The organism is Kutzneria buriramensis, from assembly GCF_003387475.1.
Taxonomy (GTDB): Bacteria; Actinomycetota; Actinomycetes; order Mycobacteriales; family Pseudonocardiaceae; genus Kutzneria; species Kutzneria buriramensis.
On the sequence record NZ_QUNO01000026.1, the window covers coordinates 56,255 to 113,739 of the forward strand.

Annotated in this window: 52 protein-coding genes and 4 pseudogenes (2 of these 56 running past the window's edge); 34 read left to right on the forward strand and 22 right to left on the reverse strand. The window is 68.0% G+C overall.

Annotation, left to right across the window (positions count from 1 at the left end):
* Together BCF44_RS48660 and BCF44_RS48665 are read left to right on the forward strand one after the other, a co-directional pair.
* A protein-coding gene (locus BCF44_RS48660) for a type I polyketide synthase (RefSeq protein ID WP_147328967.1) crosses the window boundary here: on the forward strand, positions 1-2,794 show its final stretch. The gene continues 3,401 nt to the left of window position 1, outside the view; only the last 2,794 of its 6,195 coding nucleotides appear in the window; the start codon falls outside the window, past its left edge; it ends in the stop codon at positions 2,792-2,794.
* Positions 2,795-3,207: 413 nt separating this feature from the next.
* The gene (locus BCF44_RS48665; protein ID WP_116181399.1) at positions 3,208-3,468 is read left to right on the forward strand and encodes a hypothetical protein; all 261 of its coding nucleotides are present in this window, start codon (positions 3,208-3,210) and stop codon (positions 3,466-3,468) included.
* Between the two features lie 522 nt (positions 3,469-3,990).
* On the opposite strand, the gene BCF44_RS48670 is transcribed toward BCF44_RS48665, so the two are convergent.
* The 4 genes and pseudogenes from BCF44_RS48670 to BCF44_RS59385 form a co-directional block, all read right to left on the reverse strand.
* Positions 3,991-4,356 carry a hypothetical protein gene (locus BCF44_RS48670; RefSeq protein WP_147328968.1) on the reverse strand — a complete coding sequence of 122 codons (366 nt, stop codon included), beginning with the start codon at positions 4,354-4,356 and terminating at the stop codon, positions 3,991-3,993.
* A gap of 77 nt (positions 4,357-4,433) precedes the next feature.
* Positions 4,434-5,072, reverse strand: a complete 639-nt coding sequence (locus BCF44_RS48675) for a hypothetical protein (protein WP_147328969.1) — start codon at positions 5,070-5,072, stop codon at positions 4,434-4,436.
* Positions 5,073-5,453: 381 nt separating this feature from the next.
* A pseudogene (locus BCF44_RS48680) lies at positions 5,454-5,863 on the reverse strand (transposase family protein); the annotation flags it as partial.
* 16 nt (positions 5,864-5,879) lie between these two features.
* Positions 5,880-6,335 carry a hypothetical protein gene (locus tag BCF44_RS59385; RefSeq protein ID WP_211353586.1) on the reverse strand — a complete coding sequence of 152 codons (456 nt, stop codon included), beginning with the start codon at positions 6,333-6,335 and terminating at the stop codon, positions 5,880-5,882.
* 136 nt (positions 6,336-6,471) lie between these two features.
* On the opposite strand from BCF44_RS59385, the gene BCF44_RS48690 reads away from it, so the two are divergent.
* Together BCF44_RS48690 and BCF44_RS48695 are read left to right on the forward strand one after the other, a co-directional pair.
* Positions 6,472-7,620, forward strand: coding sequence for a substrate-binding domain-containing protein (locus BCF44_RS48690; RefSeq protein WP_170218164.1), 1,149 nt, complete (start codon positions 6,472-6,474; stop codon positions 7,618-7,620).
* 35 nt (positions 7,621-7,655) lie between these two features.
* Positions 7,656-7,835, forward strand: coding sequence for an NAD(P)-dependent oxidoreductase (locus BCF44_RS48695; protein ID WP_116181403.1), 180 nt, complete (start codon positions 7,656-7,658; stop codon positions 7,833-7,835).
* Between the two features lie 17 nt (positions 7,836-7,852).
* Here the strand turns inward: BCF44_RS48695 and BCF44_RS58855 are convergent, their stop codons facing one another.
* From BCF44_RS58855 to BCF44_RS57090, 3 genes and pseudogenes are all read right to left on the reverse strand, one after another.
* A complete protein-coding gene (locus BCF44_RS58855) occupies positions 7,853-7,981 on the reverse strand; it encodes a hypothetical protein (protein ID WP_281283251.1) in 129 nt (42 codons plus the stop codon).
* A gap of 294 nt (positions 7,982-8,275) precedes the next feature.
* Positions 8,276-8,587: pseudogene (locus tag BCF44_RS57085) on the reverse strand (transposase); the annotation flags it as partial.
* Between the two features lie 152 nt (positions 8,588-8,739).
* On the reverse strand, positions 8,740-11,304 hold the full coding sequence (locus BCF44_RS57090; protein ID WP_211353587.1) for a transposase: 2,565 nt from the start codon (positions 11,302-11,304) through the stop codon (positions 8,740-8,742).
* A gap of 339 nt (positions 11,305-11,643) precedes the next feature.
* Here BCF44_RS57090 and BCF44_RS59390 point away from each other — a divergent pair.
* The 5 genes and pseudogenes from BCF44_RS59390 to BCF44_RS48730 all read left to right on the forward strand — a co-directional run.
* Positions 11,644-11,958, forward strand: a pseudogene (locus tag BCF44_RS59390) (transposase domain-containing protein); the annotation flags it as partial.
* Between the two features lie 214 nt (positions 11,959-12,172).
* Positions 12,173-13,142, forward strand: a pseudogene (locus tag BCF44_RS48715) (cytochrome P450); the annotation flags it as partial.
* 4 nt (positions 13,143-13,146) lie between these two features.
* Positions 13,147-13,806 (forward strand): TetR/AcrR family transcriptional regulator, encoded by a 660-nt coding sequence (locus BCF44_RS48720; RefSeq protein WP_211353588.1) that lies wholly within the window; start codon positions 13,147-13,149, stop codon positions 13,804-13,806.
* Positions 13,807-13,833: 27 nt separating this feature from the next.
* Positions 13,834-14,016, forward strand: coding sequence for a ferredoxin (locus BCF44_RS48725; RefSeq protein WP_379799421.1), 183 nt, complete (start codon positions 13,834-13,836; stop codon positions 14,014-14,016).
* A gap of 92 nt (positions 14,017-14,108) precedes the next feature.
* Positions 14,109-14,735: a class I SAM-dependent methyltransferase gene (locus BCF44_RS48730; protein WP_116181405.1), complete on the forward strand. Its 627-nt coding sequence runs from the start codon at positions 14,109-14,111 to the stop codon at positions 14,733-14,735.
* Positions 14,736-14,901: 166 nt separating this feature from the next.
* Here BCF44_RS48730 and BCF44_RS48735 read toward each other — a convergent pair whose 3' ends face one another.
* From BCF44_RS48735 to BCF44_RS48750, 4 genes are all read right to left on the reverse strand, one after another.
* Positions 14,902-15,954 (reverse strand): hypothetical protein, encoded by a 1,053-nt coding sequence (locus tag BCF44_RS48735; protein ID WP_147328970.1) that lies wholly within the window; start codon positions 15,952-15,954, stop codon positions 14,902-14,904.
* Between the two features lie 203 nt (positions 15,955-16,157).
* Positions 16,158-17,228 (reverse strand): hypothetical protein, encoded by a 1,071-nt coding sequence (locus BCF44_RS48740; RefSeq protein ID WP_116181407.1) that lies wholly within the window; start codon positions 17,226-17,228, stop codon positions 16,158-16,160.
* Positions 17,229-17,255: 27 nt separating this feature from the next.
* Positions 17,256-18,098: an SAM-dependent methyltransferase gene (locus tag BCF44_RS48745; RefSeq protein ID WP_116181408.1), complete on the reverse strand. Its 843-nt coding sequence runs from the start codon at positions 18,096-18,098 to the stop codon at positions 17,256-17,258.
* Positions 18,099-18,129: 31 nt separating this feature from the next.
* Positions 18,130-18,603 (reverse strand): hypothetical protein, encoded by a 474-nt coding sequence (locus BCF44_RS48750; RefSeq protein WP_116181409.1) that lies wholly within the window; start codon positions 18,601-18,603, stop codon positions 18,130-18,132.
* Positions 18,604-18,838: 235 nt separating this feature from the next.
* On the opposite strand from BCF44_RS48750, the gene BCF44_RS48755 reads away from it, so the two are divergent.
* Positions 18,839-20,014, forward strand: a complete 1,176-nt coding sequence (locus BCF44_RS48755) for a helix-turn-helix transcriptional regulator (protein WP_116181410.1) — start codon at positions 18,839-18,841, stop codon at positions 20,012-20,014.
* Positions 20,011-20,898: a bifunctional diaminohydroxyphosphoribosylaminopyrimidine deaminase/5-amino-6-(5-phosphoribosylamino)uracil reductase RibD gene (gene ribD, locus BCF44_RS56210; RefSeq protein WP_211353589.1), complete on the forward strand. Its 888-nt coding sequence runs from the start codon at positions 20,011-20,013 to the stop codon at positions 20,896-20,898. Before BCF44_RS48755 ends, ribD begins: the two co-directional genes overlap by 4 nt.
* 15 nt (positions 20,899-20,913) lie before the next feature.
* Here ribD and BCF44_RS48765 read toward each other — a convergent pair whose 3' ends face one another.
* Positions 20,914-21,366 (reverse strand): winged helix-turn-helix transcriptional regulator, encoded by a 453-nt coding sequence (locus BCF44_RS48765; protein WP_116181411.1) that lies wholly within the window; start codon positions 21,364-21,366, stop codon positions 20,914-20,916.
* A 279-nt stretch (positions 21,367-21,645) separates the two neighbouring features.
* Here BCF44_RS48765 and BCF44_RS48770 point away from each other — a divergent pair, with 279 nt between their 5' ends.
* The 21 genes from BCF44_RS48770 to BCF44_RS48865 all read left to right on the forward strand — a co-directional run bounded on the left by BCF44_RS48770 (position 21,646) and on the right by BCF44_RS48865 (position 42,977).
* Complete coding sequence (locus tag BCF44_RS48770; RefSeq protein WP_116181412.1) at positions 21,646-24,534, forward strand: AfsR/SARP family transcriptional regulator; 2,889 nt, start codon at positions 21,646-21,648, stop codon at positions 24,532-24,534.
* A gap of 24 nt (positions 24,535-24,558) precedes the next feature.
* Positions 24,559-25,887: an FAD-binding protein gene (locus BCF44_RS48775; RefSeq protein ID WP_116181413.1), complete on the forward strand. Its 1,329-nt coding sequence runs from the start codon at positions 24,559-24,561 to the stop codon at positions 25,885-25,887.
* Positions 25,888-26,055: 168 nt separating this feature from the next.
* Complete coding sequence (locus BCF44_RS55025; RefSeq protein WP_147328971.1) at positions 26,056-26,775, forward strand: hypothetical protein; 720 nt, start codon at positions 26,056-26,058, stop codon at positions 26,773-26,775.
* Entirely contained in the window at positions 26,769-27,626 is an 858-nt protein-coding gene (locus BCF44_RS58265; RefSeq protein WP_246016257.1) for a hypothetical protein, read from the forward strand. The genes BCF44_RS55025 and BCF44_RS58265 overlap by 7 nt, the downstream gene beginning before the upstream one ends.
* A gap of 751 nt (positions 27,627-28,377) precedes the next feature.
* The gene (locus tag BCF44_RS48785; RefSeq protein ID WP_170218166.1) at positions 28,378-28,911 is read left to right on the forward strand and encodes an SAF domain-containing protein; all 534 of its coding nucleotides are present in this window, start codon (positions 28,378-28,380) and stop codon (positions 28,909-28,911) included.
* Positions 28,912-28,917: 6 nt separating this feature from the next.
* Positions 28,918-29,712, forward strand: a complete 795-nt coding sequence (locus BCF44_RS48790) for a CpaE/TadZ family protein (protein ID WP_116181415.1) — start codon at positions 28,918-28,920, stop codon at positions 29,710-29,712.
* Positions 29,709-31,058 carry a TadA family conjugal transfer-associated ATPase gene (locus tag BCF44_RS48795; protein ID WP_116181416.1) on the forward strand — a complete coding sequence of 450 codons (1,350 nt, stop codon included), beginning with the start codon at positions 29,709-29,711 and terminating at the stop codon, positions 31,056-31,058. Before BCF44_RS48790 ends, BCF44_RS48795 begins: the two co-directional genes overlap by 4 nt.
* Before the next feature lie 59 nt (positions 31,059-31,117).
* Positions 31,118-31,888, forward strand: a complete 771-nt coding sequence (locus tag BCF44_RS48800) for a type II secretion system F family protein (RefSeq protein ID WP_147328972.1) — start codon at positions 31,118-31,120, stop codon at positions 31,886-31,888.
* On the forward strand, positions 31,885-32,763 hold the full coding sequence (locus BCF44_RS48805) for a pilus assembly protein TadB (RefSeq protein ID WP_116181418.1): 879 nt from the start codon (positions 31,885-31,887) through the stop codon (positions 32,761-32,763). The genes BCF44_RS48800 and BCF44_RS48805 overlap by 4 nt, the downstream gene beginning before the upstream one ends.
* A gap of 26 nt (positions 32,764-32,789) precedes the next feature.
* Positions 32,790-33,008: a hypothetical protein gene (locus BCF44_RS48810; RefSeq protein ID WP_116181419.1), complete on the forward strand. Its 219-nt coding sequence runs from the start codon at positions 32,790-32,792 to the stop codon at positions 33,006-33,008.
* A complete protein-coding gene (locus BCF44_RS48815) occupies positions 33,005-33,403 on the forward strand; it encodes a TadE/TadG family type IV pilus assembly protein (RefSeq protein WP_170218167.1) in 399 nt (132 codons plus the stop codon). Before BCF44_RS48810 ends, BCF44_RS48815 begins: the two co-directional genes overlap by 4 nt.
* A gap of 16 nt (positions 33,404-33,419) precedes the next feature.
* The gene (locus tag BCF44_RS48820) at positions 33,420-34,214 is read left to right on the forward strand and encodes a hypothetical protein (protein WP_116181421.1); all 795 of its coding nucleotides are present in this window, start codon (positions 33,420-33,422) and stop codon (positions 34,212-34,214) included.
* On the forward strand, positions 34,211-34,654 hold the full coding sequence (locus BCF44_RS48825; RefSeq protein ID WP_116181422.1) for a pilus assembly protein TadE: 444 nt from the start codon (positions 34,211-34,213) through the stop codon (positions 34,652-34,654). Before BCF44_RS48820 ends, BCF44_RS48825 begins: the two co-directional genes overlap by 4 nt.
* Positions 34,651-35,058: a hypothetical protein gene (locus BCF44_RS48830; RefSeq protein ID WP_147328973.1), complete on the forward strand. Its 408-nt coding sequence runs from the start codon at positions 34,651-34,653 to the stop codon at positions 35,056-35,058. The genes BCF44_RS48825 and BCF44_RS48830 overlap by 4 nt, the downstream gene beginning before the upstream one ends.
* Positions 35,051-37,714, forward strand: coding sequence for a BTAD domain-containing putative transcriptional regulator (locus BCF44_RS48835; RefSeq protein ID WP_116181424.1), 2,664 nt, complete (start codon positions 35,051-35,053; stop codon positions 37,712-37,714). Before BCF44_RS48830 ends, BCF44_RS48835 begins: the two co-directional genes overlap by 8 nt.
* Positions 37,715-38,310: 596 nt before the next feature.
* A complete protein-coding gene (locus tag BCF44_RS48840; RefSeq protein WP_116181425.1) occupies positions 38,311-38,718 on the forward strand; it encodes a hypothetical protein in 408 nt (135 codons plus the stop codon).
* Between the two features lie 34 nt (positions 38,719-38,752).
* On the forward strand, positions 38,753-39,562 hold the full coding sequence (locus tag BCF44_RS48845; RefSeq protein WP_116181426.1) for a DUF7178 family protein: 810 nt from the start codon (positions 38,753-38,755) through the stop codon (positions 39,560-39,562).
* Positions 39,563-39,587: 25 nt separating this feature from the next.
* Complete coding sequence (locus BCF44_RS48850) at positions 39,588-40,559, forward strand: DUF4192 domain-containing protein (RefSeq protein ID WP_116181427.1); 972 nt, start codon at positions 39,588-39,590, stop codon at positions 40,557-40,559.
* A 102-nt stretch (positions 40,560-40,661) separates the two neighbouring features.
* Positions 40,662-41,651 (forward strand): DUF932 domain-containing protein, encoded by a 990-nt coding sequence (locus tag BCF44_RS48855; protein WP_116181428.1) that lies wholly within the window; start codon positions 40,662-40,664, stop codon positions 41,649-41,651.
* Positions 41,652-41,730: 79 nt separating this feature from the next.
* Complete coding sequence (locus BCF44_RS48860; RefSeq protein WP_116181429.1) at positions 41,731-42,531, forward strand: hypothetical protein; 801 nt, start codon at positions 41,731-41,733, stop codon at positions 42,529-42,531.
* Complete coding sequence (locus BCF44_RS48865) at positions 42,528-42,977, forward strand: hypothetical protein (RefSeq protein WP_116181430.1); 450 nt, start codon at positions 42,528-42,530, stop codon at positions 42,975-42,977. Before BCF44_RS48860 ends, BCF44_RS48865 begins: the two co-directional genes overlap by 4 nt.
* Positions 42,978-43,665: 688 nt before the next feature.
* On the opposite strand, the gene BCF44_RS48870 is transcribed toward BCF44_RS48865, so the two are convergent.
* Genes BCF44_RS48870 through BCF44_RS48880 form a run of 3 tightly spaced genes read right to left on the reverse strand, consistent with a single transcriptional unit; the run spans position 43,666 to position 46,483 of the window.
* Positions 43,666-44,103 carry a type II CBASS E2 protein gene (locus BCF44_RS48870; RefSeq protein ID WP_116181431.1) on the reverse strand — a complete coding sequence of 146 codons (438 nt, stop codon included), beginning with the start codon at positions 44,101-44,103 and terminating at the stop codon, positions 43,666-43,668.
* Positions 44,090-45,253: a nucleotidyltransferase domain-containing protein gene (locus BCF44_RS48875; protein WP_116181432.1), complete on the reverse strand. Its 1,164-nt coding sequence runs from the start codon at positions 45,251-45,253 to the stop codon at positions 44,090-44,092. The genes BCF44_RS48870 and BCF44_RS48875 overlap by 14 nt, the downstream gene beginning before the upstream one ends.
* Before the next feature lie 12 nt (positions 45,254-45,265).
* Positions 45,266-46,483: an SAVED domain-containing protein gene (locus BCF44_RS48880; protein ID WP_147328974.1), complete on the reverse strand. Its 1,218-nt coding sequence runs from the start codon at positions 46,481-46,483 to the stop codon at positions 45,266-45,268.
* Between the two features lie 163 nt (positions 46,484-46,646).
* On the opposite strand from BCF44_RS48880, the gene BCF44_RS48885 reads away from it, so the two are divergent.
* A complete protein-coding gene (locus BCF44_RS48885; protein ID WP_116181434.1) occupies positions 46,647-47,117 on the forward strand; it encodes an XRE family transcriptional regulator in 471 nt (156 codons plus the stop codon).
* A gap of 16 nt (positions 47,118-47,133) precedes the next feature.
* Positions 47,134-47,703, forward strand: a complete 570-nt coding sequence (locus BCF44_RS48890; protein WP_116181435.1) for an ImmA/IrrE family metallo-endopeptidase — start codon at positions 47,134-47,136, stop codon at positions 47,701-47,703.
* Positions 47,704-47,907: 204 nt separating this feature from the next.
* Here the strand turns inward: BCF44_RS48890 and BCF44_RS48895 are convergent, their stop codons facing one another.
* The 7 genes in view from BCF44_RS48895 to BCF44_RS48925 are tightly spaced (at most 4 nt apart) and all read right to left on the reverse strand, a layout consistent with a single transcriptional unit that may run on beyond the window.
* A complete protein-coding gene (locus tag BCF44_RS48895; protein WP_379799403.1) occupies positions 47,908-48,879 on the reverse strand; it encodes a C40 family peptidase in 972 nt (323 codons plus the stop codon).
* 4 nt (positions 48,880-48,883) lie between these two features.
* Complete coding sequence (locus tag BCF44_RS48900) at positions 48,884-49,876, reverse strand: replication-relaxation family protein (protein WP_116181436.1); 993 nt, start codon at positions 49,874-49,876, stop codon at positions 48,884-48,886.
* Positions 49,866-52,304, reverse strand: a complete 2,439-nt coding sequence (locus tag BCF44_RS48905; protein WP_211353590.1) for a DUF8128 domain-containing protein — start codon at positions 52,302-52,304, stop codon at positions 49,866-49,868. Before BCF44_RS48905 ends, BCF44_RS48900 begins: the two co-directional genes overlap by 11 nt.
* Positions 52,301-53,029, reverse strand: coding sequence for a GP88 family protein (locus BCF44_RS48910; RefSeq protein ID WP_116181438.1), 729 nt, complete (start codon positions 53,027-53,029; stop codon positions 52,301-52,303). The genes BCF44_RS48905 and BCF44_RS48910 overlap by 4 nt, the downstream gene beginning before the upstream one ends.
* On the reverse strand, positions 53,029-54,849 hold the full coding sequence (locus BCF44_RS48915; protein ID WP_116181439.1) for a VirB4 family type IV secretion system protein: 1,821 nt from the start codon (positions 54,847-54,849) through the stop codon (positions 53,029-53,031). Before BCF44_RS48915 ends, BCF44_RS48910 begins: the two co-directional genes overlap by 1 nt.
* Complete coding sequence (locus BCF44_RS48920; RefSeq protein ID WP_116181440.1) at positions 54,846-55,868, reverse strand: PrgI family protein; 1,023 nt, start codon at positions 55,866-55,868, stop codon at positions 54,846-54,848. The genes BCF44_RS48915 and BCF44_RS48920 overlap by 4 nt, the downstream gene beginning before the upstream one ends.
* Positions 55,865-57,485, reverse strand: the 3' portion of a protein-coding gene (locus tag BCF44_RS48925) for a TrbL/VirB6 family protein (protein ID WP_116181441.1). 215 nt of this gene lie beyond the right edge of the window; only the last 1,621 of its 1,836 coding nucleotides appear in the window; its start codon lies off the right edge, out of view — the gene reads right to left on this strand; the stop codon is at positions 55,865-55,867. The genes BCF44_RS48920 and BCF44_RS48925 overlap by 4 nt, the downstream gene beginning before the upstream one ends.

Sequence of the window (57,485 nt, forward strand, 5' to 3'; positions counted from 1 at the left end):
GCCCGGTCACTATGACATCGCCATATTCGACGCGGACCGCAAACATGTCGGGCATGTCCACGGGCTCCGTCTCGCGCCACTGGCCTCGGGCGCCGAGCAACCTGAAGACGATGTCTTCTCGCTACGGCTGGAGGAAAGCCCCACGCTTCCCCAGGCGCGGGAGACGATGGCGGAGACCACGGCTGTCGTGTGCGGGCTGCGCACGACAGCCGGTCGGGTCCGCGAACTGGCATGCGCTCTCGGCACTCGCCACTCCGTGTTCGAGGACGATCAGGACGCCCTCAACCATCTCGCCGCCGTCCGTGCCGACCACGTGCTCTTCGTCGCCCCCGAAGGCGACGAAGGCACCGGCGCCGCACGGCTGGGCATCCTGTGCCTGGCCCGGGTCGTAGGTCATCTGGCCGAAGCGAACCACGAAACCCGCCTGACCGTCGTCACCGTGAACGGTCTCGCCACCGAGTCCGCCGGCCCGCCGGATGCCTGTGCGACGCAGTACCTGGGCTTGGTAGGGGTCGTGCAGACCGAGCACCCGCGCCTGCAGGCACGCCTGATCGACCTTGATCCGGAAGGCGAACCGGCTACCCCGGCGATGATTGACGGCGACGACGACATCGTCGCTTTCCGCGGGGGACGCCGCTTCGTCGGCCGGCGGCGCCGTGGCAGTCTTCCCGGGCCCCCGGTGACGTGGGCGAACCGGTCCCGGCAACCGTTCGCCCTGGTAGCGCGGACACCCGGCCGGCTCGACTCTGTGGTTGGCCGATTTTTCGCGCGCACCCGGCCGGCTGTCGGGCAGGTCGAGGTCGAGGTCGCGGCCGCGGCCCTGAACTTCCTCGATGTCGTCAAGGCGATGGGCGTCTACCCGGACCGCTCGGATGAGGGCCGTCTTGGGCTCGAATGTGTGGGCACCGTGGTCGCCGTCGGGGACGACGTGCGCGATGTCGCCCCAGGTGATCGCGTCATCGCCTGTGCTGAGCGCGCGCTCGCATCGCATGTGATCGTCGATCGGCGCCACCTGGTGCACGCCCCGGCCAGCCTCGACGACGCGGTTGCCGCGGCGCTGCCGATCGCCTACGTGACCGCCTGGTACAGCCTGGTGGACGTCGCTTCCGTGGCGGCGGGAGAGACCGTCCTGGTGCATTCCGCGGCGGGAGGCGTGGGCCAGGCCGCCATCCACGTGGCCCGATCGCGCGGGGCGCGCGTGATCGGTACCGCCGGCTCGGACACCAAGCGGGCGCTGGTCCGTTCCCTGGGCGTTGACCACGTCTTCGACTCCCGCGACGGGAACTGGCCCGACCGGGTGCGAGAGGTTGCCCCGGAGGGTGTGGACGTGGTGCTCAATTCGCTACCTGGCGAGGCGATCCAGGCAGGCTTGGCCGTTCTGGCGGCCGACGGTCGCTTTGTCGAGCTCGGCAAGCGGGACCTATACGCCAACTCCGCGGTCGAGTTGGCTCCCTTCAGAAACGCCGTGAGCATGACGGCGGTGGACGTCCTCGGGATGATGCGCCGCCGCCCGGGTCGCTTCGAACGCGTGCTGCGAACCGTCATGGCGGCCGTGGACGAGGGCGTCCTGCCACTCCTGCCGGTGACCAGCTACGCCTTCGCTGACGCCGAGCGCGCGCTGCGAGACATGGCTAGTGGCCAGACCACCGGAAAGCTCGTCCTGGAAAACCCGGCCGGCCTGCCAGCGGTACAGCCGCGCCCGCTCGCGCAAGGACGGTTCCCGTCGCCGGGCACACATCTGATCACCGGCGGTCTCGGTGCGCTGGGACTGTCGTTGGCGGAGTTTCTTGTCGCACATGGTGTCCAGGATCTGGTCCTGCTTGGCCGGACACCACCGGCCGACTCGGCCCGCCGGCGTGTCGAGGGGCTACGGGCAGCCGGATGCCGGGTGGAAACCGTGGCTGCCGACGTGGCGGACGCTGGCCAACTCGCCGAGGCCCTGGCCAATGTGCGGGCCCTCGGGATGCCCCCCATCTGCGGCGTCTTTCACCTGGCCGGAGTTCTCGCCGACGCCACTCTCACCGAGATCGACAGGGACGATCTCGATGCGGTGTTGGCTCCGAAGGTGGCGGGTGTGATCAATCTCGACCAGCTCACCATCGACGATCCGGTCGAGTGGTTCGTCTGCTTCTCGTCCGTTGCGGCCTTCGTGGGTTCGCCCGGCCAAGGCGCCTACGCCGCGGCCAACGCGTTTCTCGACGGGTTGATGACGCGGCGGCGGGCCACGGGTCGTAGTGGCCTGAGCATCCAATGGGGACCGGTTGCAGACGTCGGGCTCGCCGCTGTCGACGGCATCCGCGGCGACCGCCTGGAGAATCGCGGTCTGGCCGGGAGGACCGTGAACACGTGCTGGCCGGCGATGCTTCGCTTCCTGGAGCGCGACGACACGGTGGTCGCGTACGCGGGGCTCGACCCCCACCAGTGGTCCCAAAGCTATCCCGCGACCGCGGCGCTGACGAGTTGGCGGGCACTGCTGGATGAGGCCTCGCCGGAACCCCCCGTTTTCGGTGCTGCCACCGCGCACCCGAAAGTGTCGCGAACTCAGGTCTCCGACATCGTGCGTGCCTCGGCCGCGGACGTGCTGCGGATGCAGGACGACATCGAAGACGACGTGCCGCTGCGAACCCTCGGGCTTGACTCCTTGATGTCTCTGGAGCTCCGCAACGTGCTCGAAGCAAAGCTCGGCACAAAGCTGAGTCCGACCCTGTTGTGGAAGTTCCCGAGCATCAGAGCACTGAGCGGCGCCCTGGCCGATCTTGTCCCCGCCGATACGGAAGAGCCCGGCGATGGCTGAAAGGCTGTCCCCGAACCGTGGCTTCCGGCCCGGCGCACCAGGATCGGATCCCGGCTGGCCTGTACGTTCCGGCGGTCAGTTGGCTCGCCGCTCCCGGCGCGCCGGGAGCGGCGACGCCGATGCTCGACTACGTCGGTGAGCTGGCTACCGCATGGCGTGCCTAGAAGAATTCTCCGTACGGCTCAACGTCCTTTGGGAGCGGACATGCGCGCTGAACGGAACCGCGTCGACCTGCGGAAGTCACGTTTCCGCAGGTCGACGCACCACGTCGTCCACGGTTTACACCCAAGGGGGTCATCGACCGTCCGGGCCGGCCGGTGAGGGTCCCCGTGAGGAGCCTGCGCCAGGTGACGACGTGACCACGTGGTGGATGAGAGAGGTCGAGGCAGTCGAGGGATCCTGAGTTCCGTCAGATGATCCTGAATGCGGTCACCGTCTGTACGGAGCCGGGGGCCGGTCTGCTGAGTGCGTTGGCGCAGGAGGAAAATGACCACGCTGGCTTGTTGGCTGCTCTGTCCACTGAGGAGTTGGCGGTGGGTGTTGCGCAGGCGCTGTCGGCACTGAGCTTCGTGTCAGAGGACCTTGATCTTCCTCTGGAGTTCCTTCTCGAGGAGTGCCCGTGCACTTCTTTCGGACCCGATGCCGGTGCCTGGCCAGCAGCGTGGCTGGTGTGACGATCCGATGTACCCGCTGTTGACGCGGCAGCGTCCTGGCGAGGGTGGACAGGACCGCCCAGTCCGGCCAGTAGCACGGGACCTGTTCGCCTGGCACCGTAGAACCGCGACCTCCTGCGCAGCACCAGCACCTCGGTGATCAACGCAGTCCTACTGCCGGAGAGCAACGCCAACCATTCGAGTACCCGGACGGTGATCAAGTACAGCAGACGGAACACCACGGATGGTGATCATGCCTGGCCTCAGACGGAAACGAAACGCCAGGTCACGGCCTCGGCATCGAGTTGTGGCACAGTACATGTGGCGTTGGAGATGCCCAGTTGCTCGGCGATGCGCGCGGCTGGCAATCCGGCGTGGTCGCGGATGGTGATGAGCCGGCGTGCTTACGGGGTGGCGCGGACATTACGTTGCATGGGAGGACCTTCAGTGCGTGGTTGGGTGCGTCAGCAACACCCACCCCGCCTGAAGGTCCTACCTGTGTTCAAGCCGACACATCGTCACCAACGTCGTGGCCTCATACAACTAGACCGTGACCCAAACCGTGTAGACCGCACCGTTGAAGGAACTAGGGATCGTGAACGTGTCGGCCGTCCAGCTCGCCTCAACGGACGAAGCGCCATGCACGACCATCAGGGGCGTCCCCTTCTGCCACCACCAGTTGGCATAAGTGAAACACCCCTCGCGGGGTGGCACGGTGAACGCCCTCGACGCGACAGTGTTACCCATCTGATTCGGCCCCGACAGTTGGGCATGGATCGCCATCGGTGCGGTCGTGCAGACTTGGACCTGCGCCGACGGAATGTCGGCGTGGGCCAATCCGGGCATGATGACGCCTACACCTGCGGCAGCCGCGACGGCTGCCAACGCTTTACCCAGGGAACGCAACAACAGAGTACCATCCGTTCATAGAATATTTACCTGAACCGATCGAACGACGGAGGTCCGCGAACACGCCGAGGAACGGATCAGGACTCGCGGCCGACGAATTTGCTCGTCACGTCGATGGATACGTCATCCAGCGGCAGGGCGACCTCGAACTGCACCGGCTTGGCGACGGTGCAGTTCGAGTCGGGACCGCATTTCCTGCCGTCCTGGTACGGGGTCCGCTCCAGGCGGCTGAGCCCCAGTGCCACGTCGCGGATCATGCCGGTGCCGAGGTTGCCGGGGCAGAAGTCGACCGAGTCGAGGACTCGCAGGATCAGCCCGTGCACGGTGAGGGTGACCTTGGTGTGCCCCTGCGCTGCGGTCTTGGCCAGTGTGTACTTACCGAAGATGTCTCGACGGTCTGGGATGGTGGTGCCACCAGGCAGTTCCACCCCGCTGAGGCCGCCGGCCAGGAATCCTGGGTAGGTCTCCAGGTTACCCCAGGAGATCGGGACGTTCTGTCCGAGGCCCACCTGGCGGAGATCCTGGTCGGCGCCGAACACTGGGGCCTTACTGGGGAGTTTGGCCACGAGTTCGCCGACCAGGTCGCCGACGGCGGCTTTGGTCTCCTGCGCGTTGCGGAAACCGGCGAGCACCTGTGGGGCGGTGATCCGGGTGCGTACCAGGGATGCCCGCCCCGGGGACAGGTAGTCCTCGTAGAGCTTGTCGGCTTCGGGCATGTCAAAGAGGCTGGTCCACAGCTGGATGGCGGCCCTCCCGGAGTCGATCGCACGCTGCGCGGCCGCGTGATCTGTGAAGGGCGTGCACTGTGTGGGGTCCTGTTTCGGAAAGCTGTCCACGGTCGCCGCGTTCGCGGTACCGTCGGTCGTGGCTGCCAGAACAACCGCGGCAGCCACAGCAAGAGCGGACAACCAACCGCGCTTTCCTCTGTCCATGAGGTAAGCTTAAACGTTTCACTGAACAGTCAGGTGTGTTGCGCCGAATTTCCGAAGAACGGGGACGAGATTCCTTAAAACCCGACCAGCCTGGATCTCGCTGGAACATCCTGCGCCGGTCCTCCCCCGAGTTCCGGCTCGAGGTGAGTGATCATTGAGCCTTTTTCATTCGACGGCGACCTCGTAGTTCCGTAGGACGCGGATGGCTTCGGCCAGTCGGCCGGCGCGGCGGGGACAGCAGCGGAGCTTGCGCAGGATGTCCAGGTCTTGAGCTAGCCGTTGGCGCGTTCGCCGGGGCCGCCCAGCCGGGCGTGGGCGCAGTGGGCCTCCTTCTGGGACTCGGGCTTGTGACGGCCCTTGTACGGGGCGATCGCGTGGTAGCCGGTCTGGTCGCATCCGTGGTAGCCCTTGTCGCCCAAGGCAATCAGCCCGGCGTCGCGTAGCGCGGCGAGGACCTGCCAGATCCGGGTGGCTGCGGTGTCGTGGGTGCTGCCGGGCAGGTCGCCGAATACTCCCAGGATCGTCCCGTCCGGGGAGGCGATCACCTGCAGGTTCACCCCGTGCATCTTGTGTTTGATGCCCCTATGTATGTCAAGCCGTTGAGGGCTGCGGGACGGTCTGAGCCATCGACGTCATGATGATCCGATAGACCGAGCGGGCGAGGTTCCGCTTCAGGCGGCGGATGATCTCCCGTTTGGACAGTCCCTCGGCGGTGCGTCGCCGGACGTATGCCTGTGTCTTCGGGTTCCATCGCAGACCGATGAGTACAGCTCGGTAGAGGGCCGCGTTGGCCTGACGGTGCCCTCCGCGGTTGAGGCGGCGGCGCTGGGTCTTACCCAGCCGCCGGGGCCGGTTGGTTGCTCTGCGGTGAAGTTCATGGCGCCGGTAGTTCGCGGCGCAGCTGCCCAGCGGCTGGTGGGGCCGGAGGTCGCTCAGGTCGATGGGCAGCGCATCCTCGAGCCGGGTCGTCGCGTCGGTCGTATCCGGCTGGGCGGACCTGCTGAACCCCGCGACGACGAAGGCGGCGCGCTTCGGACAGCAGAGCACACCGCCTTCGCTATGGAGCTCGCCAGTGCTCCGGGGCCGCCTGCGGTTGCCTCAGCGACTTGCGGAATCTAATCCATGCATCTTGCTTTCCGCACGCGGCACTCCGTTCAATTCCTGGCACATACTGGGAGGTGGCGTGGGCGTGCAGTTCGGCAGGATCGTTCCATTGGTGGCCGCCGGGCTGCTCGCCTCGGCTTGCACCGGCGGCCCGCAGTACACCGCCGTGAGCGAGCCGGCGGCCTTGGTGCCTGCGGGAATCCATGACGTGCTGGCTGATGCGCGGTGGCGGGTGGCCGAAAGTCTCGGCGGCAGGGCCGGGTTCGTGCCGCCTGCGCAGGGACCGCGGGCGCAGCGCAAGGGCGGCACTATCGCCTTCGTCGCGGCCGACCTGACCAACGGCGGCGTAAGCGCCGTCGGCGAGGCTGTCACCGAAGCGGCCAGCGAGATCGACTGGCACGTCACCATGATCGACGGCAAAGGCACCGTCCAGGGCCGTGCCGACGCACTGGACCGGGCGGTCACGATCCGGCCCGACGGGATCGTGCTCGGCGGATTCGATGCCACCGAGCAGACGGCCACCCTCAGGCAGGCGGCGGATCTCGGTATCCCGGTCGTGGGCTGGCACGCGGGTTCGGCCCCTGGCCCGATTCCCGCCGCCGGAGTGTTCACCAATGTCACCACCGATCCGCTCCAGGTGGCGTGGCTGGCCGCGGCGTATGTGGTGGCCGACTCCAACGGCACTGCCGGCGTGGCGGTGCTGACGGACTCGGCGTTCCAGGTCGCGGCGCGCAAGGCGGAAGCGATGCGGGCGTACCTCGGCTTGTGTTCGGGTTGCACGGTGCTGTCCGCTGAAGACTCCCCGATCGGGGACACCGATATCAGGATGACCGGGTTGGTTTCCTCGTTGCTGCGGCGTGACGGCGCCAGGCTCGGTTACCTGCTGACGGTCAACGGCAACTACGTCGGCGACGCCAAGGCGGAACTGAGCAACGCGGGCAGGCCGGCTGCCGGCCCGCCCGTGGCGGTGGCGGCTGGAGACGGCGACGCGACGGAGTTCCAGCGTGTTCGGGACGGCGACTACCAGGCCGCGACCGTGGCCGAACCGTTGGTGCTGCAGGGCTGGCAGGTGGTCGACGAACTCAACCGTGCCTTCGCCGGCCGCTCGCCGTCCGGGTTCGTCGCCACGCCAGCGTTGATCACCCACCGGAACGTGCCCGCAGGCGACGTCTTTGACCCGCAGTCGGGCTACCGGGACGTCTACCGGAAGATCTGGAACGGCATGTGAAACCCGATGCTGGAGCCGGTCGAGCTGAGTCGCCCATGTGCTCGCTCGCCGCGCAAGGCTTCGGGATGCAGGTGCGGCACTACGACCCCGGCAAGGGCGATGAGAAGCTGTCCCAGGCGGTCGGCTTCGAGGAGTTGCTGCGCATCAGCGACATCGTATCCGTCCACGTGCCAGTAACTCCGGTCCCAGCACAACTGGTCGGCCAGCTTCCGTAGAGCCGCTCGATCTGGTTTCAGCCGCTGCCCAGCGTGTGCCAATCGATCCCGAGGGCGTACGAGACGGCGGTCATGTCGACGTTCGCAGCGACGACGGCGTCCAATGTGGCGTCGAGCCAGGGATAGCAGACTAGCCTCCGGGCCATCGTCGACAGCTGTGCGGCGACGACCTACGCCATGGTGCGGATCACCTGTCCAGTGGCTGACTCCATGCACGGTAAGAAGTTGCGGTGCGTCGGCTTTCCTTGCCCACGAGGCGGGTTTCTGTTGGGCTTGGGTGCAGTTTCGGCACGCATGGAAGCCAGCCCGCGTCGGGCTGGCTTCCATGCGTAGTGATCAGCTGGTCGTGCAGGGCTGGTCGGTTGCTTAGTGCACCTTGCCCGACGAGGTGATCCGGATGCACTCGCTTGACTCTGTCGGTGATCTTGTAGTCGTCGGGATCAGCTGCTGACGGCCCGCCAGGACTTCAGTCGAGGGACCCCATGCTGGTCCAGGAAGTCCTGGAGGGCGGTCGGCGACCGGGGCGGGACTGTGTCGCCGGGCGAGGGCAGGCCGCTGAGGCGCTCGATGTTCACGGCGATCGCGGTGAAGACGTGTTGCAGGTGGGCCTTGGGCTGTCCCCGGTAGCGGCAGCGACGCATGCCGTGCCCATGAGCGAACTCGTTGACGGTGCCCTCCACTCCGGAGCGAACCGCGTAGCGGGCTTGCCAGTCGGGCGTGTGCTGTTCGGCGCGGACGCGGGCTTGCAGGTCGCGGAGTTCTCGCGGGGAAAGCCGACGTTGCGGGCGCCGTCACGGGATGTGGTGCACTGGGCGCGAACTGGGCAGGGCTGGCATTGGGCCTTGGTGAACCGTGCCACGATCAGCGGGGCGGAGGTGGGCGAGGATGTCGGGTAGGGACCGTGTCAGCCCCTGCTGACCTGTCCCTGGGGGCAGGTGACCTGCCGGCGGTCGAAGTCGATGTGGAAGTCGTATCGGTCGAAGCCTTCGTTGCGGCGGTGCTGGCGGGTGGGGTTGCCTGGCAGCGGTCCGGTGACGGTGACCTGGTGTTCTCGGGCGGCGTGTTCCAGGTGGACCAAGGAGGTGTAACCACCGTCGACGAGGTGCTCGGCGGGCAACAGGCTACGGCGTTTGAGGCGGGTGCGGATGCCGGGCAGGGCCTGGGTGTCGTTCGTGGTGGCCGCCGTCGTGGCCACGTCCGTGATCACGTTCGCGCCCTCGGACGAGCAGGTCTCGGTGAGGTGGGTGAGGAATCCCTTCCAGCGGGTGGTCTGCCCCCGGCGTGCGTAGCGGGCGGTGGGGTCGTAGGGAGATACGATCGCGCGGGATGAAGGCGGCAGCCCGCCATCGTCGCCGGTGCGCCAGCGCAGCCGCCCCGCCCCGTCGCGGTAGTAGTTCTGCACGACGATCTGCCGGAGGGTCTGGACACGGGGACCGAACGCGTGGCCCCTCCCGTGCGCGCGGAGATGTTCCAGTAGCTGTAAGGCGTCATCGCCGGCGACTGTGATCCTGGTCTTGGGTCGGGTGGGGTTGTTGCCCAGCCGTATCGGGCGGCCGTAGCGGTGTCCCCACGGTTCGTCCACCAAGCCGAGTAGCAGTTGCGGGGCGGCGTCGGCGATCTCTACCAGCGCGGCTCGGATCGCTTCGGTGATCAGCTCCAGTCGGGTCAGGTCGCGCACCGCGGCCAGGACATGGGTGGAGTCGGTGCGTTGCGTGCCGCGTTCGCGCACAAGTCCTGCCTGTTTGAGGCGGGCCAGTGCGAGGTCGAGCAGGCGGTCGGCGCGGTTTCCTTGGGCGAGGCGGTCACGGAAGTCGGTCAGGACACTGTGGTGGAAGCCTGGATCGTCGAGTTCCATGGCCAGGGCGTACGTGAAGTCGATGCGGCAGCGCACCGCCTCGGCTACTTGACGGTCGGACAGGTTGAGCAGGAACTGCAGTACGCAGACCGTGGCCAATTGAGCGGGCGAGAGGCCGGGGCGTCCATCGCGCGGGTACCAGTCGAGGAAGTCCTCGTCGTGCCAGAGCCCGTTCAGCCGATCTTTGACCCACATCGCTGTCGTCCCGCCCGGGTTGCTCGCCCGCGCGACCTGCGCGGTCAGAGACGGAACCTGCTTGTCGGAACGGAGACGGACGGACAACGGGCACCTCGGCAGCTGGGCCGGCCTGTGAACAAGGTTGATCATGCTACTGATCAGCGCCGCACCGTGAAACCAAGCTTGGTCGGGAACCACGACGCGGTGCGCGTCAGTGCGGTAGCGGTAGGGCAGTTGGCGCCGCGCCGGCACCACCGCGCGATAGGCGGCCCGGGCGGCGTGCAGGTACCACTCGGCCATCGCCAGCAGGCAGCGCTCCTGCTCCAGCGCGGCTTCCACTCGGCGCGCGGTCGTGGCGGCATGCACGCGCGGCAAATCATGAAACTGGAAGCGATCGGGCCCGATTTCGCTCAGGAGGCTGGAATCGACCAGAACGTCAATCCATTGCCTGGCCTGCGTCAGCTCCACGTTGAGGGCCGCGGCGACCACGGGAAGCCCGAAATTGGGTCCGGGATGCAGTCCCATCAGCCGACACACACGCGTGGCCGGTTCAGGCAGCGCCTGATAGGAGGAATCGAAGGTCGCCTGCACGGACACGTCCTCGTCCTCGGCCATGACCGCCAGACGGCCACGCTCGTCGGCGAGCACGTCCACGGCCTGGGTCAACGACTGCTGCGGGCGATAGGCCAGCTGACCTGAGGCCACACACAACGCCAGCGGCAGCCCGTGACACAGCCCGACCAGCTGCCGCGCCGGCCCGACCTCCGCGCTGACCCGGTCCGCCCCCAACACCTTCGTCAACAGCTCCAACGCCGCCGCGTGCTCCAGCGGAGCGACATCGACGAACGCCGCGCCGTCGGCGAGCAGACCACGCAGACTACGCCGACTGGACACCACGACCAGGCACCGCGCTGAGACCGGCAGCAACGTGCGGACCTGCGCCGCCGAGACCGCGTTGTCGACCAGCATCGCGATCGTCTTACCGGCCGTCACCGATCGGAACAGGCCGACCTGCTCGGCCAGCTCACCTGGCACCCGGGCGGGGTGAACACCCAACGCGCGCAAGCACTGCGCGACGGCTTCCGCGGTGGCGCTGGGACTGTCGTTGCCCATGCTGCGGTCGAATGCGGCGAGATCGAGGTAGAGCTGCCCGTCGGGAAACCGGTGCGCGATGGAGTGAAGCCATTGCAGCGCCAGGGCCGTCTTGCCGATGCCGCCTGGACCCCGCAGCACCACCACCCGCGGCGTGGTTGCGGCCGATACCGGCAGCAGCGCGTCCAAACGCTGCAGCTCGGTAAGCCGATTGGTGAACATCGCTGGTGGCGCTGCCAGCTGGCGGGGGATCGGCAGTCCGGTGCTGTCCACGCTGGAGACCACGTGGACGCCGCCATGGATGACACCGGCCTGGATGCTGGCACCGAACACGGTGCCGGACACAAGGTTGCTCGTGTTGGACTGGTCAAGGCGCGCAGAAGACTCTAATGGTAGGTCCTGGTTCATGCTCGCCGCTCACCCCGACCACGATCGCCCCGATCAACCGTGCACCAGGACAACCGTACGGTAAGACCGGCGATGGATCGCTACCTTTGCCAGGGGTCCACTCGACAGGACCAGCATCGACGTGTGAGCGGGCGTCGTTCGCACTCGGCGGATGACTGATCTAGATCCAATGCCGTGTAGTTAGGGCTGGGCCGCGGCTGTCAAGGCGTCTGGAACGAGCAACGGCGTCCCCGCTAGAACAGCGTCGACCAAGATCGATGAACAGCAGGAACTCCGTTGCACACCCAGTCTGTCAGCACCCCTGACCTCGTCGTCGCTCAGGGCCCGTACGCGCCGGGCCACCTGGGCGAACTCACCCCACTCATCCCGTTCGACATGGTCGACCACGCCCTGACCGAGACCCGCACCACGCAGTCACGAGTGCGCGACCTGCCCTCCCGCGTCGCGGTCTACCTGCTCCTGGCCGCGTGCCTGTTCCCCGAACTCGGCTACCCCGGCGTGTGGCGCAAACTCACCACCGGACTGACCCCGATCCCCACAGCCAGCGCACTACGCCAAGCCCGACAACGACTGGGCACCGCACCACTGTGGTGGCTGTTCGACCTACTACGCGGCCCCACCGCACCCGCGATCCGATGGCGCGGGCTACTGGTATGCGCGATCGACGGCACCACGATGACCGTGCCCGACGGCCCCGCGAACCTGACCGCCTACCGCAAGCACCGCTCCAACCACGGCGGTTCGGCTACTCCCAGATCCGGCTCACCGCCGTGGTGGCCCGCGGCACCAGAGGCCTTGATCGACTGCCCGCATGGCCGACACCGAAGACGGCGACATCTTCACCAACGACCTGGCCGCCGTGATCCCGCTGCACGGCGAGGCGCACCTGACGTGGCGTCGCGGCATCGGCAAGTGGTTCACCGCCAGGCGGATGAACGCACTTCGACCGGGCATCGCGGCGATGGCCGAGCAGCTCACCGACGAGATGATCGCCAAGGGCATGTCCGCGGATCTCAAGGCGGGCCTTGGTTTTCCGCTGCCGGTGTGGGTCATCTGCGACATGCTCGGCGTGCCGGACCGCGACCGGTTCTCTCACTGGTCGGACGCGATGCTGAACGTGCCGCTTCAGCGCGGACGAGATGAAGGCGGCGGAGCAGGAGTTCTGCCAGTACCTGGCGGGGCACATCGCGGCGAAGCGAGCCGACCCCGGCGACGACCTGCTCAGCGCGTTGATCACCGTTCGACGCGTTGCTGGTCGCCACCGGCATCGCCATGCTGGTCGCGGGGCACGAGACGACCGCGAGCATGATCACGAAGTTGTTCGCGCTGCTGCTGTCCGACCGGACGCGCTGGGAGTCGTTGCTCGTCGATCCGTCGCTGGTGCGCACCGCCGTCGAGGAGTCCCTGCGGATGGATGCCAATGCGGGTCTCGGCATGGCCCGCTACCTCACCGAAGAGGTCGAGATCGGCGGCACGCTCCTCCCGCCCGGCACCACCGCGATGTGCAGCATGGCGGCAGCGAACCGGGACGAGAACGCGTTCGAGCGGGCGTCCGAAATGGACCTGGGTCGCACCCCCAACCAGCACCTGGCGTTCGCGGCCGGCGCGCACGCGTGCATCGGCCAGCCGCTGGCCCGCACCGAACTGCAGGGGGGTGCTGGAGGTGCTGCTCCGCAGGCTCCCGTCGCTGGAACTGGCGATCGCGGTGGAAGATCTACGTCGAGTCGAGGGGCTCGTCGTCGATGGGCTCGTGGAAACTACCGGTGCGATGGTGACGTGATGAACAAGATCGACGGCAACCCGTCACGGGCGGAGCGGGCGCACGCGACCCGCGAGCTGATCCTGACCGCAGCCGAGCGCCTGTTCGCCGAGCACGGGCTGTTGGCTGTCTCGAACCGGCAGGTCAGCGAGGCCGCTGGGCAGGGCAACAACACGGCCGTCGGCTACCACTTCGGCACCAAGGCCGATCTCGTGCGGGCCATCGCGCGCCGGCACCTGGCGCAGATCGAGGAGATCCGCCAGCGCATGGTCGCGGACATCAGCGACCAGACCGAGATCCGGGCCTGGGTCAGCTGCCTGGTGCGACCGATGACCGTGCACCTGGCAGAGGTGGGGAGTCCCACCTGGTTCGGCCGGTTCGGCGCCCAGGTCATGACCGACCCGACGCTGCGCCCGGTCATCATCGAGGAGACGCAGTCGTCACCGTCACTCGCGCGGATCGTGGCCGGGCTCAACGCCTGCCTGCCGGACCTCTCGGACGACGTGCGCGCCGAGCGCTTCCACATGGCCAGGCAGCTGCTCGTGCACATGGTCGCCGAACGCGAGCGCGCACTCGCCGACAACACCCCGACCCCGCGTGCCAGCTGGCACCACACCGCGGCCGGCCTCGTCGACGCCCTCGTCGGCCTTTGGCTCGCGCCGGCAACCAACGACTCGTAGAAGGAACCATCGAATGTGAAGGTCATCGTGGGCCAGGACAGGTGCTGCGGCGTAGGAACCTGCGTGCTGCTCGTCCCTGACGTGTTCGACCAGTGCGACGAGGACGGCATCGTCGTGCTGCTGGACGCACAGCCACCGGCCGAGCTGTACTCGTTCGTCCAGCAGGCCGTCAGCGCGTGTCCCGCCGCCGCCGTCGTGGTGACCGAATGATCCTGATCGTCGGCGCGTCCGCAGCCGCTCTGGCCCGGCCGAGGCGTTGCGTCGCAAGGGGCCAGCGCCATTGAGGTGGGAAGGATGCCTCAATGAGCGCGGTCGAGGTGTGGGAGCGTTATGCGAGTAACTCTCGGCCCCGGCGCGCAGTCAACGCCGCTGGCGCGAGCACGTGGCTGAACTGGACCCAATACCCGGACCACGGTCCCGACGAGTCCGTGCTCGGCGACCTTGCCGGACGACGGGTGCTGGAGCTGGGCTCGGGCAGCGGCGCGAACCTCGCGCACCTGGCTACGTTGGGGGTGAACTGCAAGGGCGTGGACCTTGCGCCCAGCCGGACGAGCACCGCCGTCGCGGAGTGGGGACACCTGCCGGGGCTGGAGTTCATCACCACCGACGCCGTCACCTTCCTCGCTGAGGACAACGAGGCCTTCGACGTCGTGTACTCGATCTTCGGCGCCATCTGGTTCACCGACCCGCCGATCCTGCTCACCGCGATACGCGCCAAACTTCGTACTGGCGGTGTCCTCGCGTTCTCCCACCTGCCCGCCACGGAGGTCGGCGTCGTCGCCGGTCCGGCCGTGAGCAATTGGAACTATCCGGCCGAGAAATGGGAAAACATGCTCGCCTACACGGGCTTCACCGCGATCGCGACGGTCATCGCTGGACCGGCTGACGGGGAAGTGGGCACTTTGCTGGTCCGTGCGACCGCCGTCTGAGGTCGGCGGACGTCACAGTCGCTGTGCTGAGGAGGTCTTGACGCCACGCCTATCGCAGGGCTTGTGCACCATGGTTGTCCTCCTCTCCAGGTGTTCGGGTCGTCGGAACGGTTGACGGGTGTGGCGCGTGGTGCAGTCGCACCGCACCCGGCGGTCAGACACACGCTCACGCCCACGTGCGCTGTCTGGCGTGGCTGCTGGGAGTTGCGAGGCTGTCGGGGTTCGACGCGGTCATCACGTTCCGGTATGCCGCCCAGGCTGCGGTCATGTGCGGGTGCGGAGCTGTTCCCGTCCGCTGGCGTAGCGAGACGGCGCCGTCGAAATCGCGGCAGGTGAGGGCGATCGTGCCGTCGGGGGTGGTGACGGTGTTGAAGTGGTTCTCGGGCAGACCGGCGACCGGGTGGGTCAGCAGGGCCGCGACATGAGCCGGCGTGGGGCCTCCGTACCAGTCGATCCGCAGACAGTTCGAGCCGACCGCCTCGATCGCGACCCAGTCCGCGTCAGCGAACAGGCCAGCTCGCCGCAGCAGGGCGCTGGCCAGCGCGATCGGGCCCGGGACGCGGCCCAGCCCGATCGCGAGCTCTTCGAGCTCGGACAGCGGGGCAGGTTCGTCGTGCGGGGTGGTCGCGCATCCGGTGTGGGCGGTAGCGAACGCCATCGCGGCGGCAGCCTGGCGGAAGGAAGTGTTCGACACCGCCACCCGCACGGTCGGGTCGGCGTCGGCCAGGTAGAGCTCGGCGTGTCGGCGGTGCAGTCGTAGTCGCAGCCCGGCCAGCCCGAGCAGTTGCCCGTCGCGCTCGTGGGGCAGGAGTTCGGCGAGCACCGTGGCCAGCGTCTGTGGGAACAGCGCGAGGACCAGCTCGTCGCGGGTGGGCCGCACCATCCGGCAGAGCGTGCGCTGCGGCAGTGCTCGGCTGTGTCCGTAGTAGGTGTGGGCGCGGCCCAATGCCAACAGCACAGCGGCGTCCAACTCGTGCTGAGGGTGCACGGTGGTGTCGAGCAGGACAGGGGACCGGATCGCCGTGTCGATGATGGGCTCCGGGTGGCCGAGCAGGCGGGCGCCCCAGTCGCCGTCGAGGATGCTCGACACCAGGTCGCGTTGCTGCGGGCTGAATCCGCAGGCCGCTGCCTGAGCAGCGGGGATCAGCGTGGCGTCGGTCTCGCCGGTATAAGCATGGCGGAGTGCGGCGATCCTTCTGGTCAGGTTAGGGCGATGCACGAGTGGGACTCTCCGTGATGACGTGGCAGGAAGGCCGAAACAGGCCTCGGCATGGGCTGAACACGGCGCACAGTGATCAGGACGGCGGCGAAGGCGGGCACGGCGGTGCCGCGTGTAGCGATCACCACGGGCGGGGTGCCCTGCGGCTGTGTGCGTGGACGCTACTGTGTAAGCACGGGGTGGCGGCGTGTGGACAGAGCCGGTCATCGCGTCGTCGCGACCCTGTCGGCGAGTTCGGGATGAGGTGCCGTCATCACCCGCCTGAACTCGGTCCACGCGGCGGACATGTCGACACGGGTGAACGGCGGAGCCATCGTCAGCGGCGCCTGATGCAGCGTCACCTTCGCCGTTGGCTCGCCGCAGTCCCCGGTCATGATCATCGTGACGGATCCGTCGGCCACATGGGTCACGTAGAACCGCTCTCCGGCAAGACCGGCCAGGGGGTGCGCGAGCGCGGCGGCGACCTGCGCCGCCGAGCGGCCGCCAGCCCAGTCCAGGCGCATCCCGTCAGGGCCGTCGTGGCGGACGGTCAGCCAGAACGTGTCGCCCAGCACGCGCAGGCGGCGCAACAGCGCGCTGGCCAGCGCTACGGGACTGGGAACCCGCCCGGCACGAATCGCGCCACGTTCCGCAGCGGTCACACCGCAGGCGCCCGCAGGCAATTGCCCGTGGCCGATGACCTCTTCGGTGAAGGCGAGCGCGGCCACCCATTGGCGATAGCTGGTGTTGGACAGCGACACCGTTCGAGTCGGGCCGCCGTCGGCGAGATGAAGTTGGATGTGGCGGCGGTGCAACGTCGCGCGGAGGCCAGCCAGTCCACGCACCTGGCCGTCGACGACGTGGGGAGCCAAGACGGCCAGCATGGGTGCCAACGTCGCCGCCGACAGATGCAAGATCGTCTCTCCGACAGCCCTGACAGGGCGAACCATCCGGCAGACCGGCATCGGCGCCACTACCTCGGACTCCGGCCAGCAGTACGGCGCGATCTGCCCGAGCGCGAACAGAATCCCAGCCTCCAACTGTTGCTGGACGGCGTCGGTGGCATCGGGCACCAGCACGTCGCGGAACCGCCGATCCAGCGTGGGGAAGGGATTCTCGCCGAGCAACCTGGTCTCGTAGCCGTGATCAAGCACCTCGGCGAGGGTGGCGCGTTCGCCTGGGGAGAGCGTTTGGATTCCCTCGACTATGGCGGGCAACAGGGTCGAGTCGGTTTCGCCGGTGTAGCTCTGGCGCAGGTTCGCAGCTCGGCGGACCAGCGAAAGGCGATGGGGCATGAGGAACGTGCTCCGGGTGGCGGGCGATCAGGGCATGTATGCAAGGGCGGCGAAGGCCAGGGACTCGGCTGGGTTGTCGGGGACGTCGGCCATGTGTTCGGGCCGCCATTCCGGCGTGTAGACGACCCCGGGGAGCACAAGGTGCTCGAACGGGGCGAGCATGCGGGTGATCTCGGCGCGGGTGCGCAGATGCGCTGGGTTCTGTGTGTTCTGGTAGATCTTGACGACTTCGGCGACCTGATCGGGGTAGTCGGTCGCGGTGGCGTGGCTGAGTGCGAGGTAGCTGCCGGGGGCCAAGGCTTTGGCGTAGGCCTCCACGATGCCGGCCGGATTAGCGGTGTGGGGCACGAAGTGCAGCACCGCGCACATCAAGATCATGAGTGGTTCCGAGAAGTCGATCAGTCGCTGCGTCTGTTCGTGGTGCAGTACGCGATCCGGGTTGGTGATGTCTTCCTGGATGCAGGTGGCGTGCGAGTTGCCGTCCAGGATCTGCAAGCTGTGAGCGACCGCGATCGGGTCCTTGTCCACGTAGACGACCCGGACATCGGGATCAAGGGCGTGTGCGATCTCGTGCACATTGCCAGCCGTCGGCAGGCCCGAGCCGAGATCGAGGAACTGGCGGACGCCGCAGTTCGCGCCGTACCGCACGCACCTTCGAAGGAAGGCGCGGTTCTGCCGGGCGAACATACGAGCCTGGGGAAGCACGGCGAGCACCCTCTTGGCTGTCTCGCGGTCCACCTCGAAGTTGTGGGAGCCATCGAGGTAGTAGTCGTACATTCGGGCGGCGCTCGCCCGCTCGATGTCCACGCCGGGCGGCTGCCAGTCGGGGGCGAGGATGTTCTCGTTGGCGGTGTCGCCGACCGGGTTCATTGCGGTGCTCCAGTTGATGACGATCGGTGGTTCAGGCCGTAAAGTCGTTGGCGCGTAGGGCGTGTCGAGCCGTGTCTGTTGCCTGGGCGGGGATCGATGTGCCGTCGGCCGGGCCGCTATTCATGAGGTTGGCTCGTATCTTGTCCAACTCCCTGCGGATGCCGATCCGAGGCAGTACTTTCAGCCAGATCTGCTCCGGCGGCGCCGAGGCGAAGAAGACCGCGACCTTCCAGACCTGGCATAGGGCCTTTCGCCTTGGCCAACGTGGCAGGTGACGTTTGTTCGACCGGACAGGCCGGCATCGAGTGCACCGTCCGCGTTCGTCCACCTGGTGCTGGAGGAGGAGTGCGAGGAGTGCCCCGGCCTGGCGCAGTTGGATCTCACCCGGGTCGGCTGTGCCGAATACCGGGATTCCGACGATGTCCCCGTGGTCGAAGGCGTGAAGGAAAGTGTGGAGATCCCTCAGGATGGACCCGCGGACTTCGGTCAGCCGTTGCTGGTTCATCCTGCACACTCCGCTTGTTTCGGGACGGCGAGGCCCGTGGTGCGCGATCGGGCAATCACGGGAATCCCTCCCATCGACAAAGGGTTACGTCGATGGGAGTACAGCAATGCGCTGCGAATGAGGCCACGGCGGGAATGGGACACGAATGGGACATGTATGGGGCGCGCGTCGTCTTCACCTGCAAGGATGATCGGCGTACTATGGACACTGGTCACACGAAGGGGTGAGTTGCGCTATGGCCAGGCGTGGGAGTCCATTCACCAGGCTGCGTAACGCGGCGGGCTTCACTCAGGAGGCCTTGGCTGCGGAACTCGGTGTGGACCGGCGGACGGTCGGTCGTTGGGAACGGGGTGAGGTGCTGCCGTTGCCGCCCGTGTATCCGAGGTTGGCTCGTGTGCTCGACGTGAGCGTCAAGGAGTTGACGACCGTCCTGGCCGAGACCGCGCGGCACGCCGCGGGGCCGGACCCTTCGCTGCTCGGTGGAGCCCGTGCAGTGAGACGGCTTCCAACCGGTTCTGCGGATCACCTCGACGAGGTGGTCGCCCACCTGCGTGAGCAATGGCATGTGCTTGTGCAGGCGGACAATCTGCTTGGCCCTCGGCGGGCGTTGACGGGCGTTCTTGAACAGATCAACGTGATTGAAGAGCTGCTTCCGGTCTCGCGTGGGCCGGGGCGGTCGGAACTCGTGAAACTGGCCGCCACGTACGCGGAATCGGCGGCTTGGTTGTACGAGGATGCGGGAAGGATGCCCGAGTCCGTGCGATGGGTCGACCGTGCGATGTCCTGGTCGTACGAGGCAGGCAATCGGAACATGCTGGCTTGGACGCTGTTCCGCAAGAGCCAGCACGCCGCTGCGAACAGAGACGCGGGTGGGACCTTGGGGCTGGCCTCGGCCGCGCGTCGTGAGGCGGCCACCGGGGCCACGCCGATGTGGGCCGCGATCCTCCAGCAGCAGGCGCACGGGCACGCGCTCGCAGGGGACGAGAACCTCATGAACCGGATGCTGGAGGCGGCGCATGCCTCGGCTGCGTCCGAAACGTCCGGCGATGCGCGACAAGGTCACGGTTCGTTCTGCACGCCTGCCTATCTTGAACTGAAACGTGCCCAGTACTTCGTCGTTCTGGGAAAGCCGGTTCGAGCGGTCGAGTTGTTCGAGAGCGTTTTGCCGGACCTTCCACCTGTCTATCGGCGCGACCGCGGGGTTGCCGTTGGCCGGCTCGCGCAGGCCCACCTCGCGATGAACCATCCGGACCAGGCTGCGACTCTCGGTCGGGAAGCACTGGCCATCGCACGGAGCGTGGGGTCGATCCGTACCGAGCAGGAGGTGTCGAAACTGGGCAGGCAGCTCAACAGACATAAGAGAATCCCCGCGGTGAGGGATCTGCTCGACGACCTTCGTGAAGCTGCATGACGCCGTCAGAGGTCGAGCTCGACGCGATGCGCCGGGCGATAGCTGTGTCTGCATTGGGCCTCGGCTCCGCCAGCCCCAATCCACCGGTCGGCTGCGTGATCCTCGGGCCGGACGATCGCCCAGTGGGCGAGGGATACCACCGACGCAAAGGCGAGTCCCATGCCGAGGTGCACGCTTTGCAGGCAGCGGGTGATCGCGCGGCTGGGGGTACCGCGGTGGTCACCCTCGAGCCGTGCAATCACTTCGGTCGAACTCCGCCCTGCCACCAGGCTCTGATTGACGCTGGCGTCGTTCGTGTGCTGATCGCGGTCATCGATCCGACGTCGCGGGGTGCCGGTGGCGCCGCGCGCATGCGGGATGCCGGCGTTGACGTGGAGGTCGGCGTCCTCGCCGATGAGGCAGAGGTTGTGTTGGGGCCCTGGCTCAGGTCGCTGAACACCCGTCGCCCCAAGGTGATTTGGGCGTATGAAGTCGCAGAGGAGGGGATCGGGCCGATTTGTCGGCAGCAATTCGTCGCCCTTGGCCTTCGCGCCGGCGTCGATGCCGTGCTGGATCGTTCGGGCAGCTTGCAAGAAGGCCGTCCCGGTCAGCACGGTGTCACGGCGTTCTCTCTGCCGCGATCTGTCGGTGACCCTGCGGGCGGGCTGCGGACTCTGTTCGAGGCGGGTGTGCGGACGGTCCTGCTTGATGGTGGCCCTGAGGTCGCCGCACTGTACGTCGACCATGGCCTCGTCGACGAGATCTTCATGTACGTGGGCGAAACAGCGCCTTCGAACATCGTGACCTTGGTCGATCAGCTCATACCCGATGGTTTCCAGTTTCGGTCAGTCCGCAGGCTCGAGGAGGGCGTCCTGGTCGGGGCGGCGCTCGCAGATCGTCTGTAGCCGGGCGGGATGCCATTACGACGTCGCGCGGCGTGGGCTGCCGAGGTGCGCCGTGAGAGATGACAGCAATTGGGACGCCGTCGGCGTCAGGCTGTAGAGGACCTGGCGCGGCCAGACGCTTTCCTGCTCGCGTCGGGTGATCAGGCCGTCGGCTTCCATTCGACGAAGCGTGTACACGAACGTACGGGTCTGGGCATGTCGACACCGTCCGGTGCGCCGATCAACAGCCGTGCTCGTCCGGACGGCTTCGAGGAGCTCGGTGTAGCGCCGAGGCCCTGCCTGAAGAACCACCAGTATGTCGGCGTTCCACTCGCCAGCCAGTAGCTGACGGAGGTCGAGCAGGGACTGGAGCAGAGCCGCGCCGTGTTCGTGTGGAACATCGGCGCGATCCTCGTCGCACCCGGCCGCTGAATCCGAATGTTCCTCTCGTTCGCGTGGGGGATGTGATGTGGTCACTGTACTGGTCATGGTGTGTCCGTACGGTCTCTGATTTTGGCAACTACGCGCTGTCCTATGCGACGGGAGTTCCCTCGAAGGGATTAGTATCTGCAGGCTGGTTTCTCGTCGGGTGACATTCGGTAATCGATGTCATTCCAGCTGAATGCCTACGCCGGGCTACTCCAATCGAGTGATTCCCTGGGGATGGCTCCGTCTTGGGTTCCAGCGTGAGCAATGCTTCTGTTGGACGGCTGCACATCGACTACATGCGACTATGGGTAGGTGGGGTGGCGTCGTCAGCTGAGTGAAATGCGTGTCGACTGGGGTGGTGCGGATTTCATGGCGGTTCAGGCGAACGGTCACGACGGAGGTACTTCGGCCTCGTTGCGTATCGCGCTGCTCGGGCCGCCGATCGCGAGGTTGGGGGAGCGGGAACTCCGGCTAGGCCCGCCACGGCAGCTGGCGGTGTTGGCCCTGCTGGCAGCACGTGCAGGTCAGGCCGTCGCTCGGGAAGAGATCATCGCCGGAGTCTGGGGTGACGACCAGCCCTCGTCGGCGGAGAACAGCGTTCACACGTACGTGTCGGGCCTCCGTCGGATCATCGAACCCGCGCGAGCGAACCGCCAACCGGGTCAGATCCTGGTGTCGCACGACTCGGCATACGAACTGCGCCTACCGCGTGAGGCGATAGACGTTTGGGAGTTCTCCGGTCGTCTTGATGATGCTGACCGGCGCTGGCGATCGGGTGAATTCGACACGTCGTTGGAATTGCTGAATACCGCCCTAGGGTTGTGGCGTGGACCGGCGTTCAGCGGCATTCCGGGGCCGTTCGCTGAGACCGAACAGCTCCGCTATGAAGAGCTGAGGCTGACCGCCGTAGAGCGTCGTGGTGAGGTCCTTCTCGCTCTGGGGCAGCACGACCAGCTGGTGACCGACCTGCAACGGTTGACCCGCGAGTATCCGCTGCGCGAGCGGGCACGCCACCTGCTGATGCGGGCGCTCTACCGCTGTGACCGGCAGGCTGATGCACTTGCCGAGTTCCAGGACGCTCGCAGGTCCCTCGTCGACGAGCTTGGAGTCGAACCCGGACACGCCCTCCAGGCCCTGCACGCACAGATTCTCCGTGCGGATCCAGCATTGGACCTAGCGGCCGCTGAAGGAGCGGCTACGGTCGTCGGCAAGAGCACCCTGGCGCTGCCGTCTCAACTTCCTAGGCGCGTCGCAACCTTTACCGGCCGAAAACATGAGCTCGGCCGACTGCACGACCTTCTCGACGAGGTGGTTGACGACAGCGAAGATCCGTTGCCGATCGTGTTGATCACAGGGCCGGCCGGCGTCGGGAAGACGTCATTCGCGGTGCACTTCGCACACGCTGTCGCGCGCCGGTTCGACGGCCAGATCTACATCAACCTGCACGGATTCGACCGGGAACGCGCGAGCGCCGCCAGCGCCGACGTGCTCGGTTCCTTGCTCGCGACGCTCGGCGTAGGCAGCGCCCGCATCCCCGCGGGGTTGGAGAACCTCATCGCGCTGTACCGGAGCACGACCGCGGACAAACGGCTTCTGCTTGTCCTGGACAACGCGGCGAGCGCCGAGCAAGTCCGCCCGCTGCTGCCGGGAGGCACCGGCTGCGCCGTCATCGTGACGAGCCGGTCGCGGCTCGGCGGCCTCGTCGCTCGCGATGGTGCGCACCCCGTCGTTCTCGCACCGCTGCACCCAACCGAGTCCGTGGACCTGCTGGCCGGCGTCATCGGCAGGCAGCGTGTCGACGCAGAGCCGGCAGCTGCCGCGCGTATCGCAGAACTGTGCGGTGGGCTTCCCCTCGCCGTACGCATCGCAGCCGAACGGATCGCAACCCGCGCGCACGTGTTGCTCGCCGATGTCGCCGAAGACCTCGGGGAGGAAGCGGGCAGACTCGACGTGCTGACGGTCCGCGGCGACGACGAGACCACTGCTCGGACCGTCTTCTCGTGGTCCTACCGCCATCTGGATGCCAAGGCCGCGCAGTGCTTTCGCCTCCTTGGCCTGCATCCCGGTGTGGAGTTCGGAGTCGGAGTCGTGGCCGCGATGCTCGATCTGGCCGCGCCGCAGACCCGGGAGCAACTGGACGCGCTCGCCAGCGTTCACCTTGTCGAGGAGGTTCGACACGGCCGATACCGACTGCACGACCTGGTGCGACTGTACGCGAACGAACTCAGCCAGACCGAGGACAACGACTCGGCGAGAACAGACGCGATCGGCAGACTTCTCGGCTGGTATCTGACGATGGCCGAGCGCGCGAGCAACGTGCTTGCGCCGTGGCAGGATCTCGCCGGCGCAGATGGGCAGCTCGCCGGCCTTTGGCAGTTCCGGCAGTACGACGAGGTGAGAGCGTGGTTCGATGCGGAACTCACCTCGCTCGTCGCGGCGGCCGAACTGGCCATGAATTCGGGCTGCCCGGAATTCGGCTGGCGAATCCCGTTGGCGGAGTTCTATTACCTGCACATCGTCAAGAACTGGACCTTGTGGGTCAGGACCTACGAAGTCGCGCTGCGCGCGGCACAAGCTGCCGGCGATCCCTACGGCGAAGCCTGGATGCACCACGGGCTCAGCGTTGCCGAGCACGGGCGGGGCAACCTCGACAGCGCGCTGGATCACTCGCGCCGTGCACTCGACATCCGGCGCGCCATCGGCGATCGGGACGGCGAGGCGTGGAGCCTTCACGCCATGGGTCTCGCCGAACTGGGGCGACACCACTTTGCCGACGCCGCGCAGTTGTTCGGCCAGTCGATCGAGATCAGGGACGAACTCAACGACGCGTATGGCAAGGCTGTCACCCAGATCTTCCTCGCCGAGACTGTGCACCTGCGGGGTGACACCGAGAGTGCGATCAAGCTCGCGGAAGCCGCCTTGACGATCTTCACCGAGCTCGGCACTGCCCACGGTCAAGGCCACGCCCTCAATCTCCTTGGCTGCGCCTACACCGTCCGTCAGGACCACGACAAGGCGGCGGACTCCTACCGCCGCGCGCTGCGCGTGTGCCGCGAGGCCGGGGATGAACATGGGGAAGGCGACGCGCTACGCGGTCTCGGCAAACTGATGGCGGCAGTCGGAGCCAACGACGAGGCGCGCGAGTACCTCACCCAGGCGCTGTCGATTCTGCAACGCCGCGATGATCCGATGGCGGATGACGTGCGTGCCCAACTCGCAAGCACCTGACATCGACACCGCAAAGGACGGAACGTGGCCCCCTTACTGGCTGGCACCGAAAAGCTCATGCTGACTGGACGTCTGCGCGATGACGACGCGACCAAGGCGAAGGCGGGGATGGATTTCGGCGGCATCGTTGACCGCCGTCCCGCCGCGGTCGTCGAGCCGTGCGACGCCGACGACATCGCAGAGATTGTGAGGTTCGCCACCGACCGTGGTATCCGAGTGTCGGCGCGCGGTCGGGGGCACTCGACGCACGGGCAATCCCTGGTTGACGGCGGGATCGTCATCGACATGTCTGCCCTGGCGGCCGTACATCGAGTCGAGCTCGGCTATGCGGTGGTGGATGCGGGCGCGACCTGGCGCACCGTGCTGGAGGCGACGTTGCCGCGCGGCCTCACACCGCCGGTGTTGACAGACTTTCTGGACCTGTCCGTGGGTGGGACGCTCTCCCTCGGCGGGATCGGAGGAACTAGTCACCGATACGGGGCGCAGACCGACAACGTCATCGCGTTGGAGGTGGTGACGGGAGCTGGTGAACGTCTCACCTGTTCACGCGCGTCGAACGCTGAGCTGTTCCGGGCGGTGCTGGCGGGCCTTGGCCAGTGCGCCATTGTCACGCAAGCCACCGTGGCCCTGGTGCCGGCGCCGACACACGTCCGACGCCGGATCGTGGCTTATCCCGACGCGGTCTCGTTGAACGCCGCGCAGCGGACTCTGGTCGAAGACCGCCGGTGCGACTATGTAGAAGGTCTGATCGTCCAGGACGGTCAAGGAGGTTGGCTTCACAACCTGGAAGCCGTGTCGTTCGCGGCAGACGCCGATGTCGTTGTCGGCGACGGCGTCGTTCTGGAGACGATGACCATGTCGTACTTCGACTTCGTCAACCGTCTCGGCGACGAGGAGACGTTCCTGTCCGGCCTCATGCACAAGGTCCAGCCCCGTCCTTGGTGCACGGTGTACGTGCCGGGTGATGACGTTGACGCCGTCGTGGACGCGTCGTTGGCGCGGCCGCAGTCCGAGGTCGGTTCGCTCGGGATGTTCCTGGTGTACCCGATTCCGCGGTCGGCGTTGTCGACGCCGCTCCTGCGGGTTCCCGACGACGAGACGATGTTCCAGTTCAGCGTGTTCCGTTACGCCGAGCCTGCCGACGCGGCCGCCGTCAAATCGATGTTGGCGGCGAATCGCGACATGTATGCCCAGGCCCAAGCCGTCGGCGGGACGCTGTATCCGTTCGCGTCGGTCGTCCTCGACCGTGACGGCTGGGAGGCACACTGGGGTAACCAGTGGGAGATGCTGCGGAGCGCCAAGACCGTGTACGACCCGAAGGGCGTACTCGGCTCCGGGCAGGGAATCTTCTAATGTGAGCAATGATCGCATCCGCTGACTGTGTTACCTGAACGGGTGAAGGTTCGGCGCGAAATCGGACATCTCCCCTTGGTGCACCTTGAATGCACCAAGGGGGTGCGGTGTACACCTTCGGCGGTAGAGATGAACGAACGTCTCCGCAGGCCGCGAAGGGAGAACGCTGTGACTCAATCGTCGTCCCACAAGCGGCCGCACCGTGTGAACCTGTGCGCGTATGCCGATGAACCCCTCTGCGGCATCGTGCACTCGGGGATGTCGACCGCCGGGCAAGCAGCTGCCCCCGGCTGGTCTTGGGCGGTCGACATCCCACCCTTGGAGCAGTCGTCCTCCCCGATTGTTTCTGCGCGTGGAGAGACGATGGTCCATCGTGCTGTTTGGGTTGTCTGGTCAGTCATTGCCACGACGGTGTCGCTGGCAGGCTGCACCGGGACGCACCACTCGTCCACTGTGGAGGCTACGTCGGCCGTGACGTCGACGCCGAGTCGCGATCCGGGGGCAGAGATCGCGGATGTCTATGTGAAGTTCTGGAGCGTCGGCAATCAGGTCATCCATGATGATCCGTCCCGGTGGCACGACGAACTCGCTGTTGTCGCAGCGGATCCAGAGCTCACGGCGATGCTGACCAACCTGAAAGCACTCCGGGCACGATCGGTGACCGTGTACGGCGCTACCCACGAACACGTCACGAAGGTGGATGTCGCCGCCGGTGCCGCAACTGTGCGCGACTGTCAGGACGCGAGCGAGTCAGGCCAGGCCGATGCCGCGAGCGGAGCGCGAAAGACCGTTGGAATTCCTCGAAATCCCGTTACGGCCAAGCTGGTTCGTAGCGCTGATGGACAGTGGAGGGTCTCAGAGATCACGTACCCGGGAGGGACATGCTGATGAAACGGATAAGTGCGATTGGGATCGCAGTCTTGGCAGGTTCGGCTCTGCTGCTGCTCGTGCCCGCCGAACCGGCGGAGGCGGACGGACCCGGCGGTCAGATCGTCGTGACGCCAGGCGATCAGACGGGGGCCTTCGAGCTGCCGAGCGTCGGTGTGGGTGCCACGAGCCCGGGACGCCCAGGTTCCTCGGCGCAGGCAGCTAGTACCAGTCAGGCGAATTCGCCCGGTGCAGAGGGAGATGCGGCAAGCCCGCAGGATCCCGGCCCAGGTGTGCCCTGCATGTATGACTACGCCGGAGGGATGGAGGCCTACAACGAGGCCTGCGTTCGACCGCATGTCGCGGAAGGTGCGCAGCAGCCATCGGCAAACCAGTTGGCGATTCAGGCGTACCGACAACTCGCCCTACCGCGGCCAGTTCCGCACTTCTCGCCGGATGTGACGACGCCGTCCGGGCCGGCAACGATCATTGGTGAGCACACGTGGCTGTGGACTGACAAAAACACGTGGGCTTTGCAGAGCAAGCGTGTCCAGGCCGGTGCTGTGTGGGCGGAAGTGACGGCTATGGCGACGAAGCTGATGTTCAACTCCGGCGCGGGTCGTTCGATCTCGTGTCCAGGTCCCGGAACTGTCTATACCACTGCGGCCGGCCTGCATGTTCCCTCCCCGGACTGCGACTACGTGTTCGACGAGCCGAGTGCCCGTGTCGATGCGATGTTCGCGATCCAGTGGACGGTGCGCTGGACTGGCTCGACCGGGACAGCTCCGGTCGGGGGCTCGTTGCCGGATATGACCTCTCGCGCGGCTGCTGGGTTCGCGGTCGTCGAGATTCAGGCGCTCAACGCCAGCTGATCCAGTTTCGCGGTATCCATTGTATTTCTGTCGGGGGACAAGTGTGTCCGCCACACGACCGCATGCCGGTTACATCGGTGCGGCGGTGCCGTCGCGGCGAGCATTCAGTTCTTCGAACTTCGAAGAACGCAGTGAAGGAGAAACTGTCATGTCCTTGAAAGTGAAGAGTTTGGTGATCGCGGTGTCCGCTGTCAGCCTTGTCTGCGGCGCAACGGCGACGTCGCAGGCGCAGGCACACGGGCATCCCGACCTCGAATCACCTGCGCGTGCCGCATCGCTCCACGATAGGGAGCCCGTCGCGGCAACGCTCGTGTCGTCGGAGGCACGACCGAGAGACGACACGCCGTGTACCTGGATCGTTGGTGACGGAGTCCGTATCCGATCAACACCGGGTACGTCGGGTGCGGTTCTGGGACTTGGGTACAACGGCGACGGTTTCCGCGAATACCAGGGGACGCCTGACTGGGTGGAAGGAACGGACCTGCGCACTGGAGTGCGTGGGTGGGTGTCCGCTCAGTTCGTGACCGCGTACATCGCCAATTGTGCGACGGACGCGGGATCGGCCCCGACCAGGCCGGCCCACGTAGCCGGCCAGTGATCGTCCCATTCACTGCTTGACCATCGAATGTTGTTGGGAGCAAACATGCCTGCGCCCGGACTCGTCACGACAACTACCTGCTCCGCACCGCCTTCCTCACCATCAACCAGATCCCGTCATCGGTGGTGGCTGGTCGCCGGCGGCGTAGTGCTGGTGGCGGGTTCGCTGGCCGGTGTGGAGTCCTACGTGACCGCGCAGAACCAGACGAGCTCGGTGTTGGTGCTCGCGCGGGAGGTCGGTTGGGGCCATGCCCTGACTGATGAGGATCTCGAGGTGGCCGGCGCGGTGCAGGACGAGCATCTGCACGCGATCGACGCCATGGACCGGGCGCAGGTGGTCGGCCAGGTCGCCGCGCACACGCTGCCCGCCGGCACGTTGCTGACCCGTGCCGAACTGACTACCGCACGAGTGCCAGGTGTCGACCAGGTAGTGACCGGCGTGCTGCTCAAGCCCGGCATGGTGCCGGCGCGGGGCGTGCACCCGGAGGACCGGGTGCTGCTCACTCCGACCACGTCCGAGGCGACTCAGGTCCCACCAACAGTCGGGCGGGTCCTGGACGCCGGAACGTCGGCCGCGGATGGCTCGGTCGTGGTCGATGTGGTCGTGCCGACCGCGCAGGTTGCCATCGCGACGCCGGCAGGCGCTGGTCAGGTCGTGTTGTCGCTACTGGATCCGGAAGGACCGTGAACTGGGATGGCGATCATCACGATCGTGTCGGCGAAAGCCGCGCCGGGTGCGACGTCGGCTGCGGTCGCGTTGGCGGTGACCTGGCCGGCGCCGGTGTTGCTGGTGGGTGCGGATCCGGCCGGTGACGACATCATCGGCGGGTATCTCGGGCCGTGGATTGCGAAGGGCTGGGTGCATCCGGCCAAGGGCATCGTGAGCTTCGCGACCGCGACGAGGCACGTCGAACCCGACCAGGCGTGTGATCTCGCTGCCCACACCCAGCTGTTGCCCGGTGGCCGGAACGCGCGGGTGCTGCTCGGGTTGAGTGATCCGGCGCAGATCATGGGAGTCGGGCCCGCCGGGTGGCAGCGGCTGGCCAGGTCCTTGGCGGCCTCTGCGGGAGCGGGGTGCGCGTCGGATGCGATTGTTGATTGCGGGCGGTTCGGGCTGGCGACGCCGCGAGCGTTGTTGCAGGTGGCGGACCTGGTGTTGGTGGCGGTGCGACCGCAGCGCCGCTCGGTCCTGGCCACCCGTCCGCTGATCAGGTTGCTGCAACAACAGTTTCAGCCGCAGCGGTTGGGCGTGGCGGTGGTCGCGGCGACGCCGGAGCAGGCTGACGAGGTCGTGGAGGTGCTGAAGGTCCCGGCGGGCGTGCACCTGCCGGACGACGTGGTGACGGCGCGGGCGTTCTCCGACGGTGCCACGCCGTTGCCGCGGCGGTCGGCTCTGACGCGCACCGCCACGGCGGCTGGCACCCGGCTGCACCACGTGCTGAATCAGCCACAGTTGCCGCAGCCGCGTTTGGTCGGAGCCCGGTCATGACCGCGATCGCAGTGCGGGCGACACGCCCAGGGGCTGACCCGCGTCTGGTCGCCGAGCTGCGGCGCCGCGTCGACGTCCGCCTCGAACAGGCCACCAGCCCGCAGGGCCTGTCCCATGCCGAGGACGCCGCCCGGACCGAGGCGGCGGTGTGGCAGGAGATCGAGACCTGGACCAGGCAACGTGCCACGAGCGGCCTGCCTGCGCTGACGCGCGCCGAGGAGCAGGAACTCGCAGCCGCCGTTATGGCTGCGCTGTCTGGGCTCGGCCCGCTGGAGGTGTTGCTGCGGCGCACCGATGTGGAGAACATCTTCGTCTTCGGTTGCGACAGCGTGTTCCTGGAGTTGGCCGACGGCACGACCCAGCCGTGGCCCTACTCACTGGCCGAGTCTGATGCCGGGTTGGTGGCGTTGTTGGAGGGGATGTTCGCGCGGCTGGGTGCGACGAGCCGCGAGTTCAGCGTCGCTACCCCGGTCGGCAACGTGCGGCTGCCGGCCGGCGGGCCGCTGGGCGCCCGGTTGGCCGCGGTCATGCAGGTCACCGAGCGGCCGACTGCGGCGATCCGGTTGCACCGGCTGGTCAACGCCACCCTGGACACCCTCATCGGCAACGGCACCGTCGACACCGTGCTGGCGGGGTTCTTGTCGGCGGCGGTGCGGGCGGGTTTGCGGATCGTGGTGTCCGGCGAGTGGGGCTCCGGCAAAACCACCCTGCTGCGGGCGTTGTGCCACGAGATCCTTCCGTTCGAGCATGTGGTGACCATCGAGGACGAGCGCGAACTCGGCTTGCACACCTGGCCGGCGCGGCACCCGTTGGTGACTTCGATGGAGGCCCGCCTGCCCAACGCCGAAGGCGTAGGCGGCATCACCGTGGAGCAGTTGTTGGTGCAGGCGTTGCGGCATTCGCCGCGGCGGGTGATCGTCGGCGAGGTCCGCGGCGGCGAGGTCACCACGTTGCTGCGGGCGTTGAGCACCGGCGCGGGTGGTTTGTGCACGCTGCACGCCGACACCGCGGCAGGGGTGTTCGATCGGATCGCGAACATGGCGCAGTTGGCCACGCCGCCGCTGCCGGTCGACACGGCCTACCGGTGGACGGCGACCGCGGTCGACCTGATCGTGCACGTCCGCCGTCGCGACCGCGTTGACCAGGGCCGGCCGCTACGGGAGCGGTTCGTCTCCCAGGTCTTGGAGGTCGGCGCGGTCGGCGATTCCGGAAGGCCGGACGCGGCCACGCTGCTCGGCCCGGACCCAGATACAGGGCATGCACGGGCGATGTTCCCGCCGAGCCCTCAGATCCAGGAGCGGCTGCGCGCGCACGGCCTCGACATGAGCAGCTGGGCGGAGGCGTGATGATCCCGATCCTGTGTGGACTCGCCGCAGGTGTCGGCTTGTGCGCCATCTGCGCGGGCATGGTCGGCGTGCGGTTCCCGACGCTCACCCGCCCGCATGCGCGGATCCACCTTGAGCCGCGAATGCTGGCTGCGGCGCTCGCGGCGGGAGCGGTGGTGTGGGCCGTGCTTGGCTGGCCGGTCGGCGGGATCACCGTGGCCGTGGCGGTGTACTGCGGGCCGCGGCTGCTGCGAGTCACAGCGGCTCGGGCGGTGGCTGATCGTCGGGAGGCGTTGGCGGAGTGGATCCAGCGCCTGGCCGGACTGCTCGCCGCCGGCGCCGGCGGGATCGAGGACGCGATCGCCCGCTCCGCACACACCGCCCCCGCCCTGCTGGCCGACCACATCACGACGCTCACGTTCCGGACTCGCGCACTCGGCGCCGAACCGGCGTTGCGGGCGTTCGCCGACGATCTGGCCGATGGTGAGGTCGACGCCGTAGTGGCCAGCCTGATCCTGCGAGTCCGTGACGGCGGCAGCGGACTGGTGGGAGTCTTGCATGCGCGGGCCGTGACACTGCGTCAGCAGGTCCAGGCGGAATTGGCGGTCGAGGCCGAACGCCAGCGGCCCCGTACGCAGATGATGATCATTATGGCGATCGTCGCCGGCACCGTGGCGGTGCTGCAGATGGCCTCGCACCTGCTCGACTCTTACGCCACCGTGGACGGCCAGATCTGGCTTGGGTTGGTCGCAGCGATCTGGGCCGTCGCCTTCGTATGGGCTTTCTACCTGACCCGCCCGGCCACATCGAAGCGGTTCCTGGTCGATGACCGGACGGGTGGTCGGCGATGAACACCGAGCTGGTCCTGCTCGGTCTCGGCGTCGCTGCCGGCGTCCTGCTGATCGCCGCCGCGCTGCTGCCCGCCCGCCGCGAATCGCTCGTCACGGCGATCGCCCGGGTAGACGCGATCAATGCGGACCCGGACCAGCCGGTTCGGCCGCCGATGTGGTGGCGGGCCATGCTCGAGCAGCTCACCGCCTCCTGCGCGCGCTCGACCTTGTCGTGGTGGCGCATCCCGGCCGCCGACCTGATCGTGCTGAATCGGACACCGCTCGCCTTCACCACCCGCCGGACGGTCGCCGCCGGCATGGGCGCGCTTATAACGACGGTTGTGGCGGTGCGGGTTCTGCCGTCGGCGCAGTTCCCTATTGCCGCCGCCGTGGCTGGGGCGGTGGTGGGCTGGGTGCTGCCGGCGCGGGTAGTGGCGCGGGCGGCGCGGCAGGCGCGGGTGGAGTTCGTCGCCGCGATCGCCGTGTTGTGTGACCTGACTGCGCAAGAGCGTGACGCCGGCCGCGCGCCGGCCCAAGCGGTCGCCGAGGCCGCGGCGGTGGCCGAGGGCTGGGTGAGCGTGATGGTGCGGGCGCGGCTGCGCAGTGCACAGCGCCTCGGCAACACGCCGTGGGACGCGCTCAGCGCGCTTGCCGAGCAGATCCAAGTCCGCGAAGTCGCCGATCTCGGCGAGATCATCGCCACCGCTTCCGACGGCGCGGCGATCAGTCGCGCCCTGCGTGACAAGGCCGCGGCTTTGCGGGTCCGTGCCGTGCAGGCCGACACCGCCGCCGCGACCGCGAGGGTCGAGTGGCTGGTGTGGCCGGTCGGCCTGCTGGTGATCGGCATGACCGCCTTGGTACTGCGCGGCATCGCCACCCAGATCGCTATCCCCTGATCTTCCGATACGGCAAGGAGAACAGCATGCCCGGGAATCTCGTGCACCGCGTGATGGAAACGTTCACGCTGGCGATCTGGTGCTGCGGAAAGGACGCCCTCCGCCAGCTGCGCACTGAGGAGCGTGGCTCACACCTCGTCGAGGTTGCCCTCGGCATCGGGTTTGTGCTGCTGCTGGGCGCGATCCTGTGGCCGCAGCTCCAACAGCTCCTCACCACCCTGATCAGCAAATGGAAAGTCCCGTGACCCCGTTGCGTACCTGGGCCGGGGATGATCGGGGCTCGGTGGCCGTCGAGGTCGCGATGTGGCTGATGCCCGCGCTGCTGGCCGTGTTCGGACTCGTGCAGCTCGCGCTGTGGTGGGCCGCCGTGGACACCTGCTCGGCTGCCGCCCAAGAAGGCCTCGACACTGGCCGCGTCGTCGGCGGCAGCCCTACGGCCGCCGAACACGACGCCGCCACCTACATCGCCCGCGTCGCCGCCCTCGCCCGCTACCCGAAGGTGTCCACCAGCGGGACCACCGACACCGTGATGCGGGTGACAGTGTCCGCCGACGTCGTCCTGATCGTGCCAATCCCCGGCTGGCAGTGGCACGTCGAACGCGCCGCGGTCGGCGCCCGCGAACACGCCACCAACCCATGACACTCGGGGGATTCGCATGCTGGACAACGGAATCTTCACCGACGGACCGCAGCCCATGCTCTGGCGACCCGAACTCGACCACGCTCGACTGCGCCGTCAGGGCGTTGTCGAGTCCGTCGTGACCGAGCCGCTGCCATTCGCGTGCATCGGCACCGCGGTCGGGGTGCTCGCCGGCGGCTGGATCGGGCTCATGATCGACCTGCTGTGCATCGGCCTAGCGGTGTTGTGGTCGATCTCGTCGTATCGATGCTGGGGCCTGGACTGTTCCAGGCCAGGGTGGACGCGCCACCGGCGCGACCGCGGCGGTGGCGACTGGTTCTACCGCCGCTCGGACTTCGAGCGCCTGCCCGCCGCGTCCCGCGACCAGGTCGACACCGTGTTCCAGGCGCTCACCGCGTTCGACGAGACCGCGGTCCTGTCCTGGCTGGACAACGCGGTGCGGGTCGAGGTGCACCAGGTCGCGTGGACGCTGTTGGACTGCCTGCACGACACGATCCCCGCTCGCACGGTGCTCGCCAGGGCTTCGGCGGACCTTGCCGGCGATGCGGTCGTGGCGCTGGTGCGCTACGAACTCGTACGGCGCGACGCCGCGATCGCTGTGGGCGTGCAGGCGCTGCGCGAGACCAGCGCACTGGTGCGGGAACTCGCGGAGCGGGTCACCGCGCCGGGTCGGCGCGCCGCGCTACGCGCTGATCTGCGCTGTCTGCGCCTGCCCGAGGTGCCTAGCACGGCCACGGAGCTGCGGGAGGACGTGCGTAACCGCGTCCGAGCGGTGCACGATGTCCTCGACCTGGCCGGGACCGCGCCATGACCGGCCGCCTCCGGCAGGCCGTGACCGGCGAGGACGGCGCCGTGACGACCGAGGTCGCCCTGTATGTGCCGATCACCGTCGTTGTGGCCTGCCTGCTGTGGGCGTTCGGCGCCACCTATACCGCCGACTCAGCGGTGTTGCATGCCACGATCAACGCCGCGCGCCAGGCCTCGTTGGCCCGCACCGCAGCCCAAGCCCAACGCGACGCCACCGCGGTCGCGCGGCAGATCCTCGACGAACACAACCTGCGCTGCCGCACCATGACCGTCACCGTTGACACCGCCGGATTCGGTGTACCAGTCGGGCAACCCGCCCAGGTCGCGGTGGATGTGGACTGTCAGATCAGCCTCGCCGACCTCGCCGTGCCCGGCCTGTCCGGACAGAAGACCCTCCATGAACACCAGGTCAGCCCGCTGGACACCAGCCGAGCCCGGCAATGACCCGGACTCTGCACGCGCACCTGCGCGAGGACAGGGGAGTGGTGTCGGTCGGGTTCGCCCTCGGCCTGGCGATCACGATCGTCCTGCTCGCGTTCGTCGCGACGGTGCACGGCGGCAACGACACCCAGGCCCGTGCCGACGCCATCGCCGCCGAAGCCGCCCGCGCCGCACTGACCGCCCTCAACACCCGCGGCACCACCGTGACCATCGACCCCGCCGGCGCCCAGAACGCCGCCCGCTCCTACCTAGCCGCCGCCGGCGCCACCGGAACCGTCACGATCACCGGCCCGACCACGGTCACCGTGACCGTCGCCATCGACCGGCCAGCCGTGTTCACGCTATTCGGCGCCAGTAACCACGCCACTGCGACGAAGAAGGCGACCCTGGTGGTCGCCCGTGCCTAACCTCCGGCGCAGCCTGGGCAGTGTCGGCGCGCTGGCGGCGTTTGCGATTGGTGTGCCCGCCTGCAACGTCGTCACTGGCGGCACCCCCGATCAGTTGGTGCCTCGCACCGTGCCAGACCTGTCCGTGCCTGGCGCTCTGCACCGCGTGGGTGAGGATCTGCGATGGGCCTATCTGGACGGGACGTTGATCCCGTGGCTGGCGCACACCGTGGTGTGGTGTGGATGGGCCATCGGCATCATCCTGATCCTCCTTGACGTCGTGCGTCTCCTGCGCGTCGGCGGGATCGTCGCGGCCCGGCACCTGGCCGGGCGCTCACCGCACAGCTGGATTACCGGGCTGGTTGCCTCCGCGCTCCTGATGTTCTCGGCCAGCAACGCCGCCGCCACACCGGCCGGCACGACGATCGTCGCGACCGCCGACCACCAGCCCGAACCCAAAGCGCCCCGCCCGGATCCCTACCACGTGCCCGACGAACTACGACCCGATTGCCCGCGGCACCAAGTCGTGCTCGGCGACACCTACTGGAGCCTGGCCGAACACCACCTCGGCGACGGCCGCCGCTACCCCGAGATCGACGCCCTCAACCACGACCGCATCCCCAACCCACACCACCTGCTGCCCGGCATGGTCGTGCTGCTGGCGCCCGACGCCACTAACCTCCCACAGCCCATCCCTGGCGGCGCCCCGCAGGTTGTCGTCGAGGCGGGGGAGACCGCCTCCTCCATTGCACTGCGCGAATACGGCGACCCGAACGCCTGGCACCGGCTGTGGGACCTCAACCGCAACCGCCCCCAGCCTGACGGCCGCGCCTGGCGTACCCCCGACCTCCTCCTGCCCGGCTGGCGGCTCCAGACCGCTGAACCACCACCCGCGCCCCCTCCGCCGGCAGTGCCTCCGCCCCCGCAGCCCGTCGCGCCACCAAGCACACCTACGACCGCGGTCACTCCGCCGCCGACCACGACCGCAGCGCCCTCGACAGCCGCGGTGGCCGGGCCGACGCCGGGTACGGCGGTGAGTCTGCCGACCGACGCCTTCGTGAGCATCGGTCTGGCCGCACTCGTCACCGCCGCCGTGTTCAGCCTGCGACTACGCCATCGACGGCACCGGCCGACCACCGCCGGCTCCCACGATCCGACCCTGGCACCGGTCGTGCGCGCGCTTCGCGTCGAGTACGACCGCGCCACCCTGCCCCGCGCCGACGACGGCGGACTCGACTACACCGACAACACCGCCGTTCCCTACGAAGTCGCTGGTCGGGAACACGCGGTCCATGTCGCCGAAGGCCTTCTGCCCGCCGGCAAGATCGCGCTCGGTGCGCGTGAAGGACAACTCGCCGCGCTGGACCTCGCCGCGGCCGGCGGCCTCGGCCTCAATGGCCCGGGCGCCACCGCTGCGGCCCGAGCCCTCCTGGTCACCCTGCACGCCCAACAGCAAGCGCAGATCGTCATCCCCGCAGCTGACGTCCCGCTGCTGTTCGACACCGCCGACCTCCGGGACACGCCGGCCGTACAGATCGCGTCCGACGCCCCGGCCGCGCTCGACATGGCTGCCGAATTCGCCAGCACCGACAGGCCTGTCGTACTCGTTATGGCCGCACCCGAGGGGAGAGCCCAGCTGCAGCTGGAAAAGGTGATCGGCGATCACCCGCACACTATCGTCGCCATACTGCTCGGACCGTGGCCGGCCGGGGTGACCCTCACCGTCGCCGCAGACGGCGCCGCGCGCGGCGCGCAGTGGTCCGGCACCCGCCTGTTCCACCTGCCGGCGACCGACGCTGCCGACCTGCTCACGCTCTTCCGGCACGTCCACTCAACAGAGCAGCCCGATGTCGACAAGCCAGAACTCGCCGCAGTCTCGGAGTCGGCGTGGCCACCGACCGCCGGAGACGAGATCGACCGAGCCAGGCCACTGCATCTACAAGTCCTCGGCCGGCTTCACCTGCGCTGGACCGGCGCGGCCAACCAAGATCTGATCGAGGCCCTCGCACCACGTCAGCGAGAGATCCTCACCTATCTCGCGCTGCACCCGGCAGGCTGCCGACGGGAGGGACTGACCGCGGCCCTCTGGCCGGACGCGCCACTTGACCGCCCGCACAACGCCTTCCATGCCACGCTCTCGCAACTGCGCGGTGCCCTGCGCAAGACCACCGCCGGCGCGATCAGCGAGATCACCGTGAACACCGACGGCCACTACGGCCTCAACCCGGCGTTGATATCGGTCGACCTGTGGCAGCTCCAGGACGCGCTGCGCAACGTCCGCGTCGCGCTCACGCCCGACGACCTCCTAGCCGGCCTGGAGCGGGTACTGGACCTGTACACCGGCCGTCTCGCCGACGGATTCGCCGCCGGCTGGATCGAGCCATACCGCGAAGCTATTCACCGCGACGCGCTTGGAGCGATTAGCCAATTGATTAGTCATGTCGGCCAACGCGACCCGGCCCAGGCAGTTCTTCTTCTCGAGCGCGCCCGTGACCTGGACCCCTATAATGAGGCCATCTACCGTGACCTGATGCGTCTGCATGCGCGGCTCGGACATCGCGACGCTATCCGTCGAACCCTGGTTCTACTGACCACGGCGCTGGCGGAAATCGATGCGCGGCCAGCCGGCGGTACCATTCAACTCGCGCAGGCCCTAGCCGCCCAACGCGGTGCCTGAACGTTCTATGGCCGACGGCATCCGGCGTCGTCGCCGCGGCGCCCGCAGGTACACTTCTCCGTCCTCCTCTTGGTCCTCCTTTCCGTCCTCCCACTAGAGGCGAGGACCTCAAGGGTGGCCTTGTCGCAGTTCAGGAGCTGTACCGCCTCCTCTTCTCGGTCCCCCGACTTCGGTGCCGGCAGGCACATGAACAGTCGGTTGGGTGGGTGGCTGGCGTCCGTAACCATTGATGCGGTGGTCAACTTGGGCTGTCTACTCACCTTTCGTTAACGCAAGTTTCCCGATGGGGACCCCTTATTTGTTTTCTGCTGACGCGGACTGCTGGCGAAATCTACATAATTGTCATTGCCGCCTTGTTGACATCGGCTTTTGGTGTGATTTCCCTGTGGTTCATCCAATTGGGTGGCCGTTGGAATTCCTATTGCGATCAATGGTTGGTGGTCGTCTAATTGATTGCGGCACGACCGAACGGCTCCGGCAAGGAGCGGGACGCGACGTCCCGCGAGCTGGCTACCGCCCGTCAATGCCGCTACCTCATTCCGACCTGCCATAGTTGGCGCGCCGTTTTGGCGATTCCATTGCATTGGAGCGCAGCCATGACCATGTCCATGATCGACTGTGTCCGTACGTTCGCGAGCCTGGCCGATTGCCTGTCCGGGCCGTGTGGTGGCTTCACCATCGCGCCGACCACGTGCGCCACGATCACCACCGGCTATGCCGTGTCCGTCCACCCCGAACACGAGAAGATCATCACCCGCCGGGTCACTGCGCTGGATCTCCATCACTACGTCAGCACCGTCCGGGATGCGCTCGCTCTTCCTGGCCGCGTGTTCGGCGGATGGCGGGACCCGGACACCGGATCGATCTACCTCGACGTGTCGATGGTGACTCCGTCCCTGGCAGAGGCGTTGGAGCTCGCGCTCCGCTACGACCAGTTGGCCGTCTACGACTTCGCTACCGGCGAGTCCATCCCAGTTACCGCGCCGGTCCCGGCCGCCGCCTGATCCCGCACCCGGTGTCGAACGGAACGGCCTGGTCATGATCCCCGTCGAGTCGCATCCCTGGTTCCTGGCGCATCCGGTGAGCTGCGCGCACATCCTCTGGCACTGGCAGCAGGCCACCCGCTCGGACACCGCGCGCGGGTGGCGCTGGTACGCCGAGGCTCACGCGGTCGCAGTGTCCATCGCGGACGGTGACGCCACGCTCGGTTCCGGCGTGCTGGCCGTCTACTCGCCGCAACAGGCCTGGTCGGTCAACGTGCTGACGGCCGCGCGGGTCTTGCGTGATCGGCGCGCGGTCGGCGGTCCGGGAACCGGCGCGTTCGCATCCGCCACCCAACGGGTAGCTGCTGAGCGGCTGCTGGCCGGGGAGCACTACGACACCGTGCTGACCGGGCCGAAGATCCGCTCGTTCGCGCACCTGATCGAGCACGGCGGCGACGCCCCAGGCACAGCTCGGGTGGTGGTCGACCGGCACGCGTTGTCCGTCGCGTGTGGGCGGTCGCTGACTGCCGCCGAGTACGGCGCGGCCCCACTCCGTGGCACCCGCCGTGTCGACGGGTCGCTGACCCACCGCCACTACGACTACGTCACCGCGCTGTATGAGCGCGCGGCCGCCGTGATCAGCGCGGAAGACGGCCGCCCGGTGCGCCCGTACCAGGTGCAGGCCGTGACCTGGCTGGTCCGCCAGCGGCTCAACCAACGCGCCGAGCAGCAACGCGGTCCGACCCGGTTGGACCGAGGCCGCGCGCACGCCCGCCGCAACGGCGAACGTGCCTGGTCGGACTTCCGCGCCCACCACCTCCCCGAACTCGCCACCTTCCCGGGCACCGGCTACACGGCCGCGTGACCACACCGTCAAAGGAGTAGCTGCCATGTCCGTGAACGATGCTGCCCGCACCGATGACCTCCGCGAGCTCGTCCTGTCGGTGCCGGCGCTGCTGGGCTGCCATCCCACCCGATCCCTCATCGTGGTCGGCTGTTCACCGGCCGCCAGTGCGCCGGTCGTGCTGCGCGCCGACTTGTTCGACGACGAACGCCTGTCCGCCGCTGTCTATGCGCTTGTAGACGCTGCGGCCAGGGCCAAACTCGACCACGCACACGTCGTCATCGTCGAGGACGTCGGCGCCGACATCGACCGACCACCCCGGCCCCATGTGATCAAAGGCATGCGTGCCCTGTTCGCCGGACACGGGATCAACTTGTGGCGGGCGCTGTGGGCCTCATCCACACAACCGGGCGGCCTGGTGCTCTCCTACGACGACCACCTCTACCGCGCTGTCCTGCCCGCAGCCCCTGAGGCCCCGCCTGTCGTGGCCGCTCACGCCGACACGGCGGCCCTTCTGGCCGGAGCGGACCCGGTCGCGGTCCGCCGCCGCGACGCTCTGCTCAACCAGTTGGTCACCCTGCCGAACAAACGCAGCTTCGCGGACATGCTGGCGCTGGTCGAACACGCGGTACGCGCGCCCGACGAGATCGCCGACGATCACCGGTTCGTCGCCTTGGCCGAAGCGCTGAGCGACCATGGCGTCCGTGACGCCTGCCTGGCGTTCACCGCTGGCGAGCACGCGGAACACGCCGAGCGCCTCTGGCACAGGCTGGTCCGAGGTCTTCCCGCGCCCGAACGCGCCGAACCGGCCGTACTCCTCGCCATCTTCGCTTACCTGCGCGATGACCGCGCACTCGCGCACCTCGCGGCGTCCGCCGCCACACAAGCGGTGGAGCAACACCAGCTGGCCCGGTGGGTCCTGGACGTGATCCACCTCGGCGTGCCGGCCGACCAGCTCCGCGCCGTCTGCCACCAGGCCGCCGACGAAGCCCGCCGACAGTACGGCCAATCCCGCTGACCTATGGCCGTGCCGGGCCCACGACCGCTCAGGCCCAGCCACGTCCGGGCACGCCCGGATCCGTTCGACACCCACTCCACACCTCAGGAAAGGGACACCGCCATGTCCAAGGAGACCAGCGCCTGGCTCAACCAGAACGTGCTCATCGGTTTCACCGCCAAGCGCGGCAAGGCCTGGCACTACCGCGCCAGCGACCAGGGCACCGAACCCAACCACTACCCCGCCGAGATCCCCGTTGCCGACGTCAAACGCCGCCTGTTCAACTGGATCGCCGAACCCGAGCCGATCATCGTGCGCGGCAAGGTCGTGCCCAACCAGATCGCCGTCACCGCCTCGGACAACGACGACGTGCTCGGCATCCACCGCGCCGGTTACGGCATCCACCAGTACCAGGACTGGCTGGTCGACCGGGTGTCGTTCATGATCGACGACGGCCTGCAGATCGGCTCTGCCGGGCTGCTGCGAGGTCGCAGCCAAGCGTGGGTCAGCATCGAGGTGCCCGACACCACCACCACGCCCGAAGGCGTTCAGTTCCGCCCGAACCTGATCGCCTGCACCAGCCACGACGGCAGCCTGAAAACCCGGTACAAGCGGGTCGTCACCAACGTCGTATGCGACAACACGATGGCCGTCGGTCTCAGCGAGATCGGCCAGGAAATAGCCTACCGACATGGCAAGAAGGACAGCTTTAACCTGATCAGCGCGCGTGAGGCGCTGGCGATCGTGCACACCACCAGCGACGAGTTCGCCGCCCAGGTCGCCGCCCTGTGCCGAACCGAGGTCAGTGACACGGCGTGGCGGGCGTTCCTCGACGCCCACGTGCCGATCACCGACACCAAGCAAGGACGCGCGCTGGCCGAGCGCAAGCGCGCCGACCTGACCCGCCTGTGGGTCAGCGACCACCGGGTCAGCCCTTGGCAGGGCACTGCATGGGGCGTGGTGCAAGCGGTCAACACCCATGAGCACCACTACAAGACCGTCCGCAACGTGTCCCGCCCCGAACGCAACATGGCCCGCGTCGTCGACGACTCCGTCCGCAAACTCGACGACGCCACCATCACGGCACTCCACCGTGTCCTGGCCGCCGCCTGAAACCTGCGCCGGTGCCGTGCGGGCACCGCGCCCACACGGCACCGGCACAGCACCACAACCAGCCTACAAGGAGGACACCATGACTGACGGAACCCACCTGCTGCCCTGGCATAGCACGACCGAGAACACCGACCAGCTCGCCGCCGCCATCGGAATCACCTGTGACACCACGAAGTTCGAACTGACCGATGCCTACGGCTACCGCTACGACGGGCCGCGCGCTCTCAAGGTGTTGTCTGCGCTCGCCCGACCCGACATCACCCCCCGGCTGTCCGACCGCGTCCACGCCGTCGCGTACGCGCTGCTGGCGGTGTTCCAGGACGATCGGCTGCCGCGCGATGCCCTGGCGCAACTTGATCGCGAGCCCTACGAACTGATCGCGCTGGTGACCTACCTCTGTGCGGTCGCGGAAGGCCGGGAACCCTCGCATCTGATCGCCTGGATCCTGCGGCATCACGTATTGCTCGCCGCACTGCCCGCGATCCCACTCGTTGACCGTGATTTTTCGCCGTCCTACTGGGATCCACCGCATGACCGGCCCGGGAGCCGGACACTAGGGCTGCCGGCCGTCCATCGCGATCACGCGGGCGACGGTCCCGACGGGGTCGACTGGGTGACGGTACGGGTGAAGATCACCCATTCCGACACGATCCAGTGGTCCACTGTCCGCGACCTCGACGTCCCCGCAGAACGCGTCAACCACCTGCTGACCGACCCGGACGCGTTGCACCTGTATGTCGAGCACAACGGCTGGGACGACGACCTCGACCAGTACGACAACTCAGACACTGTTTCGTCCACGCTCGACGAGGTCGTGCACGTCGGTCTCGGCACGCCCTTGACCTATCCGGCCGATGGCGGACAGGGGACCTCGTCATGATCAACGCACTGCGTGACCCAGTTGAAGACAACGCGATCGCGGCCGCCGAGCGCGCTATCGAGATCGGCACGCTCGAGTGCCACCGATTGCACCTCAAGGCCGCTGCACGTCTCGTTCGCATAGTCTTTCCCCACGCGGCTTCCGTCGTGGTCTACGCGGGCGATAGCTGCGGACACAACGACTCCGGTCAGGTCAACCTCGAAGAAGTCAGGGACGATCACAGCCAGCCACTGTGGACGGTGAACGACGATCCGCCAGTGGTACCTGGCCACGACGCGCGCTGGCACGACGTCCTTACTGCCATTGAGATTCACCTGACTGAAGCCTTCCATGACTCCACCCTGGACGAGGTCGGCTGGGAGGAAGCGCCCGGCGACGACTACTCTATCTTCTCGCTACAGCTCCCGCCCGCCAGCGTCGACGCAGTTCTCGCTAGCCAGCGCTAGCACCGACACATCCGCACACGCGGCCTCGTCGCCGACGATCCGGGATGCATCCGGTTCGCCGGCGACAAAGCCTTGTACGACTGGGGAAATGGCTATGCCCTTGGAAGAACGCGGCGCGTCCGCGTGCTCCTGCTACGCGCCACCGAACTACCCGTGCCAGCTGTACGCGACTACGTCGCCGTCCTTCGCCGGAGAACGACCACCGTCCGCTGATTCGCGCCGTGCCGGAACTGTGGACACAGGGCCGTCAGGTGCTTCATCGCCCGACGGCACCGTTACAGACTTCGAATTAGGCGCGGGATGCGGTCCAGGTTGCGGTGCTGGCGGGGTTGTTCAAGTCGATCGTCGTGCCGGACCAATGGCCGTCGGAACCGAGGTGGCCGACATACCGCCCGGTGTGTCCGTAGCTCCAGTTGATGTTGAACTGGACGTCAGTGCCGGTGACCTGGCCGCCGCCGGCCCCGGTTGCGGGTAGAGGTCTTCGGCGACGCCGGCGAAGTTGCCGAGGCTTGTCGGGTGGTGCCGTTGGACAGGGTCACCACATCGCCGTTGCTCTGGGTCATCACCCATGTTCCGTCGAAGGCGCTGGCAGCCGGGGCGAAAACGGCGCTCGACTGTGCATCTCGCGCCGGGGCGGGAGCATCCGCAGCCGACGCGATCCCGAGCAAGACTGAGATGGCCGAATCCGTTAGCTGTGGAAGGACTCGGCCGTGACTTGCGGTTGTTCACCATGGCCGCCGCCATGCCAGGCACCGGTGGTCAGCCAGAGCTCGTAGTAGAACAGCCATTCGCTGGCCCACGGCACAATGGTGTCGGCGAGCCGCATGGTCGGTCGCCACTCATCGTCGAGGTGCAGGCACAGCAGGTCGTTGTCGAAGGTGTGCGGGATCCGATCGACTCCTTCGCGGGTACAGAGCGCCGGATCGATGACGCGGACTTCGGGTCGCCAGCCCAGGCGATAGCGCAGATGGACGGTGTACCGGCAGGATGCTGTCGCCGGCTGCAGTTCAAAGACCGACGTCAACGTGCTGGTTTGGTGCCGGATGCGGCTCTGTGCCGTGGGCAGAAGGGCGCGAAGGTCGAACGCCTGAAGGGCCAGGCTGACCCACCGGTCAGCGGTACTCACGGCCGTAGAAGGTCGGGAGCGTCGCTGTCCTGGATCCGGCCGTGGTCAGCCCGGCGACACCGCGGGCGACCATCAGCTTCCTGTTCGATGTGGTCGTCCGGACGTCGGCGCCCCAGTTCTCGGCGGACTTCACGATGACGTCGCGCTCGAACACCTCGCCCAGACGGTCAACGAGGGCCGGGATGCCGTCGCCTTGGTGCTGGTAGACGAGTTCGAGGTCGCGGCGAGCGATGTCCAGCCAGGAACGGAACTTCCCCTGGCGGTGCGCGGTGTCCGCCTCGTTCCACTTGTCGGTGAAGTTCTCCCTCGGGTGCGCGGGGTTGAGCACCTCGTAGTTGCCGTTGGTGTCCTTCTCGATGTAGCTGTCCATGTCCTGCGTGACGGACAACAGCGCATTTGCGAGGTTGCTCTGCCCTTGATAGGCGTGGGCAGCGAGGGTGGTGATCAGGATCGACGGGGGCCGGTCGTCGACGTCTGTGCCGAAGTGCAGGTAGCAGTGCCACTTCAAGACCTGCACGAGCCGTTGGAGGGTGGACCTGACCGTCCAGTTGGGTACGTCGGCGACATTCGCTTCCAGCGCCCGCTTGGCGATCTTCGTCAGCATCTCCTCCGACCGGTTGCGGAACCACGTCGCGTAGCCGGTGGGGTTGCCGTGCTGCCAGGGACGCAGCTTGGTGTCGGTCAGCAGGATGCCGTGCGGGGAGGTCTTCAGCTCGGCGTCGGGGATGCACGGCAGAACGTCGAGGTGAAAGCCGAGGCGCTCGTAGGAGAATGTCCAGCACCGCCGCTTCTCCAAGAATTTGTCGGGCGCTTCGTCTGCCTGGGTCGCGAGCTTGAAGGCGTGGTACTCGGCGAGCCAGCCACCGACGAGTTCCTTGAGCTTGTCCTGGGTGGTGCTGCTCTTTTCCACCAGGTGCCGGCACACCAGGTCGATGTCGTACTCGCATGACGTCGGAGGCCGGATGACCGTGCCGGTGAGGAAGCTGCCCTGTGGGTAGATGTCCCAGTCCTCGCCGCCGGTATCGGCCAGGAAGTTGCCGACGTCCTGGTATTTGCCCACTGCGGCGTCGCGGGTCTCGGGCGGGATGTCCAGCAGGTCGGCTGAGCCGGACAGCAGCTCGGAGAGCGCGTCCAAGGAGTCGTCGTTCAACGGGGGGGCCTTTCAGGTCAAAGGAGTGCGGCTGGTCGAGGTCGTGTACTGGTAGGTCCCGGTGCCCTGCATCCGGTCGTAGATCGCGAGCGGGGGGTGCGTCGCGCGCATCAGGTGGCGGCCAATGCTCACCGCCGCGGCGGCCGGGACCGCAGGGAAGATGGCGATTTCCTCGGCTCCAGGGCGCTCGGCCTCTACCCGTGCCAGCACTGCTCGCCACGCCCGGCTGAAGTTGTCCAACGTGGACGGGTTGTTGATCAGCGTGGGAACGGGAAGCTCGGATTCCGGCGTGAGTTCGTACACCGTGTACTGGTCGTCGATCGACTCGGGCAGCCGAGCGGGGTCGACTGTGCCGGACACCGACAGGATGACCGCCGCCTTGCCGGCGCGGTTGCCGGTCTGAACGGTGTCGACGCGGAAGTCGATCACGGCCGAGTTCGGTGTCCACCCCCAGCCTTCGCTGCCGTCCCGGCGTTTCGGGTACAGCTCGGTGGGGATGGTCTCGTCCAGCAGCGTGCCCAGGGCGATCAGGATCGGGATGCGCGCCAGGGCGAAGAGGGAGATGTGGGAGATCCGGCCTCGGCGAACCTGGGTGCGAAGGTGGTGGAGCCGGTCCTCCAGGTGTTCCCACGCCGCCGACCAATAACCGGCAGTTCCGTCCCGCTCGCCGGGCAGGGCGCGAAGGTCGATTTCGTATTCGTCATCGCCCAGCAGCGTCCAGTCCGGGAACCGGTCGTGTTCGAGGAGGGAGGCCGTCACCTTGGTGCTGGTGAGGTCGACGGGCCTGCCGTGCAGATCGCCCACCACGCGGAGGACGGTCGTCGAGCGGTCGTCCGCCAGGCCAGTGAGCTTGCGGATCCGCCGCTCGTGTCGGCGTTTGAAGCCGCGAAGGGTGTCGGGGTCGTAGGTCTCCCACAGCGACCGGTCGTCCACCACCTTGTGCTGATCGTGACACAGCAGGATCAGATTGTCGGCCAGGTTGCGCTCGTCGACCCGCATCGGCGCGGAGCCGCGTGGTGATCCGGGCGCGGTGGTCCAGCCGACGATGTGCGCGAGCTGGCCCACCATGACGTCCTGGCCGGTGACTTCCTCGTCCGCGAGATACCGGTTGCACATCGAGCACCTGCCGCCCGCGGCCACCCACACCCGGCGGGCGATCCGTTCGGGGATCGCCCGAGACGTGCCGTCGGGATGGATCGCCCGGGTCGCGCTCGACGACGCCCTGGCCACCTGACCACCGCCCTGTCTCGCTCGCGTCTCTGTGGCTGCTACACAGTGGATCAGAGACTAGCAGACGGTCTGTACCCATTTCGGTACACTGGCACCATAGGATCGTCCGGCCTGAGGAGGCGGTAAGTTTGACCGCTGGGCGAGAGCGCGAGAGGAGGTGGAAGTGGACGAACCCGTCGACATCGAGAGCCTGGCGCGGCTGGTCAAGGAGGAGCGCCTGCGCCGCGGGCGACTAAGCCTGCGTGCCGCCGCCGAACAGGCCGAAGTGCCGTTCAACACGCTTGCGCGGGTGGAGAAGGGCGACCTCCCCGACTTGGGCAATTTCCGCCGGATCGTGCACTGGCTGGGTCTACCGCCTGAGCGGTTTTTCGCCCCGCCGCAGGTCAGGGCCGAGACCACACCCGACGTGATCGCCCACCACCTCGCGCGCGACCCGAACCTGACCGCCGCGGCAGCGGACAAGATCGCCAGCTTGGTGCGCGACCTCTACACGACGCTCGCCGACAACAGCGAGAGCGTGCGGGTGCACCTGCGTGCCGCGCAGACCTTCCGGCCGCCGGCCGCCCGCAAACTGGCCAACCTGTTGGAGAGCATGCAGGCCAGCCTGGACGCCATGCCGGACGACGAATCCTGAGGCCGGACGGATACCGATGCGCAGGGGCTTCAAGACCGAGGCTGAACGCCTGGCCGACCGCACCCGAACCCAGATGGGGCTGCGGTCCGATGCCGGCTTGCCGATCCTCGACCTCGCTGCGCACCTGGGCGTCCGCGTCTACTCCGCCGACCGCTTGGTCGCGCGTGAGGAGCTCGTAGAACTCGAGGAACTGCAGCCCGGAGCGTTCTCTGCCGCCACATTCCAACTGCCCAACCGTCGCAGGGTCATCGCATACAACCCGCTCAGCGAGCGTGTTCGGACCAACAGCGACATCGCCCACGAGTTGGCCCACCTGCTGCTCGATCACGATGTCCGCGAGATCCAGCAACTCGCCGGACAAACCTTCTTCACCTGCGACCCCGAACAAGAAGAAGAAGCCAACTGGCTTGCGGGCTGCCTTCTACTGCCCCGGCCTCTGCTCGTGGCGGAAGCCTTCGCCGGCTCCACCCCGGAGTACCTCGCCAACAAGTACCAGGTCAGCCTCCCCATGGCCCGGTGGCGGCTCAACGCCAGCGGAGTCCTTCTACAGGTCCAGCGCGCCCGGTCGACGCGAACCAAGCGATAACAGCGTGATTGAGCTGCCGTAGTGTGCCTTATGAAAATCCGGAATCCGGCATGAGTGACCTTCGTTAGCGCGCCCAGGTCGCGGCATCAGTTTGCTGAGACAGTCACCAAGAGACTGTGCGTCTCATCCCTGCTTCATATGTGAAGCAGGGATGAAGTGGCCGATGAGAAATAAAGTCAGTTTTGGGGCCTCGCAGGAACGAGCTTACATCCAGGCAGGACGGGTTGCGCCGATGAAGTTCGACCTCCGGATCTGTTCGATCTTCACGACCTGGCCGACGTCCGGTGCGTCGATCATCGACTCGGCGGAGATCGCGATTCCCACGTGCGTCACTGTGTTTGGGCTGGAACCGAAGAAGACCAGGTCGCCAGGAAGTATCGGCTGACTCGCCGGCACGTGCGGCCCCGCGTCGTATTGGAGTTGCGCTGTGCGCGGTATCTGGATGCTGGCTGCTGCGTAGGCCGCCTTCGTCAGTCCCGAGCAGTCAAACCCGCCGGTGACTTGGGTTTGGCCGTTCGGTAGTTCAGTCAACTCAGCACCGTTGCCGCCCCACACGTACGGGGTGCCGAGTTGGCGGCAGGCGAAGGCGATCGCGGCGGCGGCGCGGGAGTTCGGGGCCGGTGCGGGGGCGCATCCGCCCACGCCGACGGTCGCGGCGGAGGCGTATTTCGCGGCCTGGTCAAGTACTTCGTCGACGTACCAGATGGCGTGGTTGTAAGCGAAGATCGCGGTGCGGAGATTGTGGCTGGCGCCGTTGTCGCACAGGTAGAAAGCGGCGGCGTCGATGGCGTCGTGCGGGTTGTACAGCGAGGGCGGTGTCGCGCCGCCGGGTGGCAGGGCGTGGCGGGCGATGACGGCGGCGAACGTGGCGGCAAGGAACTGCATCGGGCCGCCCGCGCCGGCGGAGTTCGTGCCGGAATGGACGCCGGGCAGCGGGCTGCGGCCATGGTCGGTTTCGATCTTGCCGATGGCGGCAAGGACGGACCAATCTAGGCTGGGGCAGAGGGTGGCGGCTTGGCGGTAGAGGATCAGGTAGTCGGCGGGGATGTCGGCCAGGGCGTTCGCGCTGGGGTTGCTAGTGCCGAACACCGATTGCAGCAACAGCAAGCCGCCGGCGGCGATCATGACGGCGGTCAGGACGGCGCCGACAACGACGGCGGTGACGATGCGGTGCACCCGCTCAGGTCCCGTCGGCTGTGGGCGGCATCGGCGGCGGCGCGGCGACGAGCTTCGGACCCGAAGAGCTCACGGGGCTGCTCGCGGGTGGGGGCAATTCGGGCCACAAAGAGGGGAGGTCGGCGAGCCGGACACGGTCGCCGCCTGCGAGGGACTGCCAGCGCGGCAGGTTCATGTCGACGGCATCGGCGCAGGCCTCGGGGCTGGTGGTGGCAACCGGAACGAGGCGGTGATCGAGGCCGCGCATCGTGTCGACGAAGGCAGTGCGGACGGTGGCTTCGCGGCGAGCGCTGGGCAGCCACACGAGCAGCGGGGTGATGATGCCGGTGGCGGTGGCGAGGCGGGCGTAGCGGGGGAGTTTTGCGGCGATGCGGGCGAGTCTCTCGGTGCCGAAGTCGAACTCGAGGAACCACTCCACAGTGGTTCCAGCCTCGTCCCAACGGGCGTAGGCGTCGGGAGTGACGATGTCGCCCCACACGCTGGCGCAGCGCGCTGCCGACCACCACGTCGACAGCTGGCCGGCGGCGCCGGGTTGGCGGGCGTGGTGGACGAGCGAGGCGAGCAGGCTGTTGCAGCCAACGGTATGCGCCAACTGGAGCGAGTAGGCCCGGCCGAGTTCGGTTTCCCTGCTGTAGCCCAGGGTCTTCAGGTCGGTGCCGTGTTCATGGGCGAGGACGAGCGCGCCGGCGGTGTCCAGCACGTAGTGCAGGGGATTCGAGCCGACGGTGCGGTGCGGCTGGAAGCGTGCGACGACGCCCCATTCGTAGAGCAGACGCAGCCGCTGGTTGGCGGTGCGGTGACCGCGGAAACACAACTGAACGATCTGATCGGTGGTCAGCACGCGATGCTCGAACAGCATCCGGATCAGCCACCGGTCGCGCGGCATGAGCCGAGCGACGAGGACGGCAAGATGGTCGGCGGAGTGCAGCACCTGCGGCCGCGGCCGGGCCGGCAGGTGACTGCGCAGCGCGCGCTGCGGCGTCGGATCAGTGATCACGAGCGGCTCCAGCGGCGTCGCGGCGGGGATCCGGGCGGTTCGACTCCGTGCACAGGGTCGTCGGGCGGGGCTTGGCGTTGACGCGGCTACGGCGGCGGATCGTCCTGGCGCGGCCGGGCATGGCCGGCCGCATCGTGGTCGTGCGGGCAGTGAACGCGGGTGCGTCGCCGCTGTCGAGCACGAGCCGCGCGGCGATATGGAACCGATCCAGGTGAGACAGGTCGTGCTCGGTCAGCTGGGGCAGGGTGTGCCGCGCCATGATCCGGGCGTCCTCAGGGGAGGCGTTGAAGACGACTTTGCTGCGGGCGTTGGTGGAGATGCCTTCCTCGAGTTCGCGGGGCAGCTGCCGCAGGTATTGGTGGGCCAGGACCATGCTGAGCCGGTAACCACGGGCTTCGGCGAGCATGTCTTCCATGGGATAGGCCAAGTGCAGGAAGTTGTGGCACTCGTCGATGTACAAGGAGCTGTCGCGGCGGTCGCGTTGGGCGATGCGGGCGCGACGGGTGGCGGCCTGCCAGGTGCGGGCGACGACGATCGACCCGATCAGGCGGGCGGTGTCCATGCCGAGGGCGTCCTTGCCGAGCCGGACCAGCAGCAGCATGCCGTCGAGCACGTCGTCCATGTCGACGGTGGACGCGCCGCCGGCCAGGCTCTCGCGGACGAACCGGCGGAGCAGCAGCCCGCGCAGCTTGTTCATGAGTGGGGCGGTGACGTGGGCGCGGGCGGGGTCGGACAGGGCGTCGAACCACTGCCAGAATCCGGCCAGGATCGGATCGCCGGCGGCCTCGATCGCTTGGTGCCGCTTGGTCGGGTTCGTGAGCAGCTCGGGGAGATCGGTCAGAACCGGGACGGTGTTGAGGGCGCTGAGGGTGAGCAGGCCGGCGCGCAGGATGTCCTCGGTGCGAGGTCCCCACGATCCGGAGTAGACGCGGGAGAAGATCGAGACCAGGTTGTCCACGACGCGGTCGGTGTCCTCGCCTTCGAGTGGGTTGAGGATGGGTGGGCGTGCGCGGGAGTCGGCGTCCAGCAGCACCACCCGGTGGCCGAGACGGCGGGGCAGTCGCATGAGGACGTCCTCGACGAGGTCGCCTTTGGGGTCGATGACGACGAGGCCGCGTCCGGCGTCGGCGTCGGCGAGGATGAGGTTGCCCATGAGCTCGGACTTGCCGGAGCCGGTAGCGCCGAGGATGTGCAGGTGGTGGCGGGCGTCGGACACGTAGAGGCCGACGGGGCGTTCGTGGCCGGCGTCGGTGACGCCGATCGGTTTGACGTTCTCGCCGGTGGTGGCGATGCCGGGTGGTGGTGGGACGGCTTGCGCGCCGGCGCGTTGCAGGCCGGGGACGGTGTCGTCGGTGGGTAGGTGCGCTAGCACCGCGAGCTCGGCGATAGACAGCAGGTCCCCACCGGCCAGGTGTCGGTCCGCGGTGGCGCGCAGGGGGTGGCGGAGTCGGGTGCGGCGGTAGTAGTTGTGGCCGCTGAAGCCGGCGAAGGCGGCCGCGATGGCGTGCGCTCGGCCGCGCAGGTGATCCCGCACCGCGGCGCGGTTGGGGTCGTCGGCGACGATGCGGGTGGCCAGGGCGTAGCGGATCCGGGTTTCGTACTGGGCACCGCGTTGTTTGGTGACGATGGCCTTGTCCTGCGCGGAGTTCTCCATCACGGTCTGGCGGTCGACCGACGGCGCGCGGCGCGGCCGTGGGGTGGTGAGGTCGAGCAGCCGGCCGACGGCGGTGGTCGATCGGCCGGCGCGGATGCGTCGGGCGGCGCGGCGAGCGCGACGAAGCCGGGCGCCGGTGACCGGGCGCGCAAGGATCTGCACGACGGCATGTTCGGTGCTGCCCAGGCCCGCCGGTGCGGCGAGCAGGGGCCGGATTGGGTCGGTCGGGAACTCGTGGCGGATCGGCAGTGCTTCGCTGCGGGCGAGCCGCAGCTCGCCGCCAACCGACGCGATGGTGGTATCGGCCGGAAACGGAAGCGTCGGTGTGGCTGGTTTGGTGGTGGTGTGGGCGCCGGGCCAGGCGGCGGTGATAGCGCGTTCGGCCATGCCGGGCGGCACGGTGCCGGGCACCCAGAGCTGGATGCTGACGCCGTGCTGGGCGAACGCGTACTCCCAGACGATGTGGGGCTGGCCGTGCACCCGGCGAGCCCATCCGGGGCGCAGGAGCCCGACGAGGTTCGCGAACAACGCGCTCGCCCCGTCCGGGTCGACGGTGGGCGGGGCGAGAATGCTGATCACCCGGGCGCCCTCGGCCATCCGCTGCTGCGTGTGCCGCCACCACACCCGCCGCCCGACCAACATGGCCGCCACGATCGCGGCCGTCGCGGGGCCGGTGGTCGGGCCCCACGTTGTGGTGACGGTCCACAGCGTGTCGAGGATCGCGCGGAACACGAAGGTGGGGTCGCTCAGCACGACCTCCAGCGGCCCGCTCATGCCGCGCGCCGTTCGCGCTCGGTGGCGGCTTGCCATTCGGAGAACCGGCGACGTCCTTGCTTGGCCTGGAAATGGGGGATGTGGTTGGCGGGAATGCCGGTGCGGGACAGTCCGAGGACGGCGTCGGTATCGCGTTCGGACTGCGAGGAGAAGCCGGCCGCGGCGATGGCGGCCTCGTCCGGGAACACGTCGGCAACCCGGTCGGTGTTCGGGTCGAGAAGGGCATCCTGGGTGCCGCCGTAGCTGTAGGTCCAGCGGAAATTCGGCGGCGGATCGGGCTCGACGATGCGTCGGAAGCGCGTGACTTCCTTGGTGTAGCAGTAGAAGTGTGTCTCCGGGCGTGCGCGGCAGACACGCAGCCAAGCACACAGGTAGTCGTCGGAAAAGAAGTCGCCGGCATCGTGGATCCGGACCCAGGTGCCGGTGAAGCGGGGATGAGCGAGCTCGGCGAGCATCGCCTGCTCCCAGCCGAGCAAGTCTTCCAGGACAAAGGCCAGGTTGGCTTCATGCCGTGCTTTCACCGCGGGCCACCGGTAGGCGCCGTGGCGGGCGTAGCAGACGTGCCTGCACACCCCGGCCGATGGGCAGGTGTTGTAGGTGCGGCCGTCGGGGAGTCGGCCGGCCCAGGCGGGCAGGGTCCAGTTCCAGACGCCGATCGCGCGAAGCCGACGGTTCTGAGTCAGCAGCCGGGACGGACGCACGGGCGGGGGCGGGCATGCGGGCATCACGCCACCTCGTCAGACTGGTCGAGTTCGATGTAGCCGTCAGGATCCGGCTCCAGAACGACGACTCCGTCCGGTGCCGCGTCGTCATGGAGAGCGGCCAACTGCGCAGGGTCGGTGGTGATCAACGTGTCCTCCCGCGGAGAAGCAAGGGCCTGAAACGCCGCTCTGTGCTGGCCAGCGACGAGCAAGCCGACGCCCCGGCCGGCGGACAGCAGATGCTCCCGTTCGCCGTCGGACAGCCCGAACAGGGCGGCGACCTCGTCGATGGCTTGCGGGGCTTGACGGAGCAGGATCTGCGTGGTGGAGTTCGCGATGATCGCCCGCCCAAGCTCGGACTGGGTCAGATCGACGATGTTCGGCGTGATCACCGTCAGCCCGACCCAGCGTTTGCGTGCGGAATTGGCCAGCCGGTAGAGGAACCGGGCGCCGGCCGGGTGCTGCATGAGCAGCCACGCCTCGTCCACCAACACCAGCCGCGGCCGCCGCGTCGCCGGGTTGGACACCCGCCGCCACACCGCGTCCAACGCCAGCAGCAGACCGATGGCCTTGAGTTCGTCGGGTAGATCGCGCAGGCTGAACACGAGCAGGTGCCCGTCGGGTTGGGTGCTGGTGGGGCCGGCGAACAAGCCGGAGAACGCGCCGGCGACAAACGGGTGCAGCCGTGCGCCGAGGTCTCGGGCGTTCGGGTCTTTGCTCGCGGCGAGGACGGCGGCGAGGTCTTTGAGCAGCGGCGCCGGGCGGGTCCACGTGGTCGGCTGGGCGGTGATGCCGGCTCGCTGGTAGGTCGCCAGGATCGCGGTGTCGAGCACGGCGCGTTGCTGCGCGGCCAGTTCGGTGCCGAGCATGACCTCGATGACTGTGTGCAGGAACAACGCCCGCCGCGTGAGTGCGTCTGGTGGTGCGCTGATTCGGCCGTCGGGCAGGGGCGCGAGCGGCAGGTCGAACGGGTTGATCCGCACGTCGCCGGCACCGAGGGGGATGTGGGTGCCGCCGACGGCGCGGCAGAGTGTGGCGTATTCGTCTTCGGGGTCGATGATCGCGGACTCGACGCCGGCGTAGAGCCAGCGCAGGGTTTCCAGCTTGGCGAGGTAGGACTTGCCGCTGCCGGAGCGGGCGAGGATCACGCTGTTGTAGTTGTCGCCGGCGAACCGGTCCCAGTGCAGCAGGCTGCCCGAGCCGAGGTTGTAGCCGTAGAGCACACCCGCCGGCAGGGCCATCGTCGCCGGATCGGCGGCGGGCAGGTCGGCGGAGGTGAACGGGAAGGCCGCGGCCAACGCGTCGGTGTCGAACGTCCGGCGCATCCGCAGCGTGTCCAGCCCGATCGGCAGGCAGGACACCCAGCCTTGTAGCGAGCGGTAGGAGGTGGGCTGGGCGTTGAGCAGCAGCGACGCCGCCAACGACCTGACGGCGGCGACCTCCTCCGCCAGGGCCTGTTCGGTGGGGGCGTGCACGGTGAGGTAGAGGCCGAGCCGGTAGAGCTTGGAGATGCGGCGGGCGACCCGCGCGGACAGGTCGTGCGCGTCCTCGGCCGCGACCTCCACCGCTGGATCGGCCAGGCGACCCTTCTCGGCGGTGTGCCGGCGGCCGGCTTCGAGTTTGCCGAGTTGGCGTTTGAGCCGGTCGGCGGCGGTGGCCGGGTCAATCGGTTCGACGTGCAGGCTGACGTCGACCCGGCCGGGGTAGGCCAGCAGCGGTTGCAGCCACCCGGGGTAGACCTCGCGCGGGTAGCCGACGACGGCGAACGAGGCGACGAATTCGTCGCCGACTTCGACGTGGCGGGGCGCGACGCGCAGCGACGGCGGGGTGAAGGCACTGGTCACAGATCACCGTCCCAAGTGGTGGTGATGACGTCGTCGAACGCGGCCATCGGCGCGTGTGCCGGGATGAAACAGCCGGGATCGGTCGTGGAGGCCAGCACGGCCCTGGCCTGCGTCGCGTCCAGCGGCGTGACGGTGATCCCGGCGGGTGCCAGCAGTTCGATGGCTTCGCCGAGTCGCCGGGCCAGCCGCTGCTCGCCAGCCCGTCGCGCTGCGTCCGTGACGACGTCGCGACGGCGGGAGCGGCGGGCGCGCAGCAGCGCCCAGGGGGAGGGGCCGCCCAAGCCGTCGGTGGCGTGCGCTGAGCGGACCGGTTCACGCAGCACGATGACCACCTGGCGGCGCAAGAGATCTGCGGTCGTGGCCAGATGTTCGAGATAGTCCGCGTGCTCCAGTGCTGCGGCTTCCAGTGCCGGATGCGGTAGCCCGGGGGCGGTGTGGCGGAGGGTGGCGATCTGCTCGGTCAGGTCCAGCGGTTGCGCACGGACGAGGATCTGTACCGGCGCGGTGAGGCTGTGTAGGTAGCGGGCCAGCACGGCGACGAGGGCTTCCTGCTCGGCGGGCGTGCGTAGCGAGAAGTTGACCGTGCTGGCAGTGGCGACCAGGGCGACGCCGTCGGGTCCGAGGTCGATCGCGCCGGCCTCGGACACCGCCCGTGCCGGCAAATCGAGTTCGGCGGCAGGCTCGGGAGTATCGGTGGTGATCCAGGCGGGCACGGTCGGGCGTCCTTCCGGCGCGGCGACACGCAGGCTCGGTTGCAGGCGTTGCCGGAGAGCGGCCAGCAGCAGCCGGTCGAGGGGAAGCCCGTCCCGGGTGCCGAGAGCAAGGAACACCGCGCCCGCTCCGACCGGGATTGCCATGGCGAGGAACACCGTTAGTGGCACCCAGGGCCGGCTCAGGTTCCAACCGGCGTAGAGGACGAACGCGGTGACGATGAGGATCACCAACTGCCGGGCGGTCAGGTTGCCCAGCAGGCGGTCCTCGCGATCCACATCGGACGGAATGCGCACGGGCTGACTCACCGGGATCCACCACCCGACCGCCGCCGGGACGTCGGCGCCTGGAACTGCACGGGCACCGGTCGCGGCGTCCGCCTGGTGATTGGCCGCTGCGGTTGGGGAAGCGGCGTCGCCGGTGGCGGGTAGGCCTTCGGCGCTGGGGCCGTCGGGCCTGCCTCGGGCCGGAAGTAGACCGGGGCCGGCGTGTGGGTGCGAGCTCGCCGTGCCGGCGGCGGCGTCACGTTGTCCTGGAACACCGCTGGCGCCGGGGGGCCGTCCGCGTGAACGGGCCGCGTTCTTGCGGGCGGCGTGGCCGGCCGGAACCGGACCGGGGACACCGGCGCGGACCGATGCGACCATTCTGGCTGCGCCGCCGGTGGGCGGGCTGGCCGGAACTGCATTGGGTGAGGTGGGTCAACCGGCCGCGGCATCGGGGTGCCCGCCGATGCGGGATCGGGCGTGGCGGGGCGGAAGGTGGTCATGGCGGGCCTTTCCGCGGCGTGCGTCTCGGCGAGATCGTGGGTGGTGACCTGCGTGATCGGCTGGAGGAATCGGGCCTGGCCTGGTGGCAGTCGCAGCGGGCGGCGGGCGCGTTCGATGCCCTGCCAGTCCCGGATCCGCCGGGCCATCGCGGCGGGGCTGTGTTGGCCGTCGACGCCCCACCAGGTGCGGATTGGCGCGGGCCACCGCGGATCCCTCGGCGACGGCTCCGGTGTCCACGTGTGCGGGCGGGTCTGTCGGTCACCTCGGAGGTGTCCGAACGCCTTGCCCATCACGTAGGCGCGGGCCAGACCGCCGACTAGGGACCGGCCGCCGCTGGCATGGCGGCGCACCGCGCCCAGGATCCAGAACGGCTCCTTGACCAGCACGTAAACCAGCGCCAGCCCGATCAGCAGATTCACCAGGCCGCCGCTCGTCGGCCCGAGCGGGGTGAACCCCGGTGCCAGCAGCACCTTCAACGCGGTGATCAGCGTGAGCGACTGCGCGACCTGCACCGCCAACACGCCACCGAACGCCCGCCACCACCAAAACGCAATGCCCTCGGTCTGCGGCAGACCGTGGGCCATCAACGCCAACGGCGCCCCGGCGAGCAGGATCACGACGGCGACCACGCGCACGACGTAGGTCACCAGCACCGCGATCAGACCGATCACGAACACCACCGCGAGCAGCTGCTCGACGATGCCGTAACTGGCCAGCCCGCTGAGGTAGAGGTTCTTCAACGCCTCGGCGGTGCTGTTCGGGTCCAGGCCGTCGCCCAGGAGCGCGCCGCTGAGCGCGTTGGCGATCGTGATGGCCTGCGTCCCGAGGAGCATGCTGGCCGCCCCGGCCACGACGCCGAGTACCAGCCGGGGCAGGATCTCGCGGATCCTGTAGCGGGTCTGCAGCGTCTGGTGCGCCATCACGATCAGGCCGGCGACCACGACGACCGTCGCGTAGCAGGTCAGCACGACCTGCCACGAGGCGTTCCACAGCTCACCGATCCGTGGCAGCGAACTCGGATCGGGGGTGGCGAGCAGGCTGTGGCCGAGCAGGTCCAGCACCGGGTTGAGCGCGGCGGTGACCACCATCCGGAAGAAGGCGGTGAGGATCTCGTCCACGCAGCCGGCCCAGGTCGAGTTGTCGAAGACGCTGCATTGC

Excerpts from the sequence above, each read along its gene's own strand:
- BCF44_RS48665 (WP_116181399.1), top strand. The coding sequence starts at position 3,208 with ATGATCCTGAATGCGGTCACCGTCTGTACGGAGCCGGGGGCCGGTCTG.
- BCF44_RS48675 (WP_147328969.1), bottom strand. The coding sequence starts at position 5,072 with ATGCCCGAAGCCGACAAGCTCTACGAGGACTACCTGTCCCCGGGGCGG.
- BCF44_RS48695 (WP_116181403.1), top strand. The coding sequence starts at position 7,656 with ATGTGCTCGCTCGCCGCGCAAGGCTTCGGGATGCAGGTGCGGCACTAC.
- BCF44_RS58855 (WP_281283251.1), bottom strand. The coding sequence starts at position 7,981 with ATGGCCCGGAGGCTAGTCTGCTATCCCTGGCTCGACGCCACATTGGAC.
- BCF44_RS48720 (WP_211353588.1), top strand. The coding sequence starts at position 13,147 with ATGAACAAGATCGACGGCAACCCGTCACGGGCGGAGCGGGCGCACGCG.
- BCF44_RS48730 (WP_116181405.1), top strand. The coding sequence starts at position 14,109 with ATGAGCGCGGTCGAGGTGTGGGAGCGTTATGCGAGTAACTCTCGGCCC.
- BCF44_RS48740 (WP_116181407.1), bottom strand. The coding sequence starts at position 17,228 with ATGCCCCATCGCCTTTCGCTGGTCCGCCGAGCTGCGAACCTGCGCCAG.
- BCF44_RS48745 (WP_116181408.1), bottom strand. The coding sequence starts at position 18,098 with ATGAACCCGGTCGGCGACACCGCCAACGAGAACATCCTCGCCCCCGAC.
- BCF44_RS48750 (WP_116181409.1), bottom strand. The coding sequence starts at position 18,603 with ATGAACCAGCAACGGCTGACCGAAGTCCGCGGGTCCATCCTGAGGGAT.
- BCF44_RS48755 (WP_116181410.1), top strand. The coding sequence starts at position 18,839 with ATGGCCAGGCGTGGGAGTCCATTCACCAGGCTGCGTAACGCGGCGGGC.
- ribD (WP_211353589.1), top strand. The coding sequence starts at position 20,011 with ATGACGCCGTCAGAGGTCGAGCTCGACGCGATGCGCCGGGCGATAGCT.
- BCF44_RS48765 (WP_116181411.1), bottom strand. The coding sequence starts at position 21,366 with ATGACCAGTACAGTGACCACATCACATCCCCCACGCGAACGAGAGGAA.
- BCF44_RS48770 (WP_116181412.1), top strand. The coding sequence starts at position 21,646 with ATGCGTGTCGACTGGGGTGGTGCGGATTTCATGGCGGTTCAGGCGAAC.
- BCF44_RS58265 (WP_246016257.1), top strand. The coding sequence starts at position 26,769 with ATGCTGATGAAACGGATAAGTGCGATTGGGATCGCAGTCTTGGCAGGT.
- BCF44_RS48790 (WP_116181415.1), top strand. The coding sequence starts at position 28,918 with ATGGCGATCATCACGATCGTGTCGGCGAAAGCCGCGCCGGGTGCGACG.
- BCF44_RS48795 (WP_116181416.1), top strand. The coding sequence starts at position 29,709 with ATGACCGCGATCGCAGTGCGGGCGACACGCCCAGGGGCTGACCCGCGT.
- BCF44_RS48800 (WP_147328972.1), top strand. The coding sequence starts at position 31,118 with ATGGTCGGCGTGCGGTTCCCGACGCTCACCCGCCCGCATGCGCGGATC.
- BCF44_RS48805 (WP_116181418.1), top strand. The coding sequence starts at position 31,885 with ATGAACACCGAGCTGGTCCTGCTCGGTCTCGGCGTCGCTGCCGGCGTC.
- BCF44_RS48810 (WP_116181419.1), top strand. The coding sequence starts at position 32,790 with ATGCCCGGGAATCTCGTGCACCGCGTGATGGAAACGTTCACGCTGGCG.
- BCF44_RS48820 (WP_116181421.1), top strand. The coding sequence starts at position 33,420 with ATGCTGGACAACGGAATCTTCACCGACGGACCGCAGCCCATGCTCTGG.
- BCF44_RS48825 (WP_116181422.1), top strand. The coding sequence starts at position 34,211 with ATGACCGGCCGCCTCCGGCAGGCCGTGACCGGCGAGGACGGCGCCGTG.
- BCF44_RS48830 (WP_147328973.1), top strand. The coding sequence starts at position 34,651 with ATGACCCGGACTCTGCACGCGCACCTGCGCGAGGACAGGGGAGTGGTG.
- BCF44_RS48840 (WP_116181425.1), top strand. The coding sequence starts at position 38,311 with ATGACCATGTCCATGATCGACTGTGTCCGTACGTTCGCGAGCCTGGCC.
- BCF44_RS48845 (WP_116181426.1), top strand. The coding sequence starts at position 38,753 with ATGATCCCCGTCGAGTCGCATCCCTGGTTCCTGGCGCATCCGGTGAGC.
- BCF44_RS48850 (WP_116181427.1), top strand. The coding sequence starts at position 39,588 with ATGTCCGTGAACGATGCTGCCCGCACCGATGACCTCCGCGAGCTCGTC.
- BCF44_RS48855 (WP_116181428.1), top strand. The coding sequence starts at position 40,662 with ATGTCCAAGGAGACCAGCGCCTGGCTCAACCAGAACGTGCTCATCGGT.
- BCF44_RS48860 (WP_116181429.1), top strand. The coding sequence starts at position 41,731 with ATGACTGACGGAACCCACCTGCTGCCCTGGCATAGCACGACCGAGAAC.
- BCF44_RS48865 (WP_116181430.1), top strand. The coding sequence starts at position 42,528 with ATGATCAACGCACTGCGTGACCCAGTTGAAGACAACGCGATCGCGGCC.
- BCF44_RS48890 (WP_116181435.1), top strand. The coding sequence starts at position 47,134 with ATGCGCAGGGGCTTCAAGACCGAGGCTGAACGCCTGGCCGACCGCACC.
- BCF44_RS48905 (WP_211353590.1), bottom strand. The coding sequence starts at position 52,304 with ATGAGCGGGCCGCTGGAGGTCGTGCTGAGCGACCCCACCTTCGTGTTC.
- BCF44_RS48910 (WP_116181438.1), bottom strand. The coding sequence starts at position 53,029 with ATGCCCGCATGCCCGCCCCCGCCCGTGCGTCCGTCCCGGCTGCTGACT.